The 55849-nt window shown below is 33.4% G+C and carries 67 protein-coding genes (2 of these 67 running past the window's edge); 29 read left to right on the forward strand and 38 right to left on the reverse strand.

The genetic code is table 11. The annotated features are described in order from the left end of the window. Nucleotides 1-1228, reverse strand: a 1228-nt coding sequence (locus RM538_RS10870) for a proprotein convertase P-domain-containing protein (RefSeq protein ID WP_311333461.1), incomplete at its 3' end; no start/stop codon positions are given. Nucleotides 1229-1556: 328 nt separating this feature from the next. Here RM538_RS10870 and RM538_RS10875 point away from each other — a divergent pair. After that, entirely contained in the window at nt 1557-2258 is a 702-nt protein-coding gene (locus tag RM538_RS10875) for an NRDE family protein (protein WP_311333462.1), read from the forward strand. Next, complete coding sequence (locus RM538_RS10880) at nt 2255-3271, forward strand: DUF6695 family protein (RefSeq protein ID WP_311333463.1); 1017 nt, start codon at nt 2255-2257, stop codon at nt 3269-3271. The genes RM538_RS10875 and RM538_RS10880 overlap by 4 nt, the downstream gene beginning before the upstream one ends. Here the strand turns inward: RM538_RS10880 and apaG are convergent. Genes apaG through RM538_RS10900 form a run of 4 tightly spaced genes read right to left on the reverse strand, consistent with a single transcriptional unit; the run spans nt 3240 to nt 7465 of the window. Continuing rightward, nucleotides 3240-3626: a Co2+/Mg2+ efflux protein ApaG gene (apaG, locus tag RM538_RS10885; RefSeq protein ID WP_311333464.1), complete on the reverse strand. Its 387-nt coding sequence runs from the start codon at nt 3624-3626 to the stop codon at nt 3240-3242. The two genes, RM538_RS10880 and apaG, sit on opposite strands and share 32 nt — an antisense overlap. Before the next feature lies 1 nt (nt 3627). Then, entirely contained in the window at nt 3628-4746 is a 1119-nt protein-coding gene (locus RM538_RS10890; RefSeq protein ID WP_311333465.1) for a DUF3667 domain-containing protein, read from the reverse strand. A gap of 23 nt (nt 4747-4769) precedes the next feature. Next, on the reverse strand, nt 4770-6161 hold the full coding sequence (locus RM538_RS10895; protein WP_311333466.1) for a pyridoxal phosphate-dependent decarboxylase family protein: 1392 nt from the start codon (nt 6159-6161) through the stop codon (nt 4770-4772). 50 nt (nt 6162-6211) lie between these two features. Further along, nucleotides 6212-7465, reverse strand: a complete 1254-nt coding sequence (locus RM538_RS10900) for a type IX secretion system plug protein (RefSeq protein ID WP_311333467.1) — start codon at nt 7463-7465, stop codon at nt 6212-6214. A 190-nt stretch (nt 7466-7655) separates the two neighbouring features. Between RM538_RS10900 and RM538_RS10905 the strand changes: the two genes are divergently transcribed. From RM538_RS10905 to nqrF, 6 genes are all read left to right on the forward strand, one after another. After that, the gene (locus tag RM538_RS10905) at nt 7656-9005 is read left to right on the forward strand and encodes a Na(+)-translocating NADH-quinone reductase subunit A (RefSeq protein ID WP_311333468.1); all 1350 of its coding nucleotides are present in this window, start codon (nt 7656-7658) and stop codon (nt 9003-9005) included. Between the two features lie 46 nt (nt 9006-9051). Then, nucleotides 9052-10272, forward strand: a complete 1221-nt coding sequence (locus tag RM538_RS10910; RefSeq protein ID WP_311333469.1) for an NADH:ubiquinone reductase (Na(+)-transporting) subunit B — start codon at nt 9052-9054, stop codon at nt 10270-10272. 1 nt (nt 10273) lies between these two features. Further along, nucleotides 10274-11023 carry a Na(+)-translocating NADH-quinone reductase subunit C gene (locus tag RM538_RS10915; RefSeq protein ID WP_311333470.1) on the forward strand — a complete coding sequence of 250 codons (750 nt, stop codon included), beginning with the start codon at nt 10274-10276 and terminating at the stop codon, nt 11021-11023. Nucleotides 11024-11027: 4 nt separating this feature from the next. Further along, entirely contained in the window at nt 11028-11675 is a 648-nt protein-coding gene (locus tag RM538_RS10920) for an NADH:ubiquinone reductase (Na(+)-transporting) subunit D (RefSeq protein ID WP_311333471.1), read from the forward strand. Nucleotides 11676-11750: 75 nt separating this feature from the next. After that, entirely contained in the window at nt 11751-12488 is a 738-nt protein-coding gene (nqrE, locus tag RM538_RS10925; protein ID WP_311333472.1) for an NADH:ubiquinone reductase (Na(+)-transporting) subunit E, read from the forward strand. A gap of 1 nt (nt 12489) precedes the next feature. Beyond that, nucleotides 12490-13797 carry an NADH:ubiquinone reductase (Na(+)-transporting) subunit F gene (nqrF, locus tag RM538_RS10930; RefSeq protein ID WP_311333473.1) on the forward strand — a complete coding sequence of 436 codons (1308 nt, stop codon included), beginning with the start codon at nt 12490-12492 and terminating at the stop codon, nt 13795-13797. A gap of 47 nt (nt 13798-13844) precedes the next feature. Here nqrF and RM538_RS10935 read toward each other — a convergent pair whose 3' ends face one another. Continuing rightward, entirely contained in the window at nt 13845-14288 is a 444-nt protein-coding gene (locus RM538_RS10935; protein WP_311333474.1) for a Na(+)-translocating NADH-quinone reductase subunit F, read from the reverse strand. Nucleotides 14289-14401: 113 nt separating this feature from the next. On the opposite strand from RM538_RS10935, the gene RM538_RS10940 reads away from it, so the two are divergent. The 5 genes from RM538_RS10940 to RM538_RS10960 all read left to right on the forward strand — a co-directional run bounded on the left by RM538_RS10940 (nt 14402) and on the right by RM538_RS10960 (nt 19570). After that, complete coding sequence (locus RM538_RS10940; protein WP_311333475.1) at nt 14402-15268, forward strand: DUF4846 domain-containing protein; 867 nt, start codon at nt 14402-14404, stop codon at nt 15266-15268. Then, on the forward strand, nt 15268-15630 hold the full coding sequence (locus tag RM538_RS10945) for a DUF8840 domain-containing protein (protein ID WP_311333476.1): 363 nt from the start codon (nt 15268-15270) through the stop codon (nt 15628-15630). Before RM538_RS10940 ends, RM538_RS10945 begins: the two co-directional genes overlap by 1 nt. Then, nucleotides 15630-16634, forward strand: a complete 1005-nt coding sequence (locus tag RM538_RS10950) for an FAD:protein FMN transferase (protein WP_311333477.1) — start codon at nt 15630-15632, stop codon at nt 16632-16634. Before RM538_RS10945 ends, RM538_RS10950 begins: the two co-directional genes overlap by 1 nt. 101 nt (nt 16635-16735) lie before the next feature. Beyond that, the gene (locus tag RM538_RS10955; protein WP_311333478.1) at nt 16736-18322 is read left to right on the forward strand and encodes a LytR/AlgR family response regulator transcription factor; all 1587 of its coding nucleotides are present in this window, start codon (nt 16736-16738) and stop codon (nt 18320-18322) included. Nucleotides 18323-18412: 90 nt separating this feature from the next. Continuing rightward, nucleotides 18413-19570, forward strand: coding sequence for a T9SS type A sorting domain-containing protein (locus RM538_RS10960; protein ID WP_311333479.1), 1158 nt, complete (start codon nt 18413-18415; stop codon nt 19568-19570). Between the two features lie 50 nt (nt 19571-19620). Here RM538_RS10960 and RM538_RS10965 read toward each other — a convergent pair whose 3' ends face one another. Genes RM538_RS10965 through gpmI form a run of 5 tightly spaced genes read right to left on the reverse strand, consistent with a single transcriptional unit; the run spans nt 19621 to nt 23774 of the window. Further along, nucleotides 19621-20385: a class I SAM-dependent methyltransferase gene (locus RM538_RS10965; RefSeq protein WP_311333480.1), complete on the reverse strand. Its 765-nt coding sequence runs from the start codon at nt 20383-20385 to the stop codon at nt 19621-19623. 9 nt (nt 20386-20394) lie between these two features. Next, the gene (gene map, locus RM538_RS10970) at nt 20395-21201 is read right to left on the reverse strand and encodes a type I methionyl aminopeptidase (RefSeq protein ID WP_311333481.1); all 807 of its coding nucleotides are present in this window, start codon (nt 21199-21201) and stop codon (nt 20395-20397) included. 9 nt (nt 21202-21210) lie between these two features. After that, a complete protein-coding gene (locus tag RM538_RS10975; RefSeq protein ID WP_311333482.1) occupies nt 21211-21609 on the reverse strand; it encodes a BT0820 family HAD-type phosphatase in 399 nt (132 codons plus the stop codon). Between the two features lie 44 nt (nt 21610-21653). Further along, nucleotides 21654-22247, reverse strand: a complete 594-nt coding sequence (locus tag RM538_RS10980) for a TlpA family protein disulfide reductase (protein WP_311333483.1) — start codon at nt 22245-22247, stop codon at nt 21654-21656. Nucleotides 22248-22259: 12 nt separating this feature from the next. After that, nucleotides 22260-23774 carry a 2,3-bisphosphoglycerate-independent phosphoglycerate mutase gene (gene gpmI / locus RM538_RS10985; protein ID WP_311333484.1) on the reverse strand — a complete coding sequence of 505 codons (1515 nt, stop codon included), beginning with the start codon at nt 23772-23774 and terminating at the stop codon, nt 22260-22262. 200 nt (nt 23775-23974) lie between these two features. On the opposite strand from gpmI, the gene RM538_RS10990 reads away from it, so the two are divergent. Beyond that, nucleotides 23975-24355 carry an ankyrin repeat domain-containing protein gene (locus RM538_RS10990; RefSeq protein ID WP_311333485.1) on the forward strand — a complete coding sequence of 127 codons (381 nt, stop codon included), beginning with the start codon at nt 23975-23977 and terminating at the stop codon, nt 24353-24355. Between the two features lie 65 nt (nt 24356-24420). Here the strand turns inward: RM538_RS10990 and RM538_RS10995 are convergent, their stop codons facing one another. Beyond that, a complete protein-coding gene (locus tag RM538_RS10995) occupies nt 24421-25185 on the reverse strand; it encodes a M48 family metalloprotease (protein WP_311333486.1) in 765 nt (254 codons plus the stop codon). Nucleotides 25186-25212: 27 nt separating this feature from the next. After that, nucleotides 25213-25956, reverse strand: coding sequence for a M15 family metallopeptidase (locus tag RM538_RS11000; RefSeq protein WP_311333487.1), 744 nt, complete (start codon nt 25954-25956; stop codon nt 25213-25215). 36 nt (nt 25957-25992) lie between these two features. On the opposite strand from RM538_RS11000, the gene RM538_RS11005 reads away from it, so the two are divergent. Next, on the forward strand, nt 25993-26430 hold the full coding sequence (locus RM538_RS11005) for a GNAT family N-acetyltransferase (RefSeq protein WP_311333488.1): 438 nt from the start codon (nt 25993-25995) through the stop codon (nt 26428-26430). Here RM538_RS11005 and pepE read toward each other — a convergent pair. After that, nucleotides 26423-27130: a dipeptidase PepE gene (gene pepE / locus RM538_RS11010; RefSeq protein ID WP_311333489.1), complete on the reverse strand. Its 708-nt coding sequence runs from the start codon at nt 27128-27130 to the stop codon at nt 26423-26425. The two genes, RM538_RS11005 and pepE, sit on opposite strands and share 8 nt — an antisense overlap. 92 nt (nt 27131-27222) lie before the next feature. Here pepE and RM538_RS11015 point away from each other — a divergent pair, with 92 nt between their 5' ends. The 6 genes from RM538_RS11015 (at nt 27223) to RM538_RS11040 (ending at nt 32770) form a co-directional block, all read left to right on the forward strand. Continuing rightward, nucleotides 27223-28017: a carboxypeptidase-like regulatory domain-containing protein gene (locus RM538_RS11015; RefSeq protein ID WP_311333490.1), complete on the forward strand. Its 795-nt coding sequence runs from the start codon at nt 27223-27225 to the stop codon at nt 28015-28017. Then, the gene (locus tag RM538_RS11020) at nt 28014-28787 is read left to right on the forward strand and encodes a carboxypeptidase-like regulatory domain-containing protein (protein WP_311333491.1); all 774 of its coding nucleotides are present in this window, start codon (nt 28014-28016) and stop codon (nt 28785-28787) included. Before RM538_RS11015 ends, RM538_RS11020 begins: the two co-directional genes overlap by 4 nt. 53 nt (nt 28788-28840) lie before the next feature. Beyond that, on the forward strand, nt 28841-29344 hold the full coding sequence (locus RM538_RS11025; protein ID WP_311333492.1) for a DUF6702 family protein: 504 nt from the start codon (nt 28841-28843) through the stop codon (nt 29342-29344). Between the two features lie 72 nt (nt 29345-29416). Further along, nucleotides 29417-31720: a M1 family metallopeptidase gene (locus RM538_RS11030; protein WP_311333493.1), complete on the forward strand. Its 2304-nt coding sequence runs from the start codon at nt 29417-29419 to the stop codon at nt 31718-31720. Between the two features lie 207 nt (nt 31721-31927). Continuing rightward, complete coding sequence (locus tag RM538_RS11035) at nt 31928-32215, forward strand: Sec-independent protein translocase subunit TatA/TatB (protein ID WP_311333494.1); 288 nt, start codon at nt 31928-31930, stop codon at nt 32213-32215. Next, nucleotides 32216-32770, forward strand: a complete 555-nt coding sequence (locus RM538_RS11040; protein WP_311333495.1) for a phosphatase PAP2 family protein — start codon at nt 32216-32218, stop codon at nt 32768-32770. Nucleotides 32771-32820: 50 nt separating this feature from the next. Here RM538_RS11040 and RM538_RS11045 read toward each other — a convergent pair whose 3' ends face one another. Then, nucleotides 32821-33084, reverse strand: coding sequence for a hypothetical protein (locus RM538_RS11045; RefSeq protein WP_311333496.1), 264 nt, complete (start codon nt 33082-33084; stop codon nt 32821-32823). Nucleotides 33085-33278: 194 nt separating this feature from the next. Here RM538_RS11045 and RM538_RS11050 point away from each other — a divergent pair, with 194 nt between their 5' ends. The 4 genes from RM538_RS11050 to RM538_RS11065 are packed head-to-tail and all read left to right on the forward strand — an operon-like array spanning nt 33279 to nt 35778. Beyond that, nucleotides 33279-33758: a hypothetical protein gene (locus RM538_RS11050; RefSeq protein WP_311333497.1), complete on the forward strand. Its 480-nt coding sequence runs from the start codon at nt 33279-33281 to the stop codon at nt 33756-33758. Between the two features lie 15 nt (nt 33759-33773). Continuing rightward, the gene (locus tag RM538_RS11055; RefSeq protein ID WP_311333498.1) at nt 33774-34403 is read left to right on the forward strand and encodes a hypothetical protein; all 630 of its coding nucleotides are present in this window, start codon (nt 33774-33776) and stop codon (nt 34401-34403) included. Continuing rightward, the gene (locus RM538_RS11060; protein WP_311333499.1) at nt 34373-35143 is read left to right on the forward strand and encodes a sensor histidine kinase; all 771 of its coding nucleotides are present in this window, start codon (nt 34373-34375) and stop codon (nt 35141-35143) included. Before RM538_RS11055 ends, RM538_RS11060 begins: the two co-directional genes overlap by 31 nt. After that, entirely contained in the window at nt 35140-35778 is a 639-nt protein-coding gene (locus RM538_RS11065) for a response regulator transcription factor (protein WP_311333500.1), read from the forward strand. The genes RM538_RS11060 and RM538_RS11065 overlap by 4 nt, the downstream gene beginning before the upstream one ends. Before the next feature lie 4 nt (nt 35779-35782). Here the strand turns inward: RM538_RS11065 and RM538_RS11070 are convergent, their stop codons facing one another. From RM538_RS11070 to RM538_RS11115, 10 genes are all read right to left on the reverse strand, one after another. Continuing rightward, on the reverse strand, nt 35783-36424 hold the full coding sequence (locus RM538_RS11070; protein WP_311333501.1) for an O-methyltransferase: 642 nt from the start codon (nt 36422-36424) through the stop codon (nt 35783-35785). Continuing rightward, nucleotides 36424-37209, reverse strand: coding sequence for an SDR family NAD(P)-dependent oxidoreductase (locus tag RM538_RS11075; RefSeq protein ID WP_311333502.1), 786 nt, complete (start codon nt 37207-37209; stop codon nt 36424-36426). The genes RM538_RS11070 and RM538_RS11075 overlap by 1 nt, the downstream gene beginning before the upstream one ends. Next, nucleotides 37202-38287, reverse strand: a complete 1086-nt coding sequence (locus RM538_RS11080; RefSeq protein ID WP_311333503.1) for an amidohydrolase family protein — start codon at nt 38285-38287, stop codon at nt 37202-37204. The genes RM538_RS11075 and RM538_RS11080 overlap by 8 nt, the downstream gene beginning before the upstream one ends. 136 nt (nt 38288-38423) lie before the next feature. Continuing rightward, entirely contained in the window at nt 38424-39209 is a 786-nt protein-coding gene (locus RM538_RS11085; RefSeq protein WP_311333504.1) for an SDR family oxidoreductase, read from the reverse strand. Nucleotides 39210-39293: 84 nt separating this feature from the next. Continuing rightward, entirely contained in the window at nt 39294-40757 is a 1464-nt protein-coding gene (locus tag RM538_RS11090) for an aldehyde dehydrogenase (RefSeq protein ID WP_311333505.1), read from the reverse strand. Between the two features lie 12 nt (nt 40758-40769). Then, nucleotides 40770-41615, reverse strand: a complete 846-nt coding sequence (locus RM538_RS11095) for an alpha/beta hydrolase (protein ID WP_311333506.1) — start codon at nt 41613-41615, stop codon at nt 40770-40772. A gap of 45 nt (nt 41616-41660) precedes the next feature. Further along, a complete protein-coding gene (locus RM538_RS11100) occupies nt 41661-42083 on the reverse strand; it encodes a RidA family protein (RefSeq protein ID WP_311333507.1) in 423 nt (140 codons plus the stop codon). 10 nt (nt 42084-42093) lie between these two features. Then, the gene (locus tag RM538_RS11105) at nt 42094-43497 is read right to left on the reverse strand and encodes an FAD-dependent oxidoreductase (protein WP_311333508.1); all 1404 of its coding nucleotides are present in this window, start codon (nt 43495-43497) and stop codon (nt 42094-42096) included. An 85-nt stretch (nt 43498-43582) separates the two neighbouring features. Beyond that, nucleotides 43583-44839 carry a kynureninase gene (gene kynU, locus RM538_RS11110; RefSeq protein ID WP_311333509.1) on the reverse strand — a complete coding sequence of 419 codons (1257 nt, stop codon included), beginning with the start codon at nt 44837-44839 and terminating at the stop codon, nt 43583-43585. Nucleotide 44840: 1 nt separating this feature from the next. After that, nucleotides 44841-45527, reverse strand: a complete 687-nt coding sequence (locus RM538_RS11115; RefSeq protein ID WP_311333510.1) for a hypothetical protein — start codon at nt 45525-45527, stop codon at nt 44841-44843. A gap of 156 nt (nt 45528-45683) precedes the next feature. Between RM538_RS11115 and RM538_RS11120 the strand changes: the two genes are divergently transcribed. The 3 genes from RM538_RS11120 to RM538_RS11130 are packed head-to-tail and all read left to right on the forward strand — an operon-like array spanning nt 45684 to nt 46396. After that, a complete protein-coding gene (locus RM538_RS11120) occupies nt 45684-45896 on the forward strand; it encodes a (4Fe-4S)-binding protein (RefSeq protein ID WP_311333511.1) in 213 nt (70 codons plus the stop codon). 21 nt (nt 45897-45917) lie between these two features. After that, the gene (locus RM538_RS11125; protein ID WP_311333512.1) at nt 45918-46100 is read left to right on the forward strand and encodes a CDGSH iron-sulfur domain-containing protein; all 183 of its coding nucleotides are present in this window, start codon (nt 45918-45920) and stop codon (nt 46098-46100) included. Beyond that, complete coding sequence (locus tag RM538_RS11130; protein ID WP_311333513.1) at nt 46100-46396, forward strand: GNAT family N-acetyltransferase; 297 nt, start codon at nt 46100-46102, stop codon at nt 46394-46396. The genes RM538_RS11125 and RM538_RS11130 overlap by 1 nt, the downstream gene beginning before the upstream one ends. Nucleotides 46397-46441: 45 nt before the next feature. Here the strand turns inward: RM538_RS11130 and RM538_RS11135 are convergent, their stop codons facing one another. The 6 genes from RM538_RS11135 to RM538_RS11160 form a co-directional block, all read right to left on the reverse strand. After that, entirely contained in the window at nt 46442-46582 is a 141-nt protein-coding gene (locus RM538_RS11135) for a hypothetical protein (protein ID WP_311333514.1), read from the reverse strand. A gap of 22 nt (nt 46583-46604) precedes the next feature. Then, complete coding sequence (locus RM538_RS11140; protein WP_311333515.1) at nt 46605-46763, reverse strand: lmo0937 family membrane protein; 159 nt, start codon at nt 46761-46763, stop codon at nt 46605-46607. Between the two features lie 109 nt (nt 46764-46872). Further along, nucleotides 46873-48408, reverse strand: coding sequence for a cryptochrome/photolyase family protein (locus RM538_RS11145; protein ID WP_311333516.1), 1536 nt, complete (start codon nt 48406-48408; stop codon nt 46873-46875). Nucleotides 48409-48417: 9 nt separating this feature from the next. After that, complete coding sequence (locus tag RM538_RS11150; protein WP_311333517.1) at nt 48418-49704, reverse strand: DASH family cryptochrome; 1287 nt, start codon at nt 49702-49704, stop codon at nt 48418-48420. 3 nt (nt 49705-49707) lie between these two features. Beyond that, nucleotides 49708-49842 carry a DUF2256 domain-containing protein gene (locus tag RM538_RS11155; protein ID WP_311333518.1) on the reverse strand — a complete coding sequence of 45 codons (135 nt, stop codon included), beginning with the start codon at nt 49840-49842 and terminating at the stop codon, nt 49708-49710. Then, a complete protein-coding gene (locus RM538_RS11160; protein WP_311333519.1) occupies nt 49842-50459 on the reverse strand; it encodes a flavin reductase family protein in 618 nt (205 codons plus the stop codon). The genes RM538_RS11155 and RM538_RS11160 overlap by 1 nt, the downstream gene beginning before the upstream one ends. Nucleotides 50460-50559: 100 nt before the next feature. Here RM538_RS11160 and RM538_RS11165 point away from each other — a divergent pair, with 100 nt between their 5' ends. Further along, on the forward strand, nt 50560-51369 hold the full coding sequence (locus RM538_RS11165; RefSeq protein WP_311333520.1) for a class I SAM-dependent methyltransferase: 810 nt from the start codon (nt 50560-50562) through the stop codon (nt 51367-51369). A 36-nt stretch (nt 51370-51405) separates the two neighbouring features. On the opposite strand, the gene msrA is transcribed toward RM538_RS11165, so the two are convergent. Continuing rightward, nucleotides 51406-52086, reverse strand: coding sequence for a peptide-methionine (S)-S-oxide reductase MsrA (gene msrA / locus RM538_RS11170; RefSeq protein ID WP_311333521.1), 681 nt, complete (start codon nt 52084-52086; stop codon nt 51406-51408). A 133-nt stretch (nt 52087-52219) separates the two neighbouring features. Beyond that, the gene (locus RM538_RS11175; protein ID WP_311333522.1) at nt 52220-52729 is read right to left on the reverse strand and encodes a DUF4440 domain-containing protein; all 510 of its coding nucleotides are present in this window, start codon (nt 52727-52729) and stop codon (nt 52220-52222) included. Nucleotides 52730-52805: 76 nt separating this feature from the next. Further along, entirely contained in the window at nt 52806-53528 is a 723-nt protein-coding gene (locus RM538_RS11180; RefSeq protein ID WP_311333523.1) for a head GIN domain-containing protein, read from the reverse strand. 13 nt (nt 53529-53541) lie between these two features. Continuing rightward, a complete protein-coding gene (locus tag RM538_RS11185) occupies nt 53542-55320 on the reverse strand; it encodes a PspC domain-containing protein (RefSeq protein ID WP_311333524.1) in 1779 nt (592 codons plus the stop codon). After that, a complete protein-coding gene (locus RM538_RS11190; protein ID WP_311333525.1) occupies nt 55317-55655 on the reverse strand; it encodes a PadR family transcriptional regulator in 339 nt (112 codons plus the stop codon). Before RM538_RS11190 ends, RM538_RS11185 begins: the two co-directional genes overlap by 4 nt. Nucleotides 55656-55665: 10 nt before the next feature. Continuing rightward, on the reverse strand, nt 55666-55849 hold the 3' portion of the coding sequence (locus RM538_RS11195) for a hypothetical protein (protein WP_311333526.1). Its footprint extends 11 nt past the window's final position; the window shows 184 of its 195 coding nt (coding positions 12-195); its start codon lies beyond the right edge, outside the window; its stop codon occupies nt 55666-55668. Continuing rightward, nucleotides 55844-55849, reverse strand: the 3' end of a protein-coding gene (locus tag RM538_RS11200) for a DUF4870 domain-containing protein (RefSeq protein WP_311333527.1). 528 nt of this gene lie beyond the right edge of the window; the window shows 6 of its 534 coding nt (coding positions 529-534); its start codon lies off the right edge, out of view; it ends in the stop codon at nt 55844-55846. Before RM538_RS11200 ends, RM538_RS11195 begins: the two co-directional genes overlap by 17 nt.

Below are 55849 nucleotides of genomic sequence, written 5' to 3' on the forward strand. Positions count from 1 at the left end.
GACCAGCCATTTGTGTTGTTGGGATAGGACCATCTTCTGCATCAATAGCAGCAGCATCTGCAAAAGATACAGCGGCTGTACAATCTCCAGCTCCATCATCATCGGTAGTGATTGTAATATCTGCAGGACAAGAAATAGTAGGAGGTGTTCCAACTACTCCATTGTTGTTAATTGTAAGACAAAACTCAAAAAGATCTCCTTCTTCACCAAGACCACCATCTAAAATAGTAAGTGTCCAATCACCAGCTACTGGCTCACCAGCAAACGTAGCCATTAGGCTACCACCTTCTGCTTCGTATCCAGCTGCATCTACAGGAGCACCTGTCCAAGTTGTTACATTAGGCTGTCCGTCTACAAACAATACATTTGCTTGTGCGTCTAAACCATCTGCACCACCATTGTTAGAAGATAATTCTAATACAGTTCCAGCAGGAGAGGTTAATGTCATCACTAAATCAGCAGCTCTGTCATGTTGTAACTGTACTAAAGCTTCTTCAAAAGTATTTTGATTTGTCATTGCACCAATAACTCCAGGATTTGCTAATGTAACTACAGATGTTACAGAAGTAAAATCGTCTACAGCTTGTGGGTTATCTGTAGCACAAACACCAGAAAGCGGTATTACCATATAGGTAACTCTAAGCTCAGGAATAAAAAAGTCTCCTGTATCTCCTGCGGCTTCATCTTGTACTAATACACTCCAGTTACCATTAGGGTCTAGACCACTAGCGTTAATTGCAGTTGCAAAATCTGCAAAACTAGCTATGCCCCCAACTTCATCTGGGTTAGTAAAGTAATCACAAATTCCATCATCTTCACAAACAGAATCACCTCCAAGTATTGTGTCACCCATTTGTTCTGCATCATTAACAGATGCATCTGTAAAAGTTATTGGGAAACCTGTAGCATAGTCACTACTGTCTCCAGCACCAACACCACCTGTTCTACCTGGACGATTTACTACTGTAATAGCATCGCCAGTAGGGGCAGTAAGAGTTATAGATACATCGCCCACCCATGTATGCTCAATATCCATATCTAGCTCAACATCGGTAATATTTGATACTGCTGGTATACCAGCAATAGCCACAGTATTTGTAACACCAGCAGGATCATTGTCTGGTATGGCAGTTAAGGTTAAATTACTACCTGTAACAGTTTGGGCAGTTCCTTGCCATGCAAAGCAGGTGACAAGTAATGCCATAAAAATTAAAGTAATTTTTTTCATAATAAATTTAAATTAGTTAATAATATTTTCTCTTTAACAAAAAGTTTTACTAAAGTACTAAAAATGTGTTAATGTTGGTTGCTTTTTAGATAAAAAACTCTTTTTTTCGTTCATAGACTAACATGCTTTCTATTAATTTAAATTGTAATAGATTTGTTTTTATTGTTTAATTAGTATTAATAATTCAAATAATGAAAATAAAAATACTATTCACTTGCTTTCTAGTTTTACTTGTTTCATTTTTAAAAGGGAAAAATATAGCCTACAGTAGCTAAAAAACTTTATTTTCTCCCATATCCTAGATAAACATGGATGAAATTTTCTAATTATGTGCACCTTTACTTTTTTGCCAACAAAAGAAGGTTTTATAGCTACTTCTAATAGAGATGAATCCCCTTCAAGAAATACAGTTTTTCCAAAAAAATATATTGAAAACAATACTACTTTGCACTACCCAAAAGATGCTCTTGCTGGAGGGACTTGGATAGGGCTATCTTCAAAAAAAAGATTGGTTTGTTTGTTAAACGGGGGTTTTACGACTCATACAAGAAAAGAGACTTATAAAATGAGTAGAGGAATTGTGGTTAAAGATGTTTTGTGTGCTAATAGTGACATTAAAGTTTTAGAAGAGTATGACTTTAATGGGGTGGAGCCGTTTACCTTGCTAACTATAAATTGGAGCAATAGCTTACAACTACTAGAAATAGTTTGGGATGGTACAACTAAGCATTTTTCTAAAAAACCAAATAAACCACAAATATGGTCTTCTTCATTGTTGTATTCTCAAGATGTTAAGCAAAAAAGAAGAGATTGGTTTTCTTTGTTTCTTACAAAGAATGAAAATCCAACTTCAAATGAACTGTTAGATTTTCACAAAAGTGCAGGGGATGGAGATATAAAAACTAACCTTGTTATGGATAGAGGATTTGTTAAAACAAAAAGTATTACACAAGTTGAAAAAAATGGAACTACTATTTCTATGTTATATGAAGATATAGGAATTAAAAAAACTACACTACTTTCAATTTGAAGCATACCGGAAAAATACTTGTTTTAGCCTATCCTGATACTTTTGTTACTATGAGTACAGAGTTTATTTGTAAACTTTTACCACTTGTAGGCTTAGGAACTAAGGAGTACATTAAAGCTGGACATGCGGCATTAATTTTAATAAATAACACTTCTGGAAAAGCTTCTTATTTTGATTTTGGAAGGTATATAACTCCAAAAGGACATGGAAGAGTAAGAGGAGCAAATACAGATGCAGAATTGGTTATTCCTTTTAATGCAAAACTTGATTCTAATGGTAATTTAAAGAACCTTGACTCTCTACTTTTATGGCTAGATGCAAACCCACAAAAGACACATGGAGAGGGTAGGTTGTTAGCTTCGGTATGTGATGATGTTGACTACCATGCTGCAAAAAAATTTATAGAAAGTCTACAAAAAAAAGGCAGTATTCCCTATGGAGCTTTTGGGAAAAAAGGAAGTAACTGCTCAAGATTTGTTACAGATACAATTTTAGCTTCAACTTCTAATAAAAAAATTAAAAAACGATTAAACTTCAACAAAAAGTTTACACCCAGTACAGTTGGAAATGTAGAAAAAGCATCTTTAAACCGGAAAGTTTATGAAGTTTTTAATGGAGTAATAAAACCGTTTAAAGGATCTGCCTTAAAAGAAAACCTAACTAATTACTTTGATAAAAAAAGAAGCAGTAATCTAGTACCTGTGCCTAAAAAAGAACTTCCTGAAAATGCACAACAACTTACAGGAACTGGAAGTAACGCTTGGTTTTTACTTCTTAAAGATGAAGAGTTGCCTGCACATCATTATAGAATAAAAAGATATAATGATAAGCATGAAGAAGATTTTGATGGGGTTTATTATAACGAAGATTTTGATGCCTCAAAGGCATTTCAGTTTACATACGACTCGCATTGTAAACATTGCTCGATAATACAAGACAAAAGTAAATTTGAGTTTAAATGCGTGGGAGTGTTTTCCGAATTTAATTTAATGCGAAAGGAGCACTCAGCTTAAAGGTTGGAATATACACTCTAAATTTTTTTGATGAAGTAAAATTAACCATGTCATAATGGCCTCGCATCGCACCTAGCGGAGACTGTAATAAACAACCACTACTGTACATATGACTTTCACCAGGCTGAAGCACAGGTTTTTTTCCAATAACTCCCTGCCCATTAACAGATTCATCATGATTAAGAGAGTCCTTAATTTTCCAAAAACGTGATTTAAGCTGTACTACGTCATTACTTTGATTTTGAATATTTACTGTGTATTTAAATGCATAGTGAACTACTTGATCCTTTATTATAGAACCTTCAAATTTTGTTTCTACAGAAACCTTAATTCCTTGGGTGATTAACTGTACCATATTAATAAATCGCAGCTGTTACTAAAAAGAATAGAAAGGCCGCTACTGTTGTGCTTATCCAAAAAGTGAAATTTAAAAATACAAATTTTAATATAGTTTTTAATCTTTTTTGTTGATAAAAGTTTCTTAATGCTTTATAAAAATAAAAAGGCCCAATGAGAAGAAACAAAACACTCATTACTATATCATTGCCAAATAATAGATCTGGTATTATGGCGATTAACATTCCTAAAAATAAAAAACTAAAGATGTGAAATATAAATATCACATGCTCAATGTATGAGTGTTTCTTTTTAGAATAAATTAACCAAAAGAAAAGTGCAAAAAGGGGAGTAAAGAAAAACAAAAAGAAGGGGACTTTTCCCATTAAATAATTTACAAACTCAAGGGGTTTTTCTTTAATATTTTCTATCGATTCATTTTTGCTATATAACCACCTATTAAATCTTGTATTGGTGTGGTTTAGGCTATCAATAGCTTTTGAAGATTGCTTTATTTTATGTTCGTCGTAAAAGTCACTATATAATCTATATCTTGTTACTAATCTTTCTCCCCATTCCATAGTGTCCAATTGCTTTTCAGAATAGTACGTGAATTTTTCACTCTTTTTTATAGTGTCACTATCAATAAGATTCATAGCATCTCTAGCTTGAATTATGGTGTCTTTTTCTGTTGCTATAATTAAGGGTGAATTTTTTGTGGTATTCTCCTTTTTCCTTTCGGAAGAAGTCTCGTTGATGTTTACAAAAGGATTTGAATCTGCACTTATTGAAGTTATTAAACCTTGTATTAAAAAATATATAATTGAAACACTAAGAAAAAACCTGAAGGGGTTAGCATATTTTAGCCGTTGTCCTGCCACATAGTTTTTAGTAGCAATGCCTGGCCTAAAGAGCAAATCTTTTAAAGTATAGCGTAGCCTAGAATCGTAACTTACAATGCTATTAAAAAACTCTCCTAAAAAATCTTTTAATGAAAGTTGTTTAGTAGTGTTTAATTGAGAACAATACGGACAATATACATCACTTAAATCTAAGGGGTGTGTGCAATTAAGGCATTTTGTCCCACGATATACTGTAGCCCTCCTATCTGTGTTTTTAATTGGTTTGTTAGTACTCACACAGTAAAGATAAATTGTTTTGGTTAATTATCTTGAAAAACTTCCGTATCAAAAAAAATGGGTTGCTTTGCAACAAAGCTTTCTAGTGTTTTAAAAAAATGTAGAATATCTTCTGAAGAATTCCCGTAGTTAATGGTTACCATTCGAACAAATTCAGTATCATTAAAACTACCAAACCCAACCATAATCTCTGCGTGCTCATAAAGCAAAGTGCATAATTTTTGAGCTGGAATCCCTTTGTAGTTAAAGCATACTGAAATGGAATTATCAAAGCTATATAGGGTATAGTCAGAGTTAGACTTTAAGTAATCTCTTGCTGTTTCGGCTAGTTCAAACTGCTTGTCTACATAGCTTTCTAGTCCTATTGTACCTACAGACTTCCATAGTGTCCAAAATTTTAAAGCGTCGTTACGACGACCGCATTGTAAAGATGTTTTACCTAAATTATAATCGTCACCATCTGTTTGGTATAAATATGCTGCATCATTACTAAAAGAATCTCGCAGTTGTTTTTTATGCTTAGTTACTAGTATAGAGCAAGTTAGGGGAGTTCCTAACATTTTATGCGCATTAAAACTGAAAGAATCTACTTTTTCTAATCCAGCAACTAGATGCTTATATTTTTTACTAAAAATCACGCTGCCGCAATATGCGCCATCTACGTGTAGCCATAAATTGTGTTCTTTACAAATTTCTAAGAGTTGTTCAATTGCATCAAATGCCCCCAAAACAGTTGTTCCTGCTGTTGCATTAACAAAGAAAGGGGTGTGCCCCAAATTAATATCTTTTTTAATTGCTTGTGAGAGTGCTTGAGGTTCTATTTGTCCATACTGGTTTACAGCAATGTGTCGTACTTGTTCTCTTCCAATACCGCAAAAAGTAGCGTTTTTTGAAGTTGAGTAATGTGACTCTGCAGAAGTGTAGGCAATCATTTTTTGAGTGACTCCTTTGTATTTAGTGTCAGGGTTTTTGGCGTCTCTGGCCATTACCATTGCCATATAGTTACTCATAGAACCGCCCGTTGGAAAAGTTCCATCACTATCAGCATTATAGCCAACCAACTCGCATACCTTCTTTATAATTTCTTTTTCAATGCCAACTTGTGGTCCTGCTACCTTATAAGTGTACATGCTGTTGTTTAGCAGTACTGCCAATAAATCTCCTAAGGTTGCTTTTGGGTTCCTGCCACCAAAAAGTTGGTTAAAAAAGAGCTTTGTTGCTGTGCGTGGAGTATTTAGGATTAACTGCTCTAACGCTTCTTTAAATGAAGCTTCATTTGTTGGTTCGTTTGATAATGAAATATCTAAAGTTTCGTATAATTCTTCAGCAGGTATTGGTTTTACAACAGGTTGTTGCTTTTCAGCTTCTAATAATTTTTCGGCTAAGTAATTAAAAATGGCTAAATCTTGCTGCATGTAATTTTTTTAGATGTTGTGGTAAAAATAGTATAAATAGTGAAGGGTAATTAGTTATTAGTGATGTTTACCGAGCTTCCTTTTCCCATACCTATAATTCTATCAAAACGAGCTCCTAAATCTCTATAATAAACTAGTACTGTATATTCATTTTCTGTTTGCCAGAAATTTCCGCTAATTGCTCCTTGGTCAATACTTCCGTCTCTATCTACTAAGACGTATTTATAGTTGTAAAAACCTTGTTTAAATAGACGAGAATTTCGGTAAGTACTGCTAGTAGGGTCATATTCCATATAAGTGCTACCATCTATAGCCCAGTTATTGAAGTTTCCGTAGAGGTGAATTTCTTTGTCCCCTATATCTTGAAAATACTGAAGGTTAAAATGCATTTTTACATATTCGGCTTCTATATTTTGGTTGTCAACATCAATATTTCTTACAACAAAATTTCCGTTAATGTCTGGGTTAAACGTATAGGGTCTATCGTATCGACCAGTATCTGTAAACAAATAGTTTTCATACAAATCATTTAAAGTGACTCTTCTTATTCCATTGCTAGCAGCTCTTACATCTTTATTATCATAGGCTAAAAATTCATTGCCGCCCCAAAAAGAAGCTTCCTGGTCATAGCGATATACTAATTCTGAGCCAATTGTATATTGTGGTTTTAGACTGGTAATAGCTGTTTTTAAATTGCTGTTTTGAAGAACCAATGTTTTAACTTGTTGTTTTGGGTTTATCAACAATAAGGAAGGAGAGTTAATTGTAAATTGTACAACTTGCTTTTCTTCAATAAATTCTAAATCTCTAGACCTTTTTATTTGTACTGAAACTCCTGCAATTTCTTCAACTACCATAAATTTTCTTGAAAAAACAGGATAGCCATCATCATCATAAATGGTAATCATGTAGTTACCACTTTTTTCAATCTTTCGGGTTTCTCTATTTGGGATAGTTAATTGATAATTAGAATATATTTGTAGTGTATTTAGTGAATTTTCATAGGTCTCAATACGTACATCGTCAAAACCATCTAAGTATTCTCCTTTAGATAAATCGCTTTCCGTCCAATCAAAATTATGATGGGTAATGATGTAGTAAAAATCGTCTTCATTTCCATTTAGAGCATCAAAAGATAATCGAAGCCTATCACCTAATCGTATAATAGGTAATTGGCTTTGTCCTTTACCACCACTAAACTGGATGGTTTTAATGTAACTAGGTTCAACAATTTCTTCATATTGAGCATAAGAGCTCATTACAGAAAGAACAAAAAATATGCTAAAAAATAAATGGATATTCATGAATGATTTTTAAAATGCTAAAGATAACAATTTTCATGCCTTTAAATAGTATGTTCATAACCTTACATTTTTTGTAAATAAATTTATGCTAATGTGTTGTAGTATGGATTACTATTTCTTAAATTTGCACACCTTTATTGTGGCAGGTGTCATAGTAAAGAAAAAAAGACAATTTTAACACGACTTTCCTATGTCCAAAGACATTAAGATTAAAAAAGGTCTTACCATTCGTTTAAAAGGCGAAGCGGATAAAACACTTTCCAACGCACCAAGATCCAGAACATTTGCCATTAGACCTTCAGATTTTCATTTAATTACACCAAAAATGGTAATTAAAGAAGGTGCTAAAGTACAAGCTGGAGATACTATTTTTTATTCTAAAACAAATGAGGCAATTAAATTTACCTCTCCTGTAAGTGGAACATTAACCGAAATAGAACGTGGTGCAAAAAGAGTAATTACACAACTTACTATTGAAGCAGAGCAGCAAGATACTTTTAAAGATTTTGGCAGGTTAGACCCTTCTGGAGCAGATGCCAAAGTAATTAAGGAGTTGTTACTTTCTAGTGGTTGTTGGCCTTTTATTAAACAACGCCCGTATGATGTAATTGCAAATCCTGAAGTTGCTCCAAAAGCAATTTACATTTCTATGTTTGATACTGCTCCACTAGCAGCAGATATAGATTTTGCATTACAAGGAAAAGAAAAAGAAGTACAAACAGCTATAACTGCCTTAAGTAAACTAACGGAAGGTGATGTACATGTATCTGTAGCAAAATCTGGTTCTGAATTTTCTAATCTTTCAGATTGTAAAATACATACTGTTTCTGGACCACATCCAGCTGGAAATGTTGGAACACAAATTGCTATGATTGCTCCTATTAATAAAGGAGAAACTGTTTGGACTGTTGCTGCGCAAGATTTAGTAATTATTGGAGAATTATTACTTACAGGTAAATACAATGCAGAACGTGTTATTGCTTTGGCGGGTTCTTCAGTAAAAACACCAAAATATTATAAAACAAGAATAGGGTCTGAAGTTTCTACTTTTATATACGATAGTGGGCTAGATGAAGAAAATGTACGTGTAATAAGTGGTAATGTGCTTTCAGGAACACAGATTTCACCAAAAAGTCATTTAGGATTTTACAACAATGTTGTAAGTGTAATTCCAGAAGGAGATGACTATGAGTTTTTTGGGTGGAATAAACCTATTTTCAATAAAATTTCACCTTCGAGAGCATTAACCTTTTCTTGGTTATTTCCGAAAAAGAAATATGAACTTAATACAAATACCAATGGAGAACACAGAGCTTTTGTAGTAACTGGTAATTATGAAGAGGTATTTCCACTTGATATCTACCCACTACAAATTTTAAAAGCCTGTATGGTACAAGACCTTGATGCAATGGAAGCTATGGGTATGTATGAAGTCGCTCCAGAAGACTTTGCGCTAACAGAGTTTATTTGCGTGTCAAAACAACCACACCAAGAAATTATAAGAAAAGGGTTGGATTTAATGTATAAAGAAATAGGATAATAAATGTCACCTTGAGCGCTGTCGAAAGGTTTAACATATTTAGAATATGGGATTGAAACAAAATTTACATAAGCTTAAAATGAAATATAAGGGTAAGAAGATGGCGCCTGCATTTAATGCGTTGCACACCTTCTTATACTTACCTAATGAAACAACACATGGCGGAACTCATGTGAAAGGAGCAGATGACCTTAAACGTACCATGAATATGGTAATTATGGCATTAGTTCCTTGTTTGTTATTTGGAATTTTTAATGCGGGATATCAATACAATGTTCAAACTGGTGAAGTTGAGAGAGCTATAAGCTTTTTTAGTGGAGAGTTTTGGAACTTATCAAACTTTAGTATTGGTGCTTGGAAAGTATTACCACTAGTATTGGTTTCTTATGGTGTAGGTCTTGCTGTAGAGTTTTTATTTGCAGTAATTAAAGGACATGAAGTAGAAGAAGGATATCTTGTTACTGGAATGTTAGTGCCACTTATTGTACCAGTAGATATTCCATTATGGATGCTTTCTGTAGCTGTAATCTTTGGAGTTGTTATTGGGAAAGAAGTCTTTGGGGGTACAGGAATGAATATCTTAAACCCAGCACTTACTATTAGAGCCTTTTTATTCTTTGCATATCCAACATGGATGAGTGGAGATAAAGTTTGGGTTACTGGAGCAGTTGACACAGTTGGTCAACCAGATGCAATAACTGGTGAAACTATATTAGGAAGCTTAGCTCAAAACAATGGGTTTAGTAATGGACTAGTTGATTACAGTCTTTGGGATCAATTTATAGGATTTATACCAGGTTCGGTAGGTGAGACTTCAAAATTATTAATAATTGTAGGAGCTTTAATCTTAATCTTAACCAAGATAGGAAGCTGGAGAATTATTGTAAGTACATTGGTTGGTGCCTTAGCTATGGGACTAATTTTTAATGGTGTTGTTGACGCGGGTTGGATTACAGAGTCGTCTAAGTTTTATGGCTTGATGAATGTTGAATTCTGGCAACACCTATTTATAGGTAGTATATTATTTGGTGCTGTTTATATGGCAACAGACCCAGTAACAGCATCTCAAACTAATAAAGGAAAATGGATTTATGGGTTCTTAATTGGTTTTATATCAATTATGATTAGAGTCTTTAACCCTGCCTATCCAGAAGGTGTTTTCTTAGCAATATTGTTAATGAATGTATTTGCTCCAACAATAGATCATTATGTGATTCAAGGAAACGTAAAAAGAAGAGCAAAACGTTTAAAAGTAAAAACAGCGTAGTATGGCAATCAATACAGATAAAAATAGTTATACCGTTATTTTCGCCATCATTATGGTGGTAATTGTAGGATCACTTCTTGCAGGTTTTGCAAGTGGGTTAAAACCTATGATAAAAGCAAATGAACGTTATGAAAAACAACAAAATATTCTCTATGCAATGGGAATTAACAATAATGAAGGTGATAATGATGTAGAATTTATTGGTACTGATGTAGTAGAAGATGAGTTTAAAAAATACATCACAAAACAGTATGTTATTCAAGGAGGAGAAGTTACAGAGAACGATGAGGCATACTTAATAGATATTAAGAAAGAAGCTACCAAAGCTAAAGATCCAAACTACAAAAGAAAACTTCCGTTATTTGTTGGAGAGAAAGATGGAAAAGAAATCTATGTGATGCCAGTAAGAGGAAAAGGTCTTTGGGATGCTATTTGGGGCTTTGTTGCTGTAGATAAAACTATGACTATTACAGGTGTTTATTTTGACCACAAAGGAGAAACACCAGGTCTTGGAGCAGAGATTAAGCAACGTTATTTTATGGATGATTTTACCGGAGAAAAATTTCTTGATGGTGGAGAATTTGAAGGAATAGATGTTGCAAAAGGGAATAATGACCCTAAAAATACTGACAAAACAGATAATGAAGTAGATGCATTGGCAGGAGCAACCATTACTGGTGATGGAGTAACAGCCATGTTGAGAAAGGACGTAAAAATGTACGTACCTTATTTTAAAAACCTAAACGAATAATACAATGGGATTACTTTCTAAAAAAGACAGCAAATTAATCTTAGACCCTTTAGCAGATAATAACCCTATTACAATTCAGGTATTAGGTATATGTTCGGCATTGGCAATTACAGCACAGCTAAAGCCTTCTATCGTAATGGCTATATCTGTAATTTTTGTAATGGGAGTAGGAAACATAGTAATTTCTTTACTGCGTAATTTAATTCCATCAAAAATTAGAATTATCGTACAGCTTATCGTTGTAGCGACGCTAGTAATTATAGTTGACCAAGTTTTAAAAGCATTTGCGTATTCTTTAAGTAAAGAACTTTCAGTCTTTATTGGGCTAATAATTACCAACTGTATTATTATGGGACGTTTTGAAGCCTTTGCATTAGGGAACGGCGTTTGGCGTTCTTTCTTAGACGGTATTGGTAATGCTGCAGGATATGGTCTAATTCTAATAATTGTTGGTTTTTTCAGAGAGTTATTTGGCTCGGGTACTTTGTTCGGGATTCAAGTACTAGGAGACCCTGTAGAAAAAACAGGATTGTATGCAATAGGGTATGAGAATAACGGTTTTATGGTATTGCCACCTATGGCATTAATTGTGGTTGGATTAATTATCTGGGTACAAAGAAGTAGAAATAAAGATTTAATAGAAGAAAATTAAAGCTTTCAGTTTGTGGTTTTCAGTAAGTGTAAGCTACTGTAAACTGCAATTGTAAACTGATTACTAAAATATAATATGGAACATTTAGAATTATTTTTTAAATCGATTTTTGTAGATAACATGGTATTTGCATATTTCCTTGGAATGTGTTCTTACCTAGCAGTATCTAAAAAAGTAAGTACAGCAGTAGGTCTTGGTGCTGCGGTAATATTTGTATTAACCGTTACTGTACCTCTAAACTGGCTATTAGATCAATACATTTTGCAAGAAGGAGCGCTTACTTGGTTAGGTCCTGAATTTGCAGAATTTGATTTAAGTTTCTTATCCTTCATACTTTTTATTGCAACAATTGCAACAATGGTACAATTGGTAGAAATAGTAGTAGAAAAGTTTTCGCCTTCACTATATAACTCATTAGGTATTTTTCTTCCCTTAATTGCGGTAAACTGTGCAATTTTAGGAGGATCTTTATTTATGCAGTCTAGAGAAATAGAAACCCTAGGCCTTGCACTTAATTACGGTTTTAGCTCTGGAATAGGGTGGTTTTTAGCAATTATAGCCATTGCTGCCATTAGAGAAAAAATACGTTACAGCAATGTTCCAGCTCCACTACGAGGACTTGGTATAACATTTATTATTACAGGGCTTATGGCCATTGGTTTTATGAGTTTTGGAGGAATGTTAACAGGCGGAGATGAAGAAGCTCCAGCTGCTTCAGAAACTGCTGTAATTGAAGAAGCTTCTGAAGAAATTGAAAAAGAAATTATGGCAACAACACAAGATGTTGATGCATCTCAAATAACACAAGAATAATATGTTTTTAGCAGCAAGTACACTAGGAGTTATAGCAGCCACAGTTGTTGCCTTTTTAGTACTAACATTATTACTGGTAGCCCTTTTATTATTTACAAAACAAAAATTATCACCATCAGGGCCAGTAACAATTACTATTAATGACGAAAAGAAAATTGAAGTTGAAAGTGGTGGTACGTTACTTTCAACTCTAGGAAGTAATAAAATATTTCTACCATCTGCTTGTGGTGGTGGAGGAACCTGTATTCAATGTGAATGTCACGTGCTTGAAGGTGGAGGAGAAGCATTGCCTACTGAGACACCACACTTTAGTAGAAAAGAATTAAAAGAGGGTGCACGTCTTTCATGTCAAGTAAAAGTAAAACAGGATATGAATATTCATATTCCTGAAGAAGTATTCGGAATTAAAAAATGGGATGCAACCGTTGTTCGTAACTATAATGTTGCTTCATTTATTAAAGAATTTGTAGTTGAAATTCCTGAGGATATGAACTACAAAGCTGGAGGGTATATTCAGATTGAAATTCCACCATGCGAAATAAAGTATGAAGATATGGACATTACTGCTCACCCTGAAGAGCATGAAACAGCAGATAAGTTTCAAGCAGAGTGGGATAAGTTTGGTCTTTGGCCATTAGTAATGAAAAATGGTGAAACTGTAGAGCGCGCCTATTCAATGGCTTCTTACCCAGCTGAAGGCCGTGAAATTATGTTAAATGTTCGTATTGCTACACCACCATGGGATAGAGCAAAGAACCAATGGATGCAAGTAAATCCAGGTATTGCTTCTTCATATATATTTGCGCAAAAACCAGGTGATAAAGTTGTAATATCTGGACCTTATGGTGAGTTCTTTATTAACCATAGTGATGCCGAAATGTTATACGTTGGAGGTGGAGCCGGAATGGCACCAATGCGTTCTCACTTATATCACTTATTCAGAACTCTTAAAACAGGAAGAAAGGTGACCTATTGGTACGGAGGTCGTTCTAAGAGAGAATTATTCTATATAGATCATTTTAGAAATTTAGAAAAAGACTTTCCAAACTTTAAATTCTATATGGCATTAAGTGAGCCATTAGAGGAAGACAATTGGAAAGTTAAGGATGGAATAGATGGAGAAGGAGATGGTTTTGTTGGGTTTATTCATAACTGTGTTATCGATAACTATCTTAATCATCACGAAGCACCAGAAGATATTGAGTTATACTTCTGTGGACCTCCATTAATGAACCAAGCAGTACAAAAAATGGGAGAAGATTTTGGTATCCCAGACGAGAATATTCGATTTGATGATTTTGGTGGATAAAACCAAGATTTATAAAACAAAAAGCCAGCTTTAAAAGCTGGCTTTTTTTATGCAGTAACTAGAGTTTTTTCTTTCTTTTTATTATAATTAAAAATACTTGAGCAATCAAGAACGTCTTTTGTGCCATCTAACTTACATAGTAACGTAACTACAGCACTAAGCCCTTTAAAAAGTATGTCGTCGTTTAGCTCTTTTGAAATTTTTTTTGAGTGATGTAGAGGAAGTGAAAAGCCACATGCTTTTAAAAAAGTAGCTTCAATCTCTAATAACTCTAATGGAGAATAACCATTAAACTTTTTACCAACTAATTGATTTACATTTCCTATATAGTTAAGCTCTGTGCTTCCATGCGAATCTGAGAAATGTTTCCAATTATCTGTATTATCTAAAATATTACCTACGGCACATTGTTTACAACACTCTGGCTGTAATGTTTTGTTATGGAAAGCATTGTATAATTTTTGGATTGCTTCAGAAAAACGAGTGGTCATAATCTTCTTTTTCTTTCAAGTTGAAATAAAGTTAATAATTCATTTTCATACAACAGGTTATATAATTCTTAAAGTTGAATACCAAAGTATAAGAATACTACGTTTAAATTATAATGAAAAAAATACTATTCTTTCTTTTTATAGCAGTTGGTATTGGTTTCTTTTTCTTCAATAAAAAAGGAAAAGTCATTAAAAATGTGGCTAAAAGCTATGTGTTACCACCCAATTATATTAATAAAGAAGGGATGACGATTTCAGAAAGAATTAAAGTTCCAGAAGGTTATAGTAGGGCAAGCTATCCAGAAGGTTCTTTTTCAAAATACATACAAGACTATGTTTTAAAACCTTTTGATGCAAAAGTAATTAACTATGATGGTAATCCCTATGTATATCAAAGTGGGCATGTAGGTGTTTTAGAAGTACCTGTACCGTCTAATGGATTACAACAATGCGCAGATGCACTTATACGTTTGAGAGCAGAGTATTTATGGGACACTAATAGAAAGGATGACATTGGTTTTAACTTCACATCTGGACATTACTGTTCTTGGAAAAAGTATTCTGAAGGATACAGACCAAAAATTAATGGGAGTAAAGTTTCATTTCATAGAACTGCTTCTCGAGATACTTCAAAACAAAACTTTTACAAATACTTAAACTTAATCTATACCTATGCAGGAACACAGTCGTTATACGACGAGTTACCAAAGATTACAAATAAAGCTAATGTTGAAGTAGGGGATATGCTTATTTATCCTGGGAGTCCGGGTCATGTTATTATGGTAGTAGATAAAATAACTGCTTTAGATGGAGACATTTTGTTTATTTTTGCACAAGGAAATACGCCAGCACAAAGTGTTCATATTCTTAAAAACTTAAGCGATAACTCAATAAGCCCTTGGTACGATATAGAAATGAATCAATATCTGGAAATTCCTACCTATTATTTTAACAAAACACAGTTTATAAGATTTAAGTAATGTCTCAAGAACTTACACAACAAGAGCTTCATAACCTAGCTATGAATATAGTTGGAGAAGATATGAAAAAACAAGGGTTTGAGTTTTTAGGTGTTAATTCAAAATTTAAAAAAGACCCTCAATTTGTTGGTCTAAAGGATAAAGATCTTCATTTTGTAATTGTGAGAGCTGTACATTATCCTGAAAATGCAGATGCATATGATCCAGTATTGCTTCAAACTATGAAAGAGCACGCAGATAAGTTTGATGCCAAAACATACTATGCAGGTGTTGGACTTGGTCATGGAACAGATTATGCAAAACCAGTAATAAAAGATGAACCTTACACTATGGTGTACAACGGACTTCAAGAAATAAAATAATGAATAAAGTACTTGTCTTTCTTTTATTTGTAATCACAATAGCATGTAGTAAAAGTGAATTACAGTATCAAAGCATCCAAGGAAATGCTTTAGGTACTACCTATTCAATACAGTATTTTACAAACAAAAGTTTTGATGTTGAAAAAGGTATAGACTCTGTATTATATTCACTAAATAAATCGGTAAGTACATATATTCCTAACTCTGATATTTCTAAAATTAATAAAGGGGATACTACCATTGTTGTGGATAAAATATTTAATGAAGTGTTTTCTATTTCAGAAAAGGTGAATAAAGAATCAAATGGTTATTTTGATCCAACTGTAGGAGTATTACGTAATTCTTATGGTTTTGGAACTGTGAAACCTATTGCTAAAATGGATAGTACTACTTTAGATTCTTTAAGACAGTTTGTTGGGTTTAATAAAGTTTCTATTAGACAAGATGGGACTATTAAAAAAAAACATCCTCAAATATACTTTGACTTTAATGCTGTAGCAAAAGGCTACGGAATTGATATGATAGGTAATTATTTATCCTCTCAAGGTGTTAAAAATTATCTTATTGAATTAGGAGGCGAACTCCTAGCAAAAGGAGAAAACCTGAACACAAATAAACCATGGAAAGTAGGAATTGAAGCTGTAGAATCACCCATAGAAGATAGAACCTACACCGCTGTAGTAAGCCTAAAAAATACTGGGATGGCATCTTCTGGTAATTACAGAAAGTTTAGGATTGATAGTATTACAGGTAAAAAATATGTACACACAATAAATCCTCTTACTGGAGAAGCAGAACAAACTAATGTTACAAGTGCAACCGTAATAGCGCCAACTTGCGCTTTGGCAGATGCCTATGCTACTGCCTGCATGGCTATGGGACTTGAAAAGACACAAAATATGCTTTCTTCTCTTAATGATATAGAAGTTTACCTTACTTATATAGATAAAAATGGTAACTCTAAAACATACACCACAAAGGGTTTTGACAATATAGCGCCATAGTTTTCCCCAAATTTTTTCTATACTAAAAATGATTACATTTGATTAGAACCTTAACTAGTTAGTTATATAGAGTTAATTTATAGCTAATTACAACTAATTAAATGCTTCTAGCTAACCAAAAAACATATAGTATTTTATTCCTGTTTTTCATAGGTAACATTTTGTATGCACAGTCTTTACTTCAAGTTAATGATAAGATACAGCAAGGAATCACTAATAGAGACACATTATCCGTAAACAAAGAAATTAATAACGCCAATAAGTTAATTAACTCAAATTCTTTTTCTGAAGTTGATAGCGAACTTCTTAAATTTCAATATTTAAAGACCTTTTATGAAATAAAATACTCCAAAATTGAAATTGACTCTGGATTAAAAGAATATGAACGTATACAAGAAATATGCTCAAAAGAAGGATATCACAAACTCAATGCTACAATTCTAGGTCGTATAGCAAATGGATATAGGAGTAAAAGGCAATTGGGCAAAGCGTATGAGTTTAATCAAAAAGAAATTAAAGCCACAAAGAAGAGTAAAGATTCGGTTTTAGTAGCAAGAGCTTTAATTACTGAATTGGATATAGCGTATAATTCATTACCATGGCCACTACAAAATTCAGACTTAGATAAACTTATTGAAAAAGGGCAAATTGCGATTAAGTATGCTCAAGAAAAATCTTTAAATGATATAGCTCAATTTGGTAAGTTATATGTTTCTAAGTTTTATACTAATCAAGGAGGGTTTAAAGAAGCATCAAAATTATTATTAGGAATTAGTGATAGCGAAACTCTTTCCATAGTATTTTCAAAATATGAACATTTATGTGAAATCGCAAAACTTCAAGGAAATAGAGAAAATTACCGCAAATATTCTTTACGCTTTAAAAAATATGCTTATGCAACGCATCGCCCCTTTGTTGAATTAAATGCTAATAATTACTTATTAGATTATAATTTAAAATTTGGTATTAGTGACTCTACAAGACATTATGCAACTTTGCTAGAAAAGAATCTAGCTATTGTCGATACTACGAAGTATTTAGATTTTTTGGATGTAAGTTATAATACATTGGCAGCCTATTATAATGGAAAAGACACTCAGAAACAACTTAAATATACGCAGTATAGTGCTCAGGTTAATAAAACTATAGCAGAACGACAAAAAGAGGCTTTTATGGCTATAGAGCTATATAAACAAGATGTTGAGAGTTTAGAGTTTGAAAATATAGCTCTTAACGAATCAAAATCTAGTATTAAAAAAAATCTAACAATTGTGCTAGTAGCTTTATTTGGACTTCTCTTAGTGCTGTTTTTTATTTATAAAGGATATCAAAAATCAAAGGTAGAAACGGCTAGTGTTGTAAAAGAGAAGGAAATACTTTCTGAAAAAGTTAAACAAAAAAGTATTGAGCTTCATAATAAGCAACGTATCTATCTTAAAGATTTACTTTTTGTAAAAGTAGATGGTAATTATGTTGAATTTTTTACTTCTGAAAAAAAAATACTCGATCGATCTACATTAACTGAAATTCTTAAGAAGTTACCTCCCAATTTTTTACAAGTTCATCGATCTTATGTTATTAATACAAACTATATAGCTTCCATTTCTGGCACAACTATTCGATTAAAAAATGGAGAAGAAATCCCTTTTTCAAGAAGTTTCAAGTCTAAGTTAAAAAATAAGCTGTAACTCGTCAACACTTTTGTGTCATTCGTCCCAAAGTATTATAATTACTGAAGTTTTTAAATAATTTAGAGGACACTCTAAAAGCAAATTATTATGAAAACTACAATCATTTATTTGGCAATTTTTGTATTTGGATGCTTCCAAATAACAGCACAAAAAAGACCTTTATCACAACTCCTTTCAGAATTAGAAAAAAATCACTCAGGTGCAATATCCGATGTTTTTAATCAAGAAGAAGTTCAATTATTACAACAACACTTTTCAAAAAAAAGAGTTTCAACTCCACAAAAAAGTTTAAATACTGAGTTTTTGGCTACTGAAAACCAAAGCAATCAATTTGGTCATTTCAATCAAAACAGTCCACAAACTTTCAACTTTATTGCTCCATCTGGCGCAGCAGATTTTGAAGGTGCAGCAGTTAATGATCCTGCAAATCCAGGGAGTGTATTTTTAATAGACAATGCAGGTAATGCTTACTATATAGATACAACAACTGGGGCATATTTGAGCCTGGGAATTGTTAACGCACCAGCAGGAGAATCTTTTACTGGTTTAGAATATAATCCTGATACAGGTGATATGTACGGTATTTCTACAGATGGTGCTGGGAGTAGTACATTATCTTTAATTGACCCTGGCACTTTACAAGTTACAGTTATAGGGGATACAGGTTTAGTATTACCTATTGCTATTGCATTTAATATTCTAGGGAATTGTTTTATTCAAGATATTGATACAGATATCTTGTATAGAATAAACTTAGTGACAGCCGCCGCTGTAGCTTTAGGTTCTATTGGTTTTGATGCAGATTTTGGACAAGGTATGGCGCTTGGTCAAGATGGAAATATATATATGTCTGCTTTTAATGCAGATAGCTTTCAATCTGAATTAAGAAGTGTGAATACAGATACAGGCATGACAACCTTAGTAGCACCCATTGGATCAGACTCTCCTGGAGGGTTGCTTCAATTTGCTTGGATGAGTGGTGATTTTGACCCAACTACCCTTTCAGTAAGTGAAACTGATTTCAATGGGTTTACTATGTACCCAAACCCGGTATCTGACAGACTTTTTATAAAATCTAAATCTGAAATAGAAAGGTATAGTATTTATGATGTAACTGGAAAATTGTTAACTACACAAAACTTCTCTAGCAATATAGATGTTAGTAATCTTGAAGTGGGGGTTTATTTACTTAGAATGGAAACCATCGATGGTTATAGTAGTACTAAAAAGTTTACAAAAAAATAGTATTAGCCATATATAAAGTAAAGGCTGTCAATTTAAAAAGTTGATAGCTTTTATTTTTTACAAATAGGTAATAATTCTCCTTTAGGCAATCTGTATTTATTTATTTCTTCTTCGGTTAAAGCTGAAGTGTAGTCTACAGCCTCTACATTAAAACCAATGGTTTTAAGTGTTTCAAAAAAGTCCATTCCATAAACTCTAACGTGGTCGTATTGTCCAAATACTTTAGCTCGTTCTTTTGGATCTGTAATGGTATCGTCTTCAAAAGTAGTGACTCTATTTCTATCATAAGGCACTTGAAGGATTGCAGTTCCGTTAGGGACTAAAACACGATATATTTCTCGCATAGCTTGCAAGTGATTTGGGATATGTTCTAAGACATGATTGCATATTATAAAATCGAAGCTATTATCTGCAAAGGGTAAATTACAAATGTCTGCTTTTACATCTGCAATAGGTGAGTTAAGGTCTGTGGTTGTGTATTCTAAATTTGATAACTTTTTAAATCGCTTTAAAAATGCTTGTTCTGGAGCAAAGTGTAATACCTTAAGTTTAGCCTTAAAAAACTGCGTTTCATTTTTTAGATATAACCAAAAAAGCCGATGTCTCTCTAAAGAAAGTGTACTAGGTGATAATACGTTAGGTCTTATTTTTTCATACCCATACGATAAAAACTGTCTAAAGGATTTTCCGTCAATTGGGTCTGTGTAAGTATCACCTCTTAGAAAGAAAGCAACAAAGGGGCGAACTAAATAACTGAGTCTTATTAATAAAGGTCTCGGGATTAGGTTGAGAAGTAGTTTAAATACTTTTTTCATAAAGTATTTTTAAGGTTTTCTAAACTCATCCTCTTCATTGCTCTCAATTCCTAAGGCCTCATAGACATAATCAAAAGTAGAAAGCAATTGAGGTTTACCATCTACAAGCGCTACATCATGCTCAAAGTGAGCACTTGGTTTTTGGTCTTGTGTAACAATAGTCCAGCCATCACTTAACTGACTAATTCTTCTAGTACCTAAGTTTATCATAGGTTCAATAGCAACAGTCATACCTTCTACAAACTTTTTACCGCGCCCTCTTTTACCATAATTAGGCATTTCTGGGTCTTCATGCATTTTTCTACCCAGGCCATGTCCAACAAGTTCTCTTACCACACCATACCCATGTGATTCACAATAGTTTTGTATTGCATAGCCTACATCGCCTACCCTGTTCCCGGCTTTAAACTCTCTAATACCAATATACAAAGCCTCTTTGGTGACTTGTAGTAATTTTTTAGTTTCTGGAGCTATTTCACCAACCTCAAAAGTATAAGCATGATCTCCATAAAAATCATTTTTAATTGCGCCACAGTCTATAGCTACAATATCTCCTTCTTTGAGAGGAGTGTTTGTAGGTAAACCATGCACAACAGCTTCATTCACACTAGTTAATAATGTTGAAGGGCAATCATATAGTCCTAAAAAACCAGGAATCGCACCATTATCCCTTATAAATTCTTCAGCAATATCATTCAATTCCTGTGTAGTAATACCCGGTTGCACTTTTTTTGCAAGCATTCCTAATGTCTTTGAAACAATTAAGGCTGCTTCACGCATTAATTCAATTTCTTCTAGTGTTTTAGGTATAATCATTTGTAATTTTTAAAAAGGAAACCAGCCTTTTTTCTTAGGCTTTTTAGTTTGAATTTGTTCTTCTCCAATTAGTAGTCTATAGGTTTCTCCCCAGCCTACTAAACCGCCTATGTTTCTATCATCAATAAAATAGTCTGCATTTATTTTTCTACTATAAGATGGGTCAAACTCCTCTTCGGGGAAGCTTTTGTTTACAGCATAAAAAACGATTCCATTTTGTTTGCAAAAATCAACTGCCTCATCAAGTGCCTTTCCTTTTCTGTAGGTCCATAAAATAAGTCTATGACCATTTTCTTGAAGCTTTTTTAGGGTATCAAAAGCAAAAATAATAGGCTTACCAATTTTAGGGTACTCATCTTCCACAATGGTGCCGTCAAAATCTACTGCAATGGTATACGTTCCTGTCATAATAAGAACGCAAAATTACAAACAAATAATAGGATACTAAAGTTTTATTCTTGGTAAGAATGTTTGTATTCTTCTCCACTCAATATAGCTATCATGTCTTTTTCTAGGGTCTCTTGTGCTAGCTCTACATACCTTCCTAGCTCTTTGTCTTCTTTGTAAAAGAGTAGGGTAGGAACGTATTCTATATTGAGATCTTTCTCATAATTTTGAGGTGTTTCTTTTATATCTGTCATGGCTATTACCTCTAGCTTTGAAACATCAAAGTCTATTGAGTCAAGTATTTTAAAGAGATGGGGAATTTCTCTTTGGCTGTCTTCACACCAAGTACCCATAAATACTTTAATTGAAACATCTTTAAGTAAGTTTTCTATTTTTTTGATTGCTAAAGTATCCAACACTTGTGCTTTGTAGTTTTCTTTAAACCATTCAGAATATGGTTCTTTTTGTAAACCTTCTTTATTTATTTTTCCTAAAAGCATTACTGTTTCTTCATCTTCATAAGGTACTTCTTTATTAAGCGTTTCTTTAGATTCTATACTTTCTTCCTCTTGTATAACATCTTCTTTTTCGGATTTATTAGTTTGGTTACATGCTATAAATACAAGAAACATTGTTGATAGTAGCAGTATATTTTTCATTTTTCGTACTATTTAAATAATTGATTTTTGAGTCATTTCTTCAGGTTGTTCAATTCCCATTAATTTTAAAATGGTAGGAGCTATGTCTCCTAAGATACCATTACTTACATTTTTAATTTTATCGTCAACCACTATAACAGGAACTGGATTTGTGGTATGCGCAGTATTTGGTGATCCATCTTCATTTTTCATCGTTTCACTATTACCATGATCTGCAATAATAAGAGATGTGTACCCTTGTTCTAGAGCTGCTGTAATAATCTTTTGAGTACAACTGTCTACTGTTTCACAGGCTTTTATAGCCGCATTAAAGTCCCCTGTATGACCTACCATATCAGGATTAGCAAAATTTAGACAAATAAAATCAGCAGTTTGATTATTAATTTCTGGAAGAATTTTTTCTGTAATTTCAAACGCACTCATTTCAGGTTGCAAATCGTAAGTTGCAACTTTAGGTGATGGGCACAATATTCTTTTTTCTCCTTTAAAGGGTTCTTCTCTACCGCCGTTAAAGAAGAATGTAACATGTGGATACTTCTCAGTTTCGGCAATGCGTATTTGTGTTTTGTTGTTTTTCTCTAAGACCTCTCCTAGGGTCTTTACAATATTTTCTTTATTGTAAATTACATCAATATTTGTAAAGGAGTTATCGTAATTTGTTAAGGTCACATAATGAAGTTGTAGTTTCTTCATATTAAAGTCATCAAAATCATTTTGAGAAAGGACTTCGGTTAATTGTCTCCCTCTATCTGTTCTGAAGTTAAAAAAGATAACGACATCGTCTTCATTAATAGTTGCAATTGGTGTATTGTTTTTAGTAAGAACAATAGGTTCTATAAACTCATCAGTTACGCCATCTTCATAACTTTTCAGAACACTTTCTGAAGCATTTGTAGAGTGGGTTCCTTTTCCGAAGCAAAGTAAATCATACGCTTTTTTTACACGTTCCCAACGTTGATCTCTGTCCATAGCGTAATATCTTCCAATTATAGAAGCTAATTTACCTCCTGTTTTCTCTAAGTGGTCTTCTAGGTGTTGGATGTGTTCTATTCCAGATTTTGGATCTACATCACGTCCGTCTGTAAATGCATGTACATAAAAGTTTTCTACTTGAGCAGTTTGGGCCGCAGTTAACAATCCTTTTAAATGATTTATATGGGAGTGTACTCCACCATCTGAAACTAAACCAAGAAAATGAACTTTTTTCCTATATTCTTTAGCGTATGTAAATGCTTTTTGAAGCACAGGTTCATCTTTAAGTGTATTATTTTCAATAGCAAGATTTACTTTTGCAAGGTCTTGATATACAATACGCCCAGCTCCAAGATTCATATGTCCTACTTCGCTATTTCCCATCTGCCCTTCTGGTAAACCTACATTCATGCCATGTGTTAGTAACTGTGCATTAGGATATTTCTTGTTAAGCATATCTATAAATGGAGTATTTGCTTTTGCAATTGCAGAAACTTCTGGATTTTGAGTAATGCCCCAACCATCTAGTATAAGGAGTAGTGTTTTTTTGTTCATTAAAAATGAATTTTTTCAAAGATAAAACATAAAACTACCTAAAAGTAGTGTAACATTAACTTATTGTTTTTCCTAACCTCCAATATTTTACAGCACACGACTTTTGTTAAAGTTTTGTTATATAGCACTCTATAGGGTAACATATTTTTTTTTGTGGCGTCTATTAAGTAATCAATTTAACTTTTAAAAATTCATTCATCATGAAAAAATCAATCTTAGTCGTAGCCTTAGCAGTTGGCTTCGCATTCACAAATTTACAAGCTGCAACTACCAATGAGACAACAACTACTGTAGAGGTAGTAACTAAGAAAAAGGCTAGTCCACTTGTTCTTGCAATTTCAAAAGGAGATATCGATGGTGTTAAAAAACTTATCGAACTTGGAGCAGACGTTAACAAGAAGTCTAACGGGATGTACCCTGTACACTTTGCTGCGAGATACAACAAAGTAGAAATTATGGAACTACTTGTAAAAGCAGGAGCTAAAACAAATAAGCGATGTGATTTAGGTTATACAGTAAAAAAGCATGCTCAATTATCTAAAGCTACAGATGTTATTAGATATCTTGAGAAATTAGCTTAAAAGTAAATTCTTTTTAAAAACAAAAAAGCTCCTTCATGGGAGCTTTTTTTTATGATATTAATCTATTAGAGTCCTCCATATTTTTGGATGGACTCTTTTATACGTTCAATTCTATTATCTGGGTCTGGATGGGTACTTTGAAACTCTGGAACTCTATTAGGACCAGCAGCATCTTTTAAAATTTCCATCACACGTATCATTTGGTAAGGATCATATCCTGCCTTAATCATAAATCTAACTCCCAGATCATCACTTTCTAATTCGTCCCCACGTCCATTGGTAAGTAATTTGTTTTGACCAATGCCGCCTATAAGACCACCAATATCTCCTCCCACAGATCCAGCTTGAGAAAGACCCTCCCATAGACCAGCTTCCGCAATGCGTTCACTAGAATGGCGTCCTAAAACATGTCCTATTTCATGACCGAGTACTCCAGCCAGTTGATCTTCGGAATCTAATTTTGAAAATAACGCATAGGTTATAAATATTTGCCCACCCGGTAATGCAAAAGCATTAATAGTCTGGTCATCTGCTAGTAAATGAAAATCATATTGGTAAACACTCTCTCTTGCAACACTATTATCTACTAGTTTTTTACCTACCATATCTACATAAGCTTGATATTGCTGGTTTTGGTATAAGCCACCATGTTGTTCTGCCATTTGGGGAGCAGACTGTATGCCCATAGCAATTTCTTCTTGAGGATCTAATGCTATTGCTTGTTCTCTACCTGTGTATGGATTAACTTCTTTACTACTGCAGTATTTAAAAAGTGTAAAACCTGCTATAAGCAACCCTATGATTATTCTTATTTTCCAACTACCTCTCATAGTTATAGTGTTTTGATGCTTATAAAGTTACGAAAGTAATTTAGGATTTATATCAAAAATATTTTCATTTCGATAGCGTGTTATAAAAGAATCGGTAAAATGCTCACTTCCTAATAATTTCTCTTCTTGCAAGGTAACTTTTAAGTCTAGTTTTTTATATGCATTAAGCATGGGTTTAGAAATAGGTGCATAACTAAAATGCCAAGGCTCATATTTAAACCCTTTTCTGTTTGGGTTATCTGTGTAGACCTCATAAAAACCAAAGTCATTTGCATATATTTTTAACCAGTCTTTAAGTTTACAAAAGGGACCATTTCCATGAAAGTGCTGAGGTTGTAATACACTACTTGGTCGTTTTGCATTTCCTTGAATAATATCTATGTCGGTACCCCAATGATGCCTAGAGGTTCCTGGTATGGTAGAGTATTCAATTATTTTTTCTAGTGCATCTTGTGGAGATAATCCTTGTTTAGTAAAGCGTTGGTATTTGCCTTCAAAAATTTCTTTTTGTCTTTGAAAGCTTCTATAAGCGGAAACAACTTCTATAGTTATACCATCTTTTTGAGCCGCTGCCGCCATCTTTTTTAAGGCTTTGGCAGTTTCTATTTGCATTTTTGATGTGTATGTATCACCTACGATATTTGGATTGCCTTTTCCTAGTAATTCACTTCTTGTAAATGTTTCTTGTATTACTGAAAATGACATATGAGGTAAAACACTTATGCCAATTCCTGCAGCAGTAGTTAATTTTATAAATTTATTTCGGTTCATTTTATATCTTCGTATCTTTATAAAAGTACTATAATTTTGAACGATTCTCCTATTAGCTTTCGTATTATTCCTCCTTCAGAAATTGAAACTATTCTTCCTCTGCTTTCAAAACTTAATGAGTATAAAATTCCCGAAGCAATATTGCTTGAACGAATCCATGAAATGAAGACTCAAAATTATGAATGTCTAGGGATGTATAACGGAGAAATGCTAATGGGCATTTGTGGTATGTGGTTTCAAACAAGGCATTATGCAGGGAGAAGCCTAGAGATTGATCATGTAATTATTGATGAGAAGTATAGAAATCAAGGCATTGGAAAACAGATGATGCAGTTTATTTATAAATACGCAAAAAGTAAAAGCTGCAATTGGGTGGAGTTAAATACTTATGTCCACAATTTTCCTTCACATAAGTTTTATTATAATGAAGGCTTTGTAGCAAAGGGATATCACTTTGTAAAAACTATTAATTAAATGTGCTTATTTCTGTATTAGGTTCTATCTCATAGGCTGCCTTATTTTTTTCAAAAACCCTAACAGGTAGTTTTCCTTTCAACATTATTGTTTCTCCTTTTACTTCTAACCAGCTTCCTTCTCTTAACCCTAAAACAGGAATAGTGTTTTGAGTATGGTATTCTTTAATCCTAGTTTCACGAGTTTCTCCCATATGCTTACTGGAAGTGTCGGGGTCTAAATAGTGTGGATTAATGTTGAATGGCAAAACACCAAGTGTTTTAAAAGAAGGTGGGTAAACAATAGGCATATCATTAGTGGTTTGCATTGTAATACCACAAATATTACTACCTGCACTTGTTCCTAAATACGGAGTTCCGTGAAACAGCGCTTCTCTGAGTGGTTGCATAATTTCTAGAGTGTGTAGCGCATTTACTAAAACAAATGTATTACCTCCCCCCGTAAAAATACCTTTTGCAATTTTAATTGCTTCTATGGGGTTTTTGCATGTGTGTAAACCTTTTACTTTAAGGTTTATATTAGAAAAGGCTTTTGCAGTTCTTTGGGTATATTCTTCATGAGAAATTCCTCCAGGTCTAGCGTAGGGAACAAATAAAAGCTCACCTACATTTTTGTAATGACTTTTTAAAGTTGGCAATAAATAGTCAAGATAAGAACCACCATAAACCGTGGATGTACTTGCAACAAGTAAGTTCTTCATAAAAGAGTTGAAATTATTATTTTAAAGAAAAAAATAAATTTAACAAACAATTACTAATTTTTTTCGTCTTTATGATGTAATTTCAATTTGTGATGTATCGATTTATACTTTTACTAACCCTAATTTCTTCATTTTCTACAACAGCGCAAGATTTAGATCGTCTATTTGTTGATGGTAAAATCACAGCACCAGTTGGTGATGATGTAGAAGGGGTTAATATTTATAACATTTCCACTCAAAAAGGAACTGTAACAGATAAAGATGGAAAGTTTAAGTTATTAGTTGGAGAAAATGATAGAGTTCAAGTAACTGCTTTACAGTTTCAGTCTTTTACCGTTATTATAGATAAAGGAGTAGTAGATTCTATGCAGATGACAATTTACCTTAATCCATCTGTAAATGTTTTAGAGGAAGTAATAGTTAGGCCTTATGATCTTTCTGGAAATATTAATGTAGATGTTGGGCGGATAAAAACTGTAAATCTAGATGAAGATTTAAATTTGTCATACGAGGATGTTGAATTTAATTCTGGTTTCCTAGATGATTCACAAACAGCTATTAGAGGAAATAAGGCTATTGAGGCCTATTACAACGGGCAAAATCCTTATGGCGGAAATATAATAGGTCTGGTTGGGCTACTTTTTAAAAGTAACAAAACTAAGGTTAGTAGAAAAAAACAAAAATTGGCTGTTTCAACAGCATTAAGACAACGCTTTAGTAATGCTTATATTACAGAAACCTTCAATATACCTCAAGGGAAGGAAAATGATTTTTTGTATTTTGTTGAAGATAATGGGGTAACTCCCTTAATGCTAAAAGCTGAAAATGAAGTACTACTCTTAGAGTATATGTTTAAAACTGCGGAGGCATATAGGTCAAAAAAATGAAGTCTTGGGTTTTAGTATTTTCTTTCCTTTTTGCATGCCATTTCTTATATGGACAAATTACACTTCAAGGAACTATTGATAATGAAACTGATGTTGAGGGTATTCACGTTTTAAACACTTCTTCTAGATACAATACCGTTACAAATGAGAATGGAAACTTTTCAATAAAAGTTTCTAAGGTTGACACTTTGTTTGTTTCTTCAGTAAAGTATCAACCCAAGCAAGTTGTAATTACACAAGAAATTTTTGAAAAAGAAATTCTAATTATAACATTAGAGGAGTTAGTTAATGAGCTAGATGAGGTTGTTTTAGGCCCTAATCTTACTGGAAATATTGAAACCGATTTAAAAAAGATTAAGACTAAGGATGCTATAAATTTTGATGATGTAGGTATCCCAGGATTTAAAGGAGTTCCAGAAGAGAAAATACCTACAGTTATTGGACAAACTATTGGGCCAACTCATGTTAATATTGAAGCATTGTATAAACATTTGAGCGGGTATTATAAGAAATTGAAGACACGAAGAAAATGGGAAGCTCAAAACCAAGATGCTAGTAAGATTTTAAACTTTTACACGCATCAATTTTTTGTGGAAGCTTATGATATTCCAGAAAATAGATTGTATGATTTCATGCTCTTTTGTATAGAAACCTCCACACTTCAAAAGGATTTTAAAAAAGAGAATTATACTTCGGTAATTGCTATTTTTGATAAAAAAAGTAAAGCTTACAATTCACGTTTAGAGGATTTAGAATATAAAAAGGAATAATAATTGTAACATTTACCTCAAGACAACGTCAAACATTTTTATTACAATTTGCTATGAAGCTATATAAAGTTGCATCACTTTTACTTTTATGTTGTTTATTTACTTCTTTTACTACACATAAGTTTTATGTAAGTACTACTAATCTTGAGTATGTTCCTGAAGAAAAATCAGTTCAGATAATTACAAAAATTTTTATTGATGATGTAGAGAATGCAATTAAAGAACGCTACGGAGTAGAAACGTCTTTAGATACTAATAAAGAAACAGAAGCAGATAGAAATTTCCTCAAAAAATATATCCTTCAAAAATTACAAGTTAAAGTAAATGATAAAGAGCAGGATATGAATTACATTGGTATTGAATACGATATTGATATTGTAAAGGCATATATAGAGATTGAGGGTGTTAGAAATTTAAAAACCTTAGAAATAGAAAACACCGTATTAATGGATATGTTTGAGGAACAACAAAATATTATACATATTAAAACCCCAGAAATGAGAAGAAGTATTATTCTTGAAAAAGAAAATCCTAAAGGATTGTTAAACTTCGATTAAGGGGCACTAATAGATTAATAAACAAGTATTTTTAAAACTCGAAAATTCGAACTCTAATTAACAACAAATAAAATGAAACTTATTAAGTACTTATCATTCGCAGCATTTTTTCTAGCTGTAGGTATGACATATGCTCAAGAAGATAAAAAAGAGCGTAAACCAGGTCATACTAACGAAAACAGATTTAAACAACTCTATGACGAGTTTTCTACACCAAATGCATATCGTTCTGCAAGTGGAGCGCCCGGTCCAGAATATTACCAGCAGCAAGCAGATTACGTAATGGATTTAGAGCTTGATGACAAGAATGCAAGAATTTACGGTAACGAAACAATTACTTATACAAACAACTCTCCAGACGTATTAGAATACCTATGGGTACAACTTGATCAAAATGTACGTGCTAGAGACTCTAAGTCACCACTTATTGAACCAAATGGAGCTCAAGGAGCAGACTTAGCTAGCAACTTTGTAAATAATTACATGGGTGCTGGATTTGATGGTGGTTTTAAAATAGATCATGTTAAGGATACTAAAGGAGGAAACCTACCTTACACAATTAATAGAACAATGATGCGTGTTGAAATGCCAAAGGCACTTAAGACAGGTGAAAAATTTAGTTTTTCTATTAAGTGGTGGTACAACATACCAGAACATACAGTAGATAGAGCTAGAAGTGGTTACGAAACTTTTGATGATGGAAACAGAGGATATGTAATTGCACAGTTTTACCCACGTATGGCAGTTTACAATGATGTAGAAGGATGGCAGAATAGTCAGTTCTGGGGTCGTGATGAGTTTGCCTTACCATTTGGAAATTTTGATGTAAATATCACAGTTCCTGCAGATCACGTATTAGATGCTACCGGTAAGCTTTTAAATAGAAAAGAGATTTTCTCAAAAGATATGATGTCTCGTTATGAGAAAGCTAAAAAATCTTACGATAAGCCAGTAATAATTGTAACACAAGAAGAGGCAGAAGCTGCGTCAAAAGGATTTTCTACAGCTAAGAAAACTTGGAAGTTTAGAGCAGAAAACGTAAGAGATTATGGTTTTGCTACTTCAAGAAGATATATATGGGATATGATGGCTGTAAAGGTTGGAAGTAAAGACGTAATGGCTGTATCTGTTTATCCACCGGAAGGTAACCCTCTTTGGGAGGATTATTCAACCCTAGCTGTTGCAAGTACATTAAAGTCGTATTCTAGAATGACTTTTGAGTATCCATACCACAAGGCGATTTCAGTTCACGCAAAGAATCAAGGGATGGAATATCCAATGATTTGCTGGAACTATGGTCGTCCAGATAAAGATGGAAACTATAGTGACAGAACAAAGTATGGAATGATAAGTGTAATTATCCACGAAGTTGGACACAATTATTTCCCAATGATTGTAAATAGTGATGAGCGTCAATGGACATGGATGGACGAAGGTTTAAATACTTTTGTACAGTATGTTGCAGAGCAAGACTTTGGAGAAGCATATCCAGATGCTATTGCACCAAACAAAAAGTATCCTTCAAGAAGGGGACCTGCAAAAAATATTGTTAACTACATGGCAAGTAATCAAGATTACATTGCTCCAATTATGACGAAAGGTCTTAATACATATAGTTTTGGTAACAATGCTTATGGAAAGCCAGCTACTGGACTTAACATTTTAAGAGAAACTATAATGGGACGTGAGTTGTTTGACTATGCATTTAAAACATACTCTCAACGATGGATGTTTAAACACCCAACACCAGAAGATTTCTTTAGAAGTATGGAAGATGCATCTGCTGTTGATTTAGATTGGTTCTGGAGATCATGGTTCTACACTACAGATTACACAGATATAGGAGTAGAAGGAGTTAAAAAGTTTTACGTTTCATCTAAAATGACTAAACAAGTTAAAGAAATGATGGCTGCTCGTGGTATGAAAGAAAGTGATTTACCACCATTAGTTTATCTTGTTGAAGAAGGAAGTGAAGATTATGATGAGAGCATGAAAAATGCAAAGTTAGATGACATAAAATCTATCAACGAGTATATGATGGATAATATGACAGCAGAAGAAAGAACTAAGGTAAAGAAACCCAAATATTTCTATGAAGTAACTTTTGAGAAACCAGGTGGAATCCCAATGCCAATTATTGCAGAATATACCTATAGCGATGGAACTAAAGAGCGTATTACTTACCCAGCACAAATTTGGAGAAAGAATGATGTTTCTGTTGGTAAAGTAATTGCTTCAGAAAAAGAAATCACTAATATTATGGTAGACCCAGATGAGGAAACTGCAGATATTGATACTTCAAATAATAGCTGGCCAAGAGAAAAAGAAGAAGGCGAGTTCAAGAAATTTAAAGAAGGAGTTAAAGGAGAAAAGTAATTCTTTATTTTCTATAAAAATAAGTAAGCCCTTTTTAGTTTTTAAAAAGGGCTTTTTGTTACTACTACATTTTGTTTTATTTGCTTGAATTTTGATATTGAAAATCTATATTTGGATTTAATAATTAAAATTTGAAATTTGTTTTTTAGAATTTAAAATACCTTTTATGCTTGCATTAAGGTATTTTATAAATTGTATCTTTGTACCATGCAGTTAGCTACACTTCCTTTATTTATTAGTGGTGCCGAAATAGGCTTCATACTATTTATAGTACTACTTGTTTTTGGAGCAGATAAAATTCCAGAAATTGCTCGTGGTTTGGGAAAAGGAATGCGTCAAATAAAAGATGCTACCAATGATATTAAATCTGAAATAACCAAAACTGCCGAAAAGCAAGGAATTGATATGGATATGACAAAAGATATCAAAGAACAAATAGATAGTGTAAAAGAAGATATTGATGAGGTTACAGGTTCTATAAAAAGAAAGTTCTAAATGCTTGAAACCTTACAGCAATGGGATCGTGACTTATTTATATTTCTCAATAATTTAGGGATTGAAACTCATGATTCTTTTTGGGTTTTTGTTACTCAAATTGAAAGCTGGATTCCTCTTTTTATCGCTTTTCTTTTCATAATTTTTTACTACTATAAATGGAAAAAGGGACTAGTTGTGTTTCTTTTTGTGCTTAGTTGTTTTGCTGTTACTTTACTTGCCACAGACTTAACTAAAGAGTTTGTAGCTAGATTACGACCCAATAATGATCAGTTACTTTCAGATTTAATTAGAGTTCTTCAAAAACCAACTACGTATAGTTTTTTCTCTGGACATGCGTCCACAAGTATGGCAATCACAACTTTTATGGTGTTAGCTATTAAGAGATTTAATAAGTGGATTTATCTTGCATACTTATGGCCACTAATTTTTATGTTAAGTAGAATCTATGTAGGTGTACACTATCCAAGTGATATTTTAGTAGGTGCTTTAGTAGGTACTTGTTTTGCGTATTTATTTTTTAAATTAACAAAAAGAGTTCTCAATAAACTATAGTTTAAAAAAAGCACTATCCCGAGCTGTTCCAGACGCATCTTGTATTCTAACTATAGATGTATTAGAATCTGTTGTTTCATATCTACAAATTCCTGGTGTTTCAACCCTATTATAAATGAAGTTATAGATACTACTGTATTTGCAGCGTTACATGGTAGGTCAATTTCAATTTCGTACATACCAACCGCAGAGTTGTTTACAGAAGTAATCCCATATCCTACAGAAATACCTCCTTCCGAGTCAATAATCCCATAAGCAATAGCTATAGAGTTTCCATAAATGGTACTAGCGACTGGGCTTAAAGTTATTTTCATAGTAGGTTTAGGTTAAAAAGAGTAAACTTAAAAAGGTTTTTTAACCCATTTTTGGAAGCGTTGTTTACACTTTTTTATTCATAAATAATTGAAAATCAATAAATTAATTTTGTATTTTGAAAAGACTTTTTTTAATAGGTATTAGAGTACTCTAATTTATACCTACATTTATATAAACAAAAACCCTAACTATTATGAAGACTATTAAATTAACCTATCTCCTAATTACTGGAATAGTGTTCATTTCGTTAACATCATGCGAAAAAAAAGAACCTCCAGTTCAAGTACTAACTGCTAACCAAGCTAATGAAATTGAAGAGGAGTTTAAGAATACCCGAGCACGAGTTTTAAACAACGCACTAGGATTTGAGGATACAAGAGACTTTTGGTTTTCTCTAGACTCCCTAAAAAAATATATTGATTATGTTGAGCACGAAGCAAATAAGCAAGGTAAGCAAGATCTAGGATTACGAGTTTATTTTGCAGCTTATCCTCCTAACAGTAATTACTCTCAACCAGGAAAAGCTACAGTATTTATGGTACCTACTTTTAGAGAGGCTCCCAATGCATTGCAAAAGGGACTAGTACCTATTCAGCCTGAAAATGTAAACATGAAAGATGTTTCTATATATAACTATGGACATGGTGGAATACCACCAAATGATTATGAATAAAAAATAAATCAATAAGTGGATGCTTATCAACTTATACCTAATATCTCAGAATTTATAGCTGCAATACTGGCTACAATATTCTTTAGAAAATATTCTAACTCTAATGAGAGGTATTTTATCCTTTTTTTATGGATAACTTTTTTAGTTGATGCTATAGGGCTTTATTCAAGACTTGAAGACATATCAATTAGTTGGTTATATGAGAGTTATACGTTTATAAGCTTTATGTTTTATTTTTATTGGTATTACACAATTTTACGTTTTAGAGAATTTAAAAGATTAGCTATAATATTTGCTTCTCTTTTTACTATTATAACTATTTTGACCTATACAATTAATTCTCTTTCTGGCAAAGGGTATGCTTTTGTAACAGGATCAGTCTGTTTGCTATTATTAACTTTTTTTCATTTTTACCAATTGCTTAAAAGTGATGAGGTTTTAGTAGTTAAACATAAATTAAGCTTTTGGATATCTACAGCATTGCTGTTATTTTATATAGGTATTATTCCGCTCATGTTACTATCAAAGTATCTAGGATTTAAAGCTATGAGTTATAATTTGGTACTTATAATTTTAAATATCATCCTTTATGGTTGTTATAGTATAGGCTTCATATGGACGAAAAAGAAATACAATCATTTTTAATAATATTTTCAGTAATAGCTGTAGCATTAGTGCTAACCATTATTATTCTTTTTTCTTTATTTCAACAAAGAAAAAATAAGCTATTAAGAGAACAAGAAAAGGCAATGTATAAGTTTCAAAGAGAGCTAATAGAAACACAAGTAGAAATTAGAGAAGAAACATTACGTAATATAAGTTGGGAATTGCATGATAACATAGGGCAACTAGTAACACTAGCAAAAATTAAGGTTCAAAATGCTTCAGAAAAAAATAAAGAATTAGTAGATGCAGCAGATACTATTGGTAGTGCTTTAGACGAATTACGAAGTCTTTCAAAAATTATTAATCCAGACACATTTTCTAAACTTTCACTTACTGAAATTTTAAAACTGGAGATAGATCGCTTCAATAGATTAAAATACTTAGAGGCTTCTTTAAATTGTACTAACTGTGAATTTAAGCTTAATGATAAATCCGAGATTATTATCTTTAGAATATTACAGGAGTTTTTCACTAATACTATTAAACACTCCAAAGCAACAAAATTAAGTGTAGCCCTAGACTTTAAAGACAAAATACTATATATCACAGCAAAGGATAATGGAGTAGGATTTAATGTTGATAAAGCTACCGAGAATAGTGGTATTGGACTGAGTAATATAGCCAATAGAGCAAAATTGATAAATGCAAGCGTAGTTATTTCTTCAGAAATAGGAAAAGGAACAGAGTTAAAATTAACCTATAAATCAAAGGCGTCATGAAGCATACAGTTGTAGTTGTAGATGATCATAATTTACTTTCTCAGGCGATTGGAAACCTTGTTGAAGGGTTTGATGACTTCACGTTGTTATATACCTGTAAAAATGGTGAAGAGCTATTAACAAAATTTAAAAATCCAAAAAACATACCACAAATTGTGCTTATGGATGTTAACATGCCTATTTTAAATGGGATTGAAACAACCGAAATTATTAAAGAAAAATTTCCAGATGTAAAAGTCTTGGCACTTTCTATAGAAGAAGAAGAAAGTACAATTCTAAAAATGTTACGAGTAGGAGCAAGGGGGTATTTAATGAAAGATGTAAAACAATCTGAGCTTAATAAAGCACTTATTGAAGTTAAAGAAAATGGGTATTATCATACTAATACGGTTGCCAAATTATTGATAAACAGTCTCTCTGAAAAGGAGAATAAGAAATTAGAACTTAAAGAAAGAGAATTGGAGTTTATTAAATATGCCTGCTCAGAAATGACTTATAAAGAAATTGCCGACAAGATGTGTCTAAGCCCAAGAACTATTGAAGGGTATCGAGATACACTATTCGAAAAATTAAATCTAAGAAATAGAACAGGACTCGTAATCTATGCAATTAAAAATAAAATATTTGTTCCATAAACTCTTATCTAACCCTTGAGACAGTTAGTCCATCTCTAATGGGTAATAATACAGTTTCTAGCTGTGGATGTTCTTTAAGTGTCTTATTGTAGGCTAATAGTGCTTTAGTGTCTAAATCATCCTCTTTTAAAGGCTCAACAACTTTACCGCTCCATAGCACATTATCACTTAAAATTACTGCTCCTTTAGGAAGTCTAGGTAATAAGATTTCAAGGTAGGTAGGATAGTTTTGTTTATCAGCATCAATAAATACAAGATCAAAATTAAAATCTAGTGTTGGTATAATTTCTCTTGCATCTCCTATATGTTGAATAATTTGCTTTCCATAGCCTGAAGCATCAAAATAGGTACGCTGAAAATCATACAATTCTTCATTAATATCTATGGTATGTAATTCTCCCTCTTTTTGAAGTCCTTCGGCAAGACAAATAGCCGAATAACCTGTGTATGTTCCTATTTCAAGAATGTATTTTGGATTAATTAATTTTGAAAGCATACTCAGAACACGTCCCTGTAAATGACCACTTAACATTCTTGGAGCTAATACTTTTTGCCAAGTCTCTCTACTTAATTTTTGTAATAATTCTGGCTCATCTTGTGAGTGTGATGCTACGTAATCTTCTATTTTTTTTGGTAGGAAATCCATTAGTTTTCTTTTGTTTCTTGCATTTCTCTTATTTGCTTAAGTAACATTTTCTTAGGAACAAAAGGAACACTAGACATCATAATTCTTTGCGAAAAACTAAGGGCAGCTTTCACATTTAATTTTCCAGCGAGCATTCCTTCGTAACCTGTTTTTGCTACTTTGGTAGCAGAATATGTTTTGGCAAACAAATCGGTTTTATCCATGCCAGAGGTTTTAGCAAACTGCGTTTCAGTTGCGCCAGGTAATAATGCCGTCACGGTAATATTTGTGTTATTAAGTTCTTCAGAAATAGCATTACTAAAAGAAGTAACATAGGCCTTAGTAGCAAAATAAACTGCTTGTAAAGGACCAGGCATTAAACTAGCTGTTGAAGACACATTGAGAACTCTTCCTTCATTTCTTTTTACAAAATCTGGTAAAAAGTAACGAGTTAAAGCCGTTAAAGCAATAATGTTTAATTGTATCATGCTTAAATCATCATTCCAATCACGTTCGTGAAACAATCCCTGTCCACCAAAACCTGCATTATTAATTAAATAATTAACAGCAATCTTATTTTGTGTTACTTCTTCATACACCTCTTTTGCAGCATTTGGTAGTGTAAGATCTTTTTTAATTACATAAACAGAACTATTATATTTTGCTTCTAGTTCTTCTTTTAACTCATTTAGTTTCCTAACACTTCTAGCAATTACAACTAGATTACCTCCTCTAGAAGCGTGAAGTATTGCCATTTCTTTACCAATACCACTACTGGCACCAGTTATCAATGCCGTTTTACTCATTTGTGATTCTATTTACTAATTTCTTTTTGGCAGCTTTGTCATCTCCACATAACCATTGTATTACATTATCCTCCCAAATGGCATCACATTGCTCTTGGTTTAAGATGTTTCTATCTTTTGCTAAGTCAAGTATTTTTCCAGGATAAGAAGACTGCTTTTCACTCTCCATTTCCCCAAGCGGGTAGGGGTCATCTAGTCCCATAACAACTTGATTAGAACCTTGATTTTTAAGTAATAACTCTAACCCTCCTGTATCATGTACTAGAGTATCAAAAAATATGTTTTTATGACCAACAGATTTTCTAGGGTGTACTTTTCCTTCAAACAAGTCTGGACGACCATCAAAGCCTTGAATACGACGCCCTAAATTCATTTGTGCTAGTTGCCCACCATGTGCAAAGCAAGTACGCATATTTGGATACTTATCTGCATATCCATTTAGGGTTAAAAAATGATAGGCATCTGCGCATTGAGCAAGCATCCATATTAAATGAAAACGCCAAGCGGTATTCTCTAATTTTATAAATTTTTCTCCGTCATACGGATGGATTTCTACAGCAAGATTATATTTACTAGCTAACTCAAATATGGGCTCATTTTCTTCATCAAATATACAGCGCCACGTACCTATGGTATCCATATAGTGTGTTGGTAAGCAAAGTAATTGTAGTCCTAGCTCTTCAACACAACGCTCAATTTCCCATAAAGCGCCACGTACAAAACCTGGGTGAACTACAAACCCACAGGTAAACTTAGAAGGATTGTTGTGTTGTACCTGTGCATTAAAATCGTTTTGAAAACGTAATGCTTGCTTCATTTCCTCAACACGAAGTCCATTACCATATAACTGCGAAAGATTTAAAACTACGGCATGGTCAATTTTATAACGTTCCATCCACGCTAATTTTTCATTTAAGAAAAAACTTGAATCAGTAACAGGACGACTCCAATCCTTTTGAAGCATAAATTTTCTGTCCTTATCTACCCAAAAGATCCCCTTATCTTCCATAAATTTTGGAATTTCCTCAGGGTAGGGAAGTAGGTGTGAGTGTCCGTTAATGCGTAGTTTTCGTTTCATATTTGATTGGTTTGGGCGTCTCCTTCGTTATACTCAGGTCGGGCTATTCGCTGTATCTTTTTGTCAAAAACCTTTTCAACTGCGCTCAAGGTGACAAAAAGGATGCCGCTACTATCCCTTACGCATTTTGATAAAATTACAAACTTTTAGTTCTTCCACCATCTACAGGAAGGTTTATACCATTAATATAGCTAGCAGCTTCACTCGCTAAAAAAGCAACAGCATTTGCTACCTCTCCTGGTTGTGCAAAACGTCTAGCGGGTACAATACTTCTCATAAAGGCAGCTGCATCTTCAGGTGTTTTATCCATTTTTTTGGCAGCATTAGCTACAATATCATCTAGTCTATCTGTTGCTGTAAAACCAGGAAGTACATTGTTTACAGTAATTCCATATTGTCCTAGCTCATTAGCAAGAGTCTTACTCCAACTGGCAACAGCACCACGTATGGTATTACTCACGCCAAGACCATCAATAGGTTGTTTTACAGAAGTAGAAATAATATTAATTATACGCCCAAAGTCTGCTTTTTTCATACCAGGTGCGAGTGCTTGTACTAAAATATGATTGCATTCTAAATGCTGTGAAAATGCTTTAGTGAATTCTTCAGTTTCTGCTGAAAATATAGGACCTCCTTTAGGACCTCCTGTATTATTTAATAAAATATGAAATGTCTTTTTCGAGGCAGCCTTTGTTACTTTTTTCTTTAGTTTTTCTGGCTTTGTAAAATCACACACTATATAATTATGCTTTTGACCGTCTTGATAGGGTAGTTCTAATAGGGTTTCTTTTAGCTTTTCTTCATTTCTAGCTAGTAATGTAATAGTCGCTCCCATACTAGCTAGCTCTAAAGCTGTTGCTTTTCCTATTCCTGCAGTACTTCCGCAGATTAATGCATTTCTATTTTTTAAGTCTAAATTCATCGTATTGCCCACTAAAGCGGGTATCTTTTAAATAATTAATAATAGCTAATCTAATCTATCAAATAAACTCAAACTACCAAAGTTTTAAGATTTGTTTTGCACTTCAGTATAGCTAATACACACATTTTTAGGTTCAGTAAAAAATTTAAGTGCCTCAAAACCACCTTCACGACCCACCCCACTATCTTTTACACCACCAAATGGAGTACGTAAGTCTCTGTTAAGCCAGGTGTTAACCCAAACAATACCAGCTTCTAGCTTTTTACTCAATCGCATAGTGCGGTTTAGGTTAGTAGTCCAAAGCGTTGCCGAAAGCCCATACTTCACTCCATTTGCCATTTCTATTGCTTCTGCTTCGGTATTAAAAGGCATAATCGTTACTACAGGTCCAAATATTTCTTCTTGGTTTACACGGCATTTATCGTCATTAACTTCAATAATAGTAGGCTCTAAATAGTAACCATTTTCACATCCCTCAACATTTACTATTTTGCCACCAAACAGAATTTCTCCACCTTCTTCTTCTGCAATTTTAATATAGCTTTGTACTTTTTCTAGGTGTGGTTTAGAAACTAAAGCGCCAACATTTGTAGCTTCATCGAAAGGGTTGCCCACTTTTAATTTAGATACTTTAGCAATAAAGTCTTTTTTAAATTGCTCATAGATAGATTGCTCTACAAAAATTCTACTTCCACAAAGGCAAATTTGTCCTTGATTTGCAAATGACGATTTTACCGTAACGGCAAGCATTTTTTCATAATCACAATCGGCAAAAATTAGATTAGGGTTTTTGCCACCCAATTCGAGTGATAGCTTTTTAAACATTGGAGCTGCAGTCCTAGCAATATCTGCTCCAGTTGCAGTACCTCCAGTAAACGAAATGGCTTTAATATCTTGATGTGCTACAATAGGTTGTCCTGCACTAGCACCAGAACCATGAACAATATTGAGAACTCCAGGTGGGAGTCCAGCTTCTGTAAGGATTTTACCTAGTAAATACGCCGTCATAGGGGTGACCTCACTTGGTTTTGCAACCACACAATTTCCAGCTGCAATAGCAGGCGCTATCTTCCAAGTAAATAAATATAATGGTAAATTCCATGGTGATATACAACCCACTACCCCAATAGGTTGGCGTAAGGTATAGTTCATAGTATTAAGCCCTATGCTTTCATGGCTTTCACTAGCAAATTGTGTTATTGCATTTCCAAAAAACCGAAAGTTAGCACTAGCTCGTGGAATATCAACAGCTTTGGCAAGGCTAAAAGGTTTCCCGTTGTCTTTTGCCTCGGCTTCTGCAAGCCTATCTAGATTGGCTTCTATTAGGTCTGCAATTTTTATAAGCAATTTACTACGAGTTTCTATAGTGGTGTTACTCCAAGCTGGAAAGGCTTTTTTTGCAGCCATATAGGCATCCTCAACATCTTTCTCGTTACTATTGGCAATGGTACTATATATTTCTCCCTCACTTGGGTTGTAGTTATCTAACCACTCATTGGATTTTGGTTCACAATAGGTACCATTTATATAGTTTAAGATTTTTTGCATTTGTAGTAGTGTTTATGGTTTAAAGAATTTACTGAATGCATCATAAAGTGCTAAGTGTAATGCGTCTCCATGGTTTTGTTCTTCTAGAAAATTAAAAATAACAGCTTTATCATCTTTATAGGCTTCCAAAAGTTTGTAATATAAATTAGTTGCCCCCGTTTGCATGGCCGGTCCTTCTACACCAACTGCTACGTATATTTTTTTATTAGCAAGGTCTTTTTTTACTTCCCATTTTAAAATTGATGTATTGTCCCACCAGACGCTTGGACTTACTATGATATAGTTATCGAATAAAATAGGTTTTTTTAGTAAAATTTCTGAAGCTAATAAACCACCAAGCGACTGTCCAATTATTGTTTTCTCTTTTGAAACTTTAAAGTTTTGATTAATCAACCCCAGTAATTCGGTTTCTATGAATTCAATAAACTTTTTTGAACCTCCTGAAGTTGGAAACTCTTCTTGGTCAAGCTTATTTGTTGAAGGATATGTAAAATCTCTTTTTCTATCCACATTTGCAATGCCAACTACAATACTTTCTGGAAGCATATTTATCCATGAAAAAGAGCCAAATTGCACTAATCCTGAAACATGAATAAAATCTTCATTTGCAGATCCATCTAATAAATAGATTACAGGATACTCTTTTTCTGAAGTATTATATCCATTGGGTAAATAGATATTTAAAACCCTATCTTCATTAAGTACATTAGAGTGTATTGTAATGCTTTTTCCAATTGAGAATGGCTGCGTGTCTAGTACTTTTACCTTGTTTTGAGCGCTCACTATAAAAACCCCTGTAAAAATCAAAAGTGTAATTACAAAATTTTTCTTACCAGTAGTATTGCTTTTTCTCTGCATTTTTATGTTAGAGTTTCGTTTATTGATTACTCTTGTGTATATATGCTATATTGGCTTATACGCCATTGCTTTAATTTCAACTACCAAATGAGGATGAGGCAATTGATGAACCGCAACAGTAGTTCTTGCAGGGCCTGTTTCTTTATCAAAAAATTGACCATAGACCTCGTTATACCCAGCAAAGTCATTCATATTTACTAAAAAAGTAGTCACATCTACTACGTCTGCCATAGTAGCATCTTCTGTAGCTAAGTAATCTTGTATGTTTTCTAAAACTGCTTTGGTTTGTTCTCTAATGTCCAAACGCATACTACCCATCTCGTCCACTTGGTGCACACCTGCAAAGCTATTATCAGGTAGTCTAGAACTCGTTCCGCTTACAAAAATAAAGTCGCCAACACGTTTTACATGTGGATAGGCACCTCTTGGTGATGCTTTTCCTTCAACTAATCTACTTTTATTTTCCATAGTTAATTATTTATCCAAAGGCAACGGCATCGTCATGCAGTATATCTTCGGTTTCTTTTATTACTAGTTTTAACTTTTCTTCTAATGCCATTGTATCTGGCAATTTGCCATCTGCTATTAAATTAAGAATGGCTTTGTCTTGTGCACGCCCTCTTTGTAAGGCTTCGTAATAAGTAATATGTTCATTAAAGGTAACTAAAGAGTACTTACTGTAGTACTTATTTGGAAACTGAGCCTCAAAGGCAGTTTCTAGTTTTCTTTTTGCCTGAAACAAAGGACTTGCTGTGTGTTCTTTCATTTCATGAAAATTATCTACAGCGAGGTCTGCAATGGCATCTGTATCTTTCTTCCGAGCTTTTTCATATTCAGAAAAAATGGTATTCCAATCTGCTTTCCCTTCATGTTTATCGAGAATTTCATCAAACACTACCACATCTTCAAAAGAAGCATTCATGCCTTGCCCATAAAAGGGAACAATGGCATGTGCGGCATCTCCTAGAATAAGTGTCTTTCCGTAGCTATGCCAAGGAGCACATTTAATAGTGCCTAGGGGTCCTGTTGGGTTTTCAAAAAATTCTTCCACTAGATTAGGCATTAGTGCTACTGCATCTGGATATTCTTTTGTGAAATATTCGGTTACCATTTCTGGAGTAGTAAGATTATCAAAACAATAATCACTATTTGAGTATGGTAAAAAGAGGGTTACTGTAAAACTGCCGTCAAGATTAGGGAGTGCAATAAGCATGTCTTCTCCTCTTGGCCAAATATGTAAGGCACTTTTGTCTGTTCTGTAACCTCCATCTTTTGTAGCTGGAATAGTGATTTCTTTATACCCATGTGTAAGCCATTCTTGCGAAAAACTAAACAGAAACTTTCTGTGTAAAAACATACTTTTTCTAACCATTGAGCCTGCTCCATCTGTACCCAAAAGAACATCACCACTAAAGGTTACTTCCTCATTGGTATTATAATTTTTAAATGTAGCTGACCCCTTTTCTAAGTCTACTGTTTTACACCCTAAGTTAAAATGGATAGTAACGTTTGGCATTGCTTCGACAGCATCTAACAATAACATATTAAGCCCTGGTCTTGAAACCGAATTAATATATTCGTCTTCACGGCCACTATACTTACTTAGAAATGTATTTCCTTCTTTATCATGAATCATCCTTCCTAACATAGGAATACACAATTCCTTTGCTTTTTCTTCAACACCTGCCAATCGTAATCCTCTAAGTCCTCTATCGCTTAATGCCAGATTTATAGAGCGTCCAGCGTCTTGTTCGGTTTTGCGAAGGTCGGGTCTTTTTTCAATAAGGGTTATGTTATAGTCACGTTGGGCAAGACGTAATGCTAGTAAACTTCCACAAAGTCCTGCACCTATAATGAGTATGTTGTTGTTTTTTTCTAACACAATTTTGTCTGGTCGAGCGCAGTCGAGACCTATTTAAATCAATATTTAATTCAAGACCCCTCGACTGCGCTCAAGGGGACAAATATTATAACACTCCTTTTAACCGCTCCACAAATTCAAATACATCTTCAAAGCTGTTATATAGAGGAGCAGGAGCTACTCTAATTACATCTGGTTCACGCCAATCGCTTATTACCCCAGCTTTGGTTAATCGCGTATGCACTTCCTTATTTGCATTTTTCACTTGGATACTTAGTTGGCAACCACGCTCCTCAGGATTTGAAGGAGTGATGATATTAATGTTTGGATTGTTTAACTCTTTCAATAAGAATTCTAAATATCCAGTTAGTTTTTTGGATTTTGCAATTAAGTTATCAAAACCTGCTCTATGAAAAACGTCGAGACTTGCTCTAATAGCTGCCATTGATAGGATAGGAGGGTTGCTTAATTGCCAGCCTTCGGCGCCCGCTAAGGCATCAAACTCATGGCGCATATTAAATCTAGTTTCTTTATTATGTCCCCACCATCCTGCAAAACGTTTTAATTTAGAGTTATTAGCATGTCTTTCATGCACAAAACAACCTCCTAAACTCCCAGGACCACTATTTAAATATTTGTAGGTACACCAAACGGCAAAATCTGCTCCAGTTTCATGCAAATTAGGTTGTATATTTCCAGCACCATGGGCTAAATCAAAACCAACCATACAATTGTGCTTGTGACCCAATTGAGTTATCTTTTTTAAAGGAAATGATTGCCCACTATAGTAGTTAGTGCTTCCAATCATTAGGAGCGCAATCTCATCTCCTTGGGTTTCCATGATATGTTCTAAATCTTCAAAACGACATAACTCTTCACCCTCTCTTGGTTTCCAGAGTATTAGTCCTTTTTTTGGGTCAAAACCATGAAATGCTAACTGACTCTCCACAGCATATTTATCACTTGGAAATGCATCACTTTCTACTACAATTTTATACTTAGTGGCTGTAGGTTGATAGAAAGAAACCATCATTAAATGTAGGTTCGTAGTCAAGGTATTCATTATAACTACTTCGCTAGGTTTTGCACCTACAATACTCGCCATCTGCTCTGTTAAAAACTCGTGATAGGGCATCCAAGGGTGTTGAGCTTCAGTATGACCTTCTACTCCATATTTTGACCAATCATCTAATTCTTGCTGAATAAATACAGCCGTATTTTTAGGTTGTAAGCCTAATGAATTTCCGCAGAGATAAATCTGATTGTTACCAGACGTATCTTTTGGAAATAAAAACTCGTTTCTAAATGCCTTTATAGAATCCTCTTTATCCTGTTGTAAGGCGTATTCTTTGTTGGTATTCATACTATTTTACGGAAATATTTGTAAAATGAAGTTTAAAATTTTTGGTACTATCTTCATGTACTTTTGCAATAGTTAACCCCTTATAGATTTCATAATCTTCCCAAGTTGTTGTCATGGTAGGTACACTATCATTTCCTTTTCTAAACACCCATTCTTTAATTGTAAACTTGTCATCATAATAAAAATCATAAGCATCTCCAGGAGTATAGCCACCTTCATTTCCGTAGATAATAGTTAGCATATTTAAAGTGTCTTTAGATATCAATGCCACTTGATTTTCTTTTTCTGTAAAGCTAGTGCCTTTGTCCCAAACCAAATTGTAAGGTGCTAGTAGCCAATACTTATCATTAATAAAGGCTGCATCAACACGTTGATTGGTGCTATCTATTTTTGCTCTATTGTAGGTTACAGTATCATTTACTGTCATCATGGTTACGTCATTAGTTTTTGGTTTCCATGACCAAGAGCGCTCACTATGACTATTGGGTCTATCTACATTAAATGTGAAGTTTATTTCTTCGACAGCATTCCAGTTTTCAAATCCATTTTTATACGCTATGGCTTCGGCAGTAGAGAGTTCTTTACTTTTTTCTTCGGAAGAAATAGTGTTTTCTGAAGGTTTTTCAGTATCATTTTTACACCCAAAAATGAGTAGAGAGGTTACTAATAAAAGAGCAATTTTTTTCATATTGGATGGTTTTAGTAAACTATTTTAAGGTAGACTAAGAGACATTACTTAGAAACCAATTTTTAAATTGAGAAATACCTGAAAAGTAATTAAACTCGATTCTCGAGTAAAAATAATGAATAAAGAAATGATAGTATAATTTTTGTAACTTTATGTATGGCAAAAACAAAAGAATATCAACTAGATGATGTCACGGTAGTCTGGGAACCTAGTTTGTGTATTCATTCTAAAAAATGTGTACATGGACTTCCAAAAGTTTTTAAACCTACTGAAAAACCTTGGGTTCAAACTGAGAATACAACTACAGAAGCTTTAAAAGAAACAATAGACACATGCCCAAGCGGTGCATTACGTTATTATGTAAAATGACAAGAAAAAGATAATGGTACTATGAAAAAAGAAACAGAGAATACAAAAGTTGAGGTTTTAGAAAATGGCCCCCTAATGGTTCATGGGAGCACTACGATAGTACATACAGATGGTAGTACTGAAGAAAAACAAAGAGCAACTGCTTTTTGTAGGTGTGGAAAAACTGGGAATATTCCTTTTTGTGATGGATCTCATAATAGTTAATGATGGATTTAAATATTACAGACAATAAAGACCGCAAACGTTATGAAACTCAAATTGAAGATAAGACAGCTTTTATAGATTACATCCGTACTAAGGATAGTATTTATTTAACTCATACCGAAGTCCCCAAAGGATTAGAAGGAAAAGGTGTTGGGACGGGTTTAGTACGTCAAGTTCTTGGAATTGTTAAAGAGAAAAACTATAAGCTTGCTCCTTTGTGTCCATTTGTTGCGGCATACATTAAGAAACACCCTGACCAATATAAGCATATGTTAGCAAAAGGATATAATGTATAAAAAAAGCCTGCAATTGCAGGCTTAATATTTATTGTTTAAGTTTCATTAATCTACAGCGTCTTCTACATCATCTGCAACATCTTCTACTGCGTCTTCAACTTTTTCTCCAGTAGATTTCTCTCTACAACTTGTAAAACTTGCTGCCAAGAAGGCTACTGTACATACTACTAAAAATACTTTTTTCATGATTTTTGTTTTAAGGGTTAGTTTATAATTTTCTACCAGTTGCTAGCCTATATAATATTGCTATTACTGCTAATACTAATAAAATGTGAATTAAGTTTCCTACTGCTTCTGGAAAGCCAATGAATCCAATTAGCCATCCCACAATAAGTACAACTACAATTAGCCAAATTAAACTTCTCATAATTTTTGGTTTTATGGTTATACTCCGAAGATAAAACTAAAAAATATCAGAAATTAAGCTGTTAACGGTCTTTAACTATGAAAAGTTAAAAAGTGTAAAATCTCTATTATTAAAAATTATTAGGGTTTTCTATGATTTTAGCAGCTCGTTCTTTTAAAGCTGAAATATCTTTTGCACTCTTTTTATTGAGTAAATTAAGCATCATATTCATACGGTGATTATCTTTAAAGTATTCTTTTTTGTCATCTAGAAAATTCCAGTACAGGCTATTAAAAGGGCAGGCGTCCTCTTCGGTTTTTTTTGAAGCTTTGTAATAACAACTTTTACAATAGTTACTCATCTTGTTTATATAACTGCCACTTGAAACGTAAGGTTTTGTAGCGATAATCCCGCCATCTGCAAATTGTGACATCCCTCGTGTATTTGTAATCTCAACCCATTCTATAGCGTCTATATAAATACCCAGGTACCACGCATCTACTAGGTCTGGATCACATTGAGCTAAAAGCGCAAAATTTCCAGTAATCATTAGACGCTGTATGTGATGCGCGTAAGAGTCTTTTAAACTTTGTGTTATTGCATGATGCAAACAATTCATTTTTGTGTTACCCGTCCAAAAGAAATCAGGTAGTTTGTTTTTGTTATCTAGCTTGTTGAGATTTTTATACTCAGGCATTTCTTTCCAATAGATACCTCGCATAAACTCTCTCCAGCCAAGTATTTGCCTTACAAAACCTTCTACTTGAGAAATATCAATCTCGCTTTTGTTTTCTCGCCAATTGCTTATCACAGATTCTATTACTTCTAGTGGATGTAACATTTTGCTATTCATCGCAAAGCTCAATCTAGAATGAAATAGGTACTGTTGCTCTGTATGCATAGCATCTTGAAAGTCTCCAAAATGAACTAATAAGTTTTTACAGAAATAATTAAGAACAGATAGACAGTCCTCTCTAGTAGTAGGCCAACTAAAATTAGTTTCTTCAATAGCCCCAATTGTCTCTACGTTAGCTTTCTTTATTCTTTTTACAGTATTTGAAACATCTTTTCTAAAACCACGTTCATGAGGGATTTCGATCTCTTCTTGCCATTTTTTTCTATTGCTTTTGTCAAAGTTCCATTTTCCTCCCTCAGGTTGATTATCACCTACAATCATGATATCATATTTTTTACGCATATCACGATAAAAATATTCCATTGTCATTTGTTTCTTATTTTTAAAGAAATTGGCAACATCCTCTCTTTGAGTCAAAAAATGCTCAGTATCAAAAGCCTCTGTTTTTATTGATTGTTTTTTACAGAAGTCTTTAAGCTGCTGGTCTAGTCTATATTCATCAGGCAATTGATATTCAAACTTTTTAATATTGTGGTTACTTATGAGTTCTGAAAGGTTTTTGGCTAAGTCCTGCTTGTTATTTTTATCATCTAGTGTATAGTACACAACAGTATGCTCTCTATCTGTAAGCCATTGTGCAAAGTTTTGCATGCTTTCAAAAAAAGCAACTACTTTTTGAATATGATGATTTACATAATCTGTTTCTTGTCGCATTTCTGCCATAAAATATAGTACATCATCAGTTGGGTCATCAAACCAAGAGTGTTTATGATTAAGTTGATCGCCGAGTATAAGTCGTAGTGTTTTCATTAGCTAGTTTTAAGATAACCAAAGGTTTGTATATTGATTATTAGGGTCATACATACTGGCTTGTCGTTCTATGTTAAACTTTCTATCTCTTGGGTCATTACCAACTCCAGCATTATACATCCAATTACCCCAATTGCTATGTACATCATAGTCTATGAGCATACTCTCAAAATAGGCGGCACCTATACGCCAATCCTGCTTTTGTTCTTTTGCCCAAAAGCTGGCAACATTTTGTCGACCTCTATTACTCATCCATCCTGTATTTGCAAGTTCTTTCATGTTTGCATTTACAAAATCGTATTTAGTAGCCCCTTGAATCCAATCTTGTAATTTATTAGGGTTAGTTCCCCAATCATATTCTTTTTGAAGAATTCCGCCAACGTAAAAAATACGGTTACCATGTTCTAGTGATTTATACTTAAAGAAATCTCTCCAGTAAAGCTCAAAAATGAGCCAATACGTATCTTGATTTTTTTTAATTTCTTTTTCAAATTTTTTAACCTCCCAATAGATACTTTTTGCTGAAAGACAACCATTTGCCAACCAAGCTGAAAATTTAGAACTATAGTCTATTCCTATAAGTCCGTTGCGAGTTTTTTTGTAGTCTTGTAGCTGATGAGTCTCCCAGAAATAATGATTAAGTCTTTCCCAAGCTCCTGTTTCTCCACCTTGAAAAGGAAATGCGCTGCGTGAATCTTTATCAAATGCTTGAAAACCTAAGTTTTGTAATGTTGGAACTTTTGTTTTATTCTCAATAAGATTTTTCTTGGGTAATATGTTTGGTTTATCAAAAGGCTCTCGCACCTTTGCATACTTTTCAATCTTTTTTCTGAATTGTGTAAATACCTTAGGTATTGTATTAAAACTCTCAAAGGGAATGTCTTCTGGGTGGATTAAAAACTGATCATAACTTTCTACAAACTTTATTTTAGAAGAGATACTTTGTTTAACGCTGCTTAATGTTGTTGTCTCTTCTTTAGTCCACTCTTTTTGAAGAAAAATACTAGTTATTTCATATTCTACCACTAGGTTTTTTAATACAGTTTCTGGCTTTTCATGAAATACAAGTAGTGGGATATTTAGTTGCTCTAAGTTTTCTTTTAAATCTTTTACCGATTCAATAATAAACTGTGCCCTGTACTTTTCAGTTTTTTTAAACCCATAAGGTGTATTTGCAAAATCTTCGGGATTAAAAAAATAAGCACCTATTACTTTTTCAGAAGTATTACAAGCACTAATAAGCGATTTATTGTCTTGTATACGTAAGTTACTTGTAAACCAAATTAGGTTATTCATAGTTTATTTGTTTTTTCTACAGCGTTCGCTACAATAGGTTACATTTTCCCAATCGCGTTCCCATTTTTTTCTCCATGTAAATGGCTTTTTACATATGGGACAAATTTTTGTAGGAAGATGCTGTTTTTTATGAGCCATTAGTCTTTAGGTCTAGCGTATTCCAATCGATTTAGTAATTTAGGCAATGCATAACCATCTAGCCCGTTTACAGTCACAGTTTCAGTATCTTCTAAGCTTAAAAATCCGTCTTCTTTTTGTGCTTCTTCACTACAATAAATGTGTTCTATAGCTCCAATAATTAATAGACAGTTGTTTTCTTCAATGAAGTATTCATTTTTAAAAGAACAACCAATTTTAACTGGTGATTCCGATACGTATGGTGCATAAAACTTATCCAAATAAGTAGGTGTTAAGGCAGTCTTGTCGAACTCTGAAATATCATTTTTATACTTAGCAGAGGTATGATGAGCATCTTCAAAGATTTTTTTTGAAACATGATTAACTGTAAAAACACCTGTTTTTTTTAAATTATCATATGTGTTCCTTTCAACTGTTGTAGGACGAAGTATAAACCCCAATAGAGGCGGATTACTTCCTAAATGAGTAACGCTACTAAAAATAGCTACATTTTCAATTCCGTCCTTAGATTTTGTTGCGATTAAATTTGCAGATTTATATCCTGTACAACTATTTATAAGGTTTACACGGAATAGTTTTTCTAGTTTTTTAATCTGTTTGGCGCTGTAATGTTGCATTCCATAAAATTAAAGTTTTGTTTATTTATTTCTCTTAAAATTTAAACAAAAATAATCTATTCTCAATTCTCTATTTTTACAAAGTATTATATTCAACAAAATGAAAGACCTAGACTTAGATAAAGCATTTGAGACCAATAGAGAAACTTGGAATAAAAAAGTTGCAATCCACGCGGCAAGTGATTTTTATTTTTTGGAAGAGTTTAAAAAAGGTAAAACCTCCCTTAATAGTTATGAGGTTAAAGCGTTAGGTGATGTTACTGGAAAATCTTTGTTGCATTTACAATGTCATTTTGGGCAAGATACTTTAAGTTGGAGTAGGATGGGAGCCAAGTGTACTGGTGTTGATATTTCTGAAAATGCAATAGAACTGGCAAAGAAGTTAAATACAGAACTAGAACTGGATGCTAACTTTGTTTGTTGTAATGTTTTGGATACTTCAAAGTATATATCTGAAACATTTGATATTGTTTTTACTAGCTACGGTACCATAGGTTGGTTGCCAGATTTAAAACCTTGGGCACAAATGATTGCTGAAAGATTAAAGCCTGGAGGTGTTTTTTACATTATAGAGTTTCATCCTATTGCTTGGATATTTGATTATACGATTTCTCCACCTAAAATGAAATATGCTTATCACCAAAAGAATGTAATTTATGATGAATACGAAGGCACCTATACTAATAATGATGCAAAAATAATAAGCAAAGAATATGGTTGGAATCATAGCTTTAGCGAAGTAATTAATGCACTAGTTGCTGCGGGTCTTACAATTGAATTTCTAAACGAATATGATGCCTCTCCTTATGATGTATTTCCAGATTTAGCTAAAAACAAAAATGGATATTATGAGTTGAAAGAAAAGCTATATCCTTTATTGTTTGATGTGAAGGCAACAAAAAAATCCTAAGTGAATACTTAGGATTTTTATACTTGCAATATAAATTTAATGTTCAGCGTCTTCTTTTAACAATTCTGGGAATTTCTTTTTAAATCTATTTAATCTAGGTACTGATACATTTTGAATGTATGGGTTGTTAGGGTTTCTTTTTTCATAATCTTGATGGTAGCCTTCTGCGTCCCAAAACTTTTGAAAAGGGAGTACTTGCGCTGCCACTTTCCCTTCACCAATCTCTTTTTCTATTTCTACTATTTTTTGATCAATTATTTTTTTCTCTTCATCATTTTGGTAAAAAATAATAGAACGGTATTGCGAACCTCTATCTGGGCCTTGTCCATTAACTTGTGTTACATTTTGAGAGCCAAAATAAACATCTACTAACTGTGAAAAACTCACTATTTCTGGGTCATAAATTACCTCATTAGCCTCTGCATGTCCAGTACGTCCAGTATTACTTGACTCGTAGGTTGGATTTTCAGTATGACCACCACTATATCCAGAGATTACTTCTTTAACCCCTTTTACACTTTCATAAATTGCCTCTACACACCAAAAACAACCGCTGGCAAAATAGGCTCTTTTTAATCCGTTTTTAGTTTCAACTTGTATAGGAGTGATTTCTTTTTGAGCAATAGCCTCTGCTTCTTTGTTAGATTTATTAGAGGTATTGCAGGCAGCTGCAATTGTGAAAACTAGTAGTGCAGCTATAAATGGTATCTTTTTCATTGTTGTAAATTTTTCTTTGAGTCGAAATTACATACTCGACCTTTCAGGTTAATAAGATATTAATCTACACTATTTTTTATAGTTAATTAAATTATAAAAGAGATTGCTTTAAAACTAGTAGCCGGTAATTTAATTATTTGTCTTCTGGTAATACGTGATCAAAGCTTAATATTCTTTTAAGCAACCATGTATTATTTTCAAACAGCCAAAGGCTAGTAAATCTTGCAGTACTTCTCTCTACAAAGGCTTGCTTGTTATTAGATTCAAAAAAAGTATGAGAACCATTGTGTATTGCTCCATAAAGTTCTCCATTGTTGTATAAAGGATAAATTTCTGTTGAGTTCTTTATTAATCGTCTATTTGAAGTGTAGTTCTCTGGGTTACTGCACAGGCCATTTTTTAAATCTGAAATAAATTTACTTTTAGATTGTGTTATCCCGCTTTTATCATGGTAAAACTCAAAGTCTTCTGCTATTAATTCTTTAAAAGGAATCATATTACATTTATTAAACCCTTCAGAAAATAGTAAACTATCCTTTATGATTATCGTCTTGTAAAGAGGGTCGTTTTTATCAACTTGACAATAAGAATTTAGACATAAAATGAATATTGAAAAATAAAGAAGATGTTTTATTGCTTTCATAATTGGTTTTATAAAAAGCCCAGTATCATACAATACTGGGCTTTAGTTTTGGTTGGTTGTTAGTCAAGATAGCCTCTTACATTTTATTAAGTCCGCCAGAGCGACTACTCTTATTGTTTACAGCACTTGGATTCCCGTAGTAATTAATGTCTCCACCACTAGATGCACTCGCTGTTAATTTGTCTTTTACATTTACTGTAATATCTGCGCCACTTGAAGCTTCTGCATTGCAGGTAGCTACAATTAAGTTCTTTGCATTTAAGTCACTACCACTAGAGGCATCAGCTCGTAAAGAACTTGCTTTACCGGTTACTTTAATGTCTGCACCGCTACTAGTTTCAGCAAAAACTTCTTTAGAAAAAATCTCTACTTCAAGGTCTGCACCACTACTTGCATCAAGGTTTAAACTTTCAGATTTAATAACCGAATTACCTATTACATCTGCACCACTAGATGCCTCAATGCTTTTTAAACCTGTATAGGTTACATATACCTTTTTTGCAACAGATCTACCAATATTGGCATTGGTTGTAATTATTAACTTTCCGCCATCAATTCTAGTTTCAATAATTTCTTGAAGGTTCTCATCTGCTTCTACAGTTACTTTAGTCTCTGCGCCTTCTGTTAAAAATACATCTAGTCCTGCAGACCCTCTAACTTCATCAAAGGACTCTCCCTCAATTCTGTCTTGTGTAACTACATTACCGTTACCATTTGTTTGGCCTAAATTTATATCAAAATTGCAGCTTGTAAACAGCAGAACTACTACTGAAAGTGCTAAAAATTTAATTGTTTTCATTGTTATAGTTTTTTTAGTTGTTGTTATTTGTTGAATCCACTACGATAGTGTTTTGTGTTTCTTTTGAAGAGCTACTTTGTGTAGCATTTCCATCATCATCACTTGTGTCATCAATTACTTGCTGTTCCCAACCTTCAGAAGTTGTACTATTTGAGTTTTGAGATGCATCTGTAGACATATCGTTATCACTACTTTCTTCAGAAGCTGGGCAATCTAAACATTCAGTTTTATCACGAAGAATTCTCAAGTATTGTTCTTCATCTCCATTGTCTAAAATATCTTCGTACCAAGAACTATTTCTATGGAAAGAGTAAGTGTTTTTATCTGCGTAAAGAATACTACCTACAGGCATATATAGAGTTAAGTGTACTTCTTGATTACGATACTTACTCTCTATTGCAGAAGTATGAAAACCGTCTAAGGTTAACATGCCATTTTCCATAATATAATTATAGTCTATCGCTTTTGCGCGTTCTCTAGCATTTAAAAAACTATTGCCTTCTGCATGCTTTTCTATTACTAGTTTTGCAACAGAATCTGTAGTAGATTTTACAACAAGTCTAATATCATTTGAGTAGATTACTTTCTCGTCGTTTTCATTATACTTAAACTTTAAACCACCATGACGGTAAACATAAGCGCTATATTGGTTGTCAGCATTCATGCGCACTTTTAGAGTGTCACCTGTTCTTACAGGTAATGTGGTCTCTGTTATGTTATCACCATCATAAGCTTGTTCGTTTGCCATACGTACACCAAAGATTCCTAATGCAACGATTGATGCTATCCAAGTAATAAAGAGTACAATTTTTGCTGTTGTACCAATAGATTTTAGATTAGTAATCAACATTTTAAGTCCTAAAATAAAGAGTACAAAAAACGGAATACCAATGGCAAAGAAGATACTTAGTGAAACTAACCAGAGTGGTACAATACTATCTGTAAAAGCACCAATATAATCTAGCACTTCACCATTACCCCAGAAGTCTACTGAACCAAAAGTAAATAAACCAATAATAAGACCTACCAGGGTAGCTAGTGAAGTAATAATAAGTACTATTCCTATAAACTTGACAAATATTTTTAAGAGTACTAGAAGGATACTACCAAGCGTATCGAAAAAACCAGATGCTCCGCTTTTTACTTTTTGCCCGTATTTGTCATAGTCTGCATTTTTTACTTTATCTGCGACTGTTTCATACCCTTCTTTAAACTTTTTTTCAATATTGGAGATATTCACAGCTTCTCCAGTCATTTTAAGTTTGTCTGCCGTGCTTACTGCCGCTGGAACTAATATCCAGAACAGTATGTACACTATTATAAAAGTACCACTTGTTAAGAAAGTTAGTAAAATCCATAGTAAGCGAACCCAAAGTGCATCTAAGCCTAAATAATGTCCTAATCCAGAAGAAACACCAGAGATAAACTTATTATCTATATCTCTAAATAGTTGCTTGTGGGATGCACTTGCATTAGTGTATGTTCTTTGTTGGTTATTGTTTTTTGGAGCATCATCAAAGAGCTCTTCGTCTACCATATAGTCTTCTGGTTGTCCCATTACAGCAATTACTTCATCTAATTCTTTAAGAGAAATAACTTGCGAGCTACTTTCTACTTTCTCGGAAAAAAGTTCGGAGATACGTGTTTCTATGTCACGCATAATTTCGTCGCTGCCTTGAGGTTCAGTCAATGACTTTTTTATGGCAGCCAGATAGCGTTGTAGTTTTCCGTAGGCATCTTCGTCTATATGGAAAAATGTTCCTGCTAAGTTGATATTTACTGTCTTTTTCATTTTTTAGTTGTTTCGCTTGTTACTCTATTAACTGCTTGTTGCAATTCGCTCCAAGTAGTATCTAATTCTTTTAAAAATAGTCTTCCGGTTTCGGTAAGATCATAATACTTACGCGGTGGTCCGCTAGTAGACTCTTCCCATCTGTAGGAGAGCAATCCTGCATTTTTTAGGCGTGTAAGTAGGGGATATATAGTTCCTTCTACTACTAGCATTTTGGCGTCTTTAAGCGTGTCTAGAATATCACTTGTATATGCCTCTCCGTCTTTTAAGATAGAAAGGATACAAAACTCTAGCACTCCTTTGCGCATTTGTGCTTTTGTGTTTTCAATTTTCATAATTTCTTTTTTACATTGTTTGGTCTATTGTGTAAGTCAACTCGTCTAAGTTTTCACCTTTACTTTTTAAATATTGATGAAATGCTTCATATGATTCATTACATTTAATAGCCTCTTTGGTTGTAATGTCTACATTAATATCTGGAGCATTGTTTCCTAATATGCTCATAACTAGACCCATTACTAATTTAACT

This window comes from Patiriisocius hiemis (assembly GCF_031846325.1).
In the GTDB taxonomy this organism is placed as follows: Bacteria; Bacteroidota; Bacteroidia; order Flavobacteriales; family Flavobacteriaceae; genus Patiriisocius_A; species Patiriisocius_A hiemis.

What these genes read in the sequence shown, in the direction of transcription:
- RM538_RS10875 (WP_311333462.1), top strand. Translation starts at nt 1,557, where the DNA reads ATGTGCACCTTTACTTTTTTGCCAACAAAAGAAGGTTTTATAGCTACT.
- apaG (WP_311333464.1), bottom strand. Translation starts at nt 3,626, where the DNA reads ATGGTACAGTTAATCACCCAAGGAATTAAGGTTTCTGTAGAAACAAAA.
- RM538_RS10895 (WP_311333466.1), bottom strand. Translation starts at nt 6,161, where the DNA reads ATGCAGCAAGATTTAGCCATTTTTAATTACTTAGCCGAAAAATTATTA.
- RM538_RS10900 (WP_311333467.1), bottom strand. Translation starts at nt 7,465, where the DNA reads ATGAATATCCATTTATTTTTTAGCATATTTTTTGTTCTTTCTGTAATG.
- RM538_RS10905 (WP_311333468.1), top strand. Translation starts at nt 7,656, where the DNA reads ATGTCCAAAGACATTAAGATTAAAAAAGGTCTTACCATTCGTTTAAAA.
- RM538_RS10910 (WP_311333469.1), top strand. Translation starts at nt 9,052, where the DNA reads ATGGGATTGAAACAAAATTTACATAAGCTTAAAATGAAATATAAGGGT.
- RM538_RS10915 (WP_311333470.1), top strand. Translation starts at nt 10,274, where the DNA reads ATGGCAATCAATACAGATAAAAATAGTTATACCGTTATTTTCGCCATC.
- RM538_RS10920 (WP_311333471.1), top strand. Translation starts at nt 11,028, where the DNA reads ATGGGATTACTTTCTAAAAAAGACAGCAAATTAATCTTAGACCCTTTA.
- nqrE (WP_311333472.1), top strand. Translation starts at nt 11,751, where the DNA reads ATGGAACATTTAGAATTATTTTTTAAATCGATTTTTGTAGATAACATG.
- nqrF (WP_311333473.1), top strand. Translation starts at nt 12,490, where the DNA reads ATGTTTTTAGCAGCAAGTACACTAGGAGTTATAGCAGCCACAGTTGTT.
- RM538_RS10935 (WP_311333474.1), bottom strand. Translation starts at nt 14,288, where the DNA reads ATGACCACTCGTTTTTCTGAAGCAATCCAAAAATTATACAATGCTTTC.
- RM538_RS10940 (WP_311333475.1), top strand. Translation starts at nt 14,402, where the DNA reads ATGAAAAAAATACTATTCTTTCTTTTTATAGCAGTTGGTATTGGTTTC.
- RM538_RS10945 (WP_311333476.1), top strand. Translation starts at nt 15,268, where the DNA reads ATGTCTCAAGAACTTACACAACAAGAGCTTCATAACCTAGCTATGAAT.
- RM538_RS10950 (WP_311333477.1), top strand. Translation starts at nt 15,630, where the DNA reads ATGAATAAAGTACTTGTCTTTCTTTTATTTGTAATCACAATAGCATGT.
- RM538_RS10955 (WP_311333478.1), top strand. Translation starts at nt 16,736, where the DNA reads ATGCTTCTAGCTAACCAAAAAACATATAGTATTTTATTCCTGTTTTTC.
- RM538_RS10960 (WP_311333479.1), top strand. Translation starts at nt 18,413, where the DNA reads ATGAAAACTACAATCATTTATTTGGCAATTTTTGTATTTGGATGCTTC.
- RM538_RS10965 (WP_311333480.1), bottom strand. Translation starts at nt 20,385, where the DNA reads ATGAAAAAAGTATTTAAACTACTTCTCAACCTAATCCCGAGACCTTTA.
- map (WP_311333481.1), bottom strand. Translation starts at nt 21,201, where the DNA reads ATGATTATACCTAAAACACTAGAAGAAATTGAATTAATGCGTGAAGCA.
- RM538_RS10975 (WP_311333482.1), bottom strand. Translation starts at nt 21,609, where the DNA reads ATGACAGGAACGTATACCATTGCAGTAGATTTTGACGGCACCATTGTG.
- RM538_RS10980 (WP_311333483.1), bottom strand. Translation starts at nt 22,247, where the DNA reads ATGAAAAATATACTGCTACTATCAACAATGTTTCTTGTATTTATAGCA.
- gpmI (WP_311333484.1), bottom strand. Translation starts at nt 23,774, where the DNA reads ATGAACAAAAAAACACTACTCCTTATACTAGATGGTTGGGGCATTACT.
- RM538_RS10990 (WP_311333485.1), top strand. Translation starts at nt 23,975, where the DNA reads ATGAAAAAATCAATCTTAGTCGTAGCCTTAGCAGTTGGCTTCGCATTC.
- RM538_RS10995 (WP_311333486.1), bottom strand. Translation starts at nt 25,185, where the DNA reads ATGAGAGGTAGTTGGAAAATAAGAATAATCATAGGGTTGCTTATAGCA.
- RM538_RS11000 (WP_311333487.1), bottom strand. Translation starts at nt 25,956, where the DNA reads ATGAACCGAAATAAATTTATAAAATTAACTACTGCTGCAGGAATTGGC.
- pepE (WP_311333489.1), bottom strand. Translation starts at nt 27,130, where the DNA reads ATGAAGAACTTACTTGTTGCAAGTACATCCACGGTTTATGGTGGTTCT.
- RM538_RS11015 (WP_311333490.1), top strand. Translation starts at nt 27,223, where the DNA reads ATGTATCGATTTATACTTTTACTAACCCTAATTTCTTCATTTTCTACA.
- RM538_RS11020 (WP_311333491.1), top strand. Translation starts at nt 28,014, where the DNA reads ATGAAGTCTTGGGTTTTAGTATTTTCTTTCCTTTTTGCATGCCATTTC.
- RM538_RS11025 (WP_311333492.1), top strand. Translation starts at nt 28,841, where the DNA reads ATGAAGCTATATAAAGTTGCATCACTTTTACTTTTATGTTGTTTATTT.
- RM538_RS11030 (WP_311333493.1), top strand. Translation starts at nt 29,417, where the DNA reads ATGAAACTTATTAAGTACTTATCATTCGCAGCATTTTTTCTAGCTGTA.
- RM538_RS11035 (WP_311333494.1), top strand. Translation starts at nt 31,928, where the DNA reads ATGCAGTTAGCTACACTTCCTTTATTTATTAGTGGTGCCGAAATAGGC.
- RM538_RS11040 (WP_311333495.1), top strand. Translation starts at nt 32,216, where the DNA reads ATGCTTGAAACCTTACAGCAATGGGATCGTGACTTATTTATATTTCTC.
- RM538_RS11045 (WP_311333496.1), bottom strand. Translation starts at nt 33,084, where the DNA reads ATGAAAATAACTTTAAGCCCAGTCGCTAGTACCATTTATGGAAACTCT.
- RM538_RS11050 (WP_311333497.1), top strand. Translation starts at nt 33,279, where the DNA reads ATGAAGACTATTAAATTAACCTATCTCCTAATTACTGGAATAGTGTTC.
- RM538_RS11060 (WP_311333499.1), top strand. Translation starts at nt 34,373, where the DNA reads ATGGACGAAAAAGAAATACAATCATTTTTAATAATATTTTCAGTAATA.
- RM538_RS11065 (WP_311333500.1), top strand. Translation starts at nt 35,140, where the DNA reads ATGAAGCATACAGTTGTAGTTGTAGATGATCATAATTTACTTTCTCAG.
- RM538_RS11070 (WP_311333501.1), bottom strand. Translation starts at nt 36,424, where the DNA reads ATGGATTTCCTACCAAAAAAAATAGAAGATTACGTAGCATCACACTCA.
- RM538_RS11075 (WP_311333502.1), bottom strand. Translation starts at nt 37,209, where the DNA reads ATGAGTAAAACGGCATTGATAACTGGTGCCAGTAGTGGTATTGGTAAA.
- RM538_RS11080 (WP_311333503.1), bottom strand. Translation starts at nt 38,287, where the DNA reads ATGAAACGAAAACTACGCATTAACGGACACTCACACCTACTTCCCTAC.
- RM538_RS11085 (WP_311333504.1), bottom strand. Translation starts at nt 39,209, where the DNA reads ATGAATTTAGACTTAAAAAATAGAAATGCATTAATCTGCGGAAGTACT.
- RM538_RS11090 (WP_311333505.1), bottom strand. Translation starts at nt 40,757, where the DNA reads ATGCAAAAAATCTTAAACTATATAAATGGTACCTATTGTGAACCAAAA.
- RM538_RS11095 (WP_311333506.1), bottom strand. Translation starts at nt 41,615, where the DNA reads ATGCAGAGAAAAAGCAATACTACTGGTAAGAAAAATTTTGTAATTACA.
- RM538_RS11100 (WP_311333507.1), bottom strand. Translation starts at nt 42,083, where the DNA reads ATGGAAAATAAAAGTAGATTAGTTGAAGGAAAAGCATCACCAAGAGGT.
- kynU (WP_311333509.1), bottom strand. Translation starts at nt 44,839, where the DNA reads ATGAATACCAACAAAGAATACGCCTTACAACAGGATAAAGAGGATTCT.
- RM538_RS11115 (WP_311333510.1), bottom strand. Translation starts at nt 45,527, where the DNA reads ATGAAAAAAATTGCTCTTTTATTAGTAACCTCTCTACTCATTTTTGGG.
- RM538_RS11120 (WP_311333511.1), top strand. Translation starts at nt 45,684, where the DNA reads ATGGCAAAAACAAAAGAATATCAACTAGATGATGTCACGGTAGTCTGG.
- RM538_RS11125 (WP_311333512.1), top strand. Translation starts at nt 45,918, where the DNA reads ATGAAAAAAGAAACAGAGAATACAAAAGTTGAGGTTTTAGAAAATGGC.
- RM538_RS11130 (WP_311333513.1), top strand. Translation starts at nt 46,100, where the DNA reads ATGATGGATTTAAATATTACAGACAATAAAGACCGCAAACGTTATGAA.
- RM538_RS11135 (WP_311333514.1), bottom strand. Translation starts at nt 46,582, where the DNA reads ATGAAAAAAGTATTTTTAGTAGTATGTACAGTAGCCTTCTTGGCAGCA.
- RM538_RS11140 (WP_311333515.1), bottom strand. Translation starts at nt 46,763, where the DNA reads ATGAGAAGTTTAATTTGGCTAATTGTAGTTGTACTTATTGTGGGATGG.
- RM538_RS11145 (WP_311333516.1), bottom strand. Translation starts at nt 48,408, where the DNA reads ATGAAAACACTACGACTTATACTCGGCGATCAACTTAATCATAAACAC.
- RM538_RS11150 (WP_311333517.1), bottom strand. Translation starts at nt 49,704, where the DNA reads ATGAATAACCTAATTTGGTTTACAAGTAACTTACGTATACAAGACAAT.
- RM538_RS11155 (WP_311333518.1), bottom strand. Translation starts at nt 49,842, where the DNA reads ATGGCTCATAAAAAACAGCATCTTCCTACAAAAATTTGTCCCATATGT.
- RM538_RS11160 (WP_311333519.1), bottom strand. Translation starts at nt 50,459, where the DNA reads ATGCAACATTACAGCGCCAAACAGATTAAAAAACTAGAAAAACTATTC.
- RM538_RS11165 (WP_311333520.1), top strand. Translation starts at nt 50,560, where the DNA reads ATGAAAGACCTAGACTTAGATAAAGCATTTGAGACCAATAGAGAAACT.
- msrA (WP_311333521.1), bottom strand. Translation starts at nt 52,086, where the DNA reads ATGAAAAAGATACCATTTATAGCTGCACTACTAGTTTTCACAATTGCA.
- RM538_RS11175 (WP_311333522.1), bottom strand. Translation starts at nt 52,729, where the DNA reads ATGAAAGCAATAAAACATCTTCTTTATTTTTCAATATTCATTTTATGT.
- RM538_RS11180 (WP_311333523.1), bottom strand. Translation starts at nt 53,528, where the DNA reads ATGAAAACAATTAAATTTTTAGCACTTTCAGTAGTAGTTCTGCTGTTT.
- RM538_RS11185 (WP_311333524.1), bottom strand. Translation starts at nt 55,320, where the DNA reads ATGAAAAAGACAGTAAATATCAACTTAGCAGGAACATTTTTCCATATA.
- RM538_RS11190 (WP_311333525.1), bottom strand. Translation starts at nt 55,655, where the DNA reads ATGAAAATTGAAAACACAAAAGCACAAATGCGCAAAGGAGTGCTAGAG.